Below are 52,956 nucleotides of genomic sequence, written 5' to 3' on the forward strand. Positions count from 1 at the left end.
CTCACCCTCACCGAACCCGAAGAGATGCCCGGGCGTTCCGAGGTCGCGAGCAATAACCCGATTCCGGTACCGCCGTTCTGGGGCACCCGCATCGTCAAGGGTGTGGCCCTCGCCGATTTTTCGGCCTTTCTCGACGAACGCGCCACCTTCATGGGGCAGTGGGGGCTCAAACCCAGCCGGGCCGAAGACGGCGCGAGCTACCAGGAACTGGTCGACACTGTCGGTCGGCCGCGCCTGCGCTACTGGCTCGATCGCATCCTGGGCGAGGGCATGCTCGATGCCTCCGTCGCCTACGGCTACTTTCCCGTGGTCGCCGACGGCGACGACATGGTCGTGCTGCACCACGGTGATGACCCGACCGGGCGCCTCGGCCAGGCCGGACTGCTCGCGCCCGACGGCGGCTCCGGCGGCGAACTCGGCGCTGACCGACTGCGGTTCAACTTTCCCCGGCAGCGCCGAGATAAACACCTGTGCCTGGCCGACTTCGTGCGCGGTCGCGACACCGGTTCGTCCGGAGAACGCGGGCAAACGGATGTCGTCGCCCTCCAGCTGGTCACCGCCGGCTCGCACGTCGACGAGGTCACGGCGAAGATGTTCGCCGAGAACAAATACCGCGACTACATGGAACTCAACGGGCTCACCATGCAGCTCACGGAGGCCCTCGCCGAGTATTGGCACTCCCGCATCCGCTCGGAATTCGGTGTCGGCGACGAGGACCCGAGTGATGTGGCCGGCATGTTCAAGCTGGAGTATCGCGGAGCCCGGTTCTCCCTGGGCTACCCGGCCTGCCCCGAGATGGAGGACCGTCGCAAGGTGGTCGAGCTGCTGCAACCCGAGCGGATGGGCGTGGTCTTGTCGGAGGAACTGCAGTTGCACCCCGAGCAGTCGACCGACGCGTTCGTGTTCCACCACCCGGAGGCGAAGTACTTCTCGGTGTAGGTGAACGGCGCGAACCGATCCGCACGGTGTCAATGTCGTTGCGCCCGTGGTGGCCGATGGTGGGGCTGGGGTGAATTGTGCTTCTCGTTACACTGACCGTGTGGCTCGCCTGGACGACACAATTTGCGCGACCAGCGGAGGTTCTGGGATGTTGGAAACTGTTCCAGTTGTGCTCCGGTTACCGTTCCGGGGCCGGTGGATCGCGGAGAACAGCCCCGCGAACCGTGTTCCTAGCCACGGCACTCACCTTTTCGGCACCACATTCGCAATCGACTTCGTCGCTGTCAACGAGCGCGGTCATTCGGGAAAGCGCGGCTGGCGCTCGGTGCTGGCAACAGAGTCCCCTGAGGTCTTCGTCGGATTCGGCGCACCAATCCTCGCGCCGGCATCGGGCACGGTGGTTGCCGCGATCGACGGTGAGCTTGATCATGAGGCCCGCCGCTCACAATTGGCGCTCATTCCTTATGCGCTCTCGCAAGCCCGCCGCATTCGGGAGGGCGTCCGCGCGATCGCAGGGAATCACGTGGTTATCGCGATGGGTTCGTCCGGGCCCTTCGTGCTCATCGCGCATCTGCGGCGTGGAACGGTGAACGTCACAGTGGGATTGGTAGTCGAGGTGGGCGAGACCATTGGTTCATGCGGGAATTCGGGTAACAGCACGCAACCGCACGTGCACGTGCAAGTCACGGACTCAACTGACTGGCAGACGGCGCGCGGACGTCCGATCATCTTTGAGCGCCCTCACGTCAGCGGCGACAACTGGCTGCCAAGAAACGGTGAGACGTTCAACGCCTCATGAAATGCGCGGGAATCCATGAGATATTCGACTCCGCAGACGCGGATTGCGGAGCAGATGTTCCCACGGAGACAATCCGCCCGGCCGGTCAACGGCGGGGGCTCAGGCGGGCTCGGCGCAGAGCCGCGAGCACGGCCGGGCCGACCAGCGCAATACCGACCACGGTCGTGATGGCGCGTACGGTATCCCAGGTGAGGGTCGACGTAACGAGTGAGTAGAGCGCGAACGAGGCAAGGTTCTGGCCGGGGTCGGCTCCCGCCGTGTAAGAGATATCGGTGCCACTGCCCACCGCAAACGGCCAGAACCAGAGGTTCATCATGAGCCCGAACAGGTACGACGCGACTACCCCATAGGCAGCCAGCAGAAAGATTTCGCGGTTGGCGCGCATGCGCTGGCCGGAAGAATTCTGCCGCGTGGCGTTCTGCCAGCGCGGCAGCAGACCGGCACCGGCGCCGACCCAGCCGCAGGCGAACATCTGGAACGGGGTCCACGGGCCAAAACCGCCCCAGAGCATCGAGGACACCGCGATGGTGAGCATGCCGAGCAGAAAGCCGAACCGGGCGCCGTAGACCCGCCCGGCCAGGATGAGCAGCACGAATACGGCCTCGACACCGCCGACGCCGGCTCCGGCGATGCGCACGGCGGCGCCGACGGCCGAGAGTACGCCGAGCAGCGCGACGGTCTTCGCCGTATACATTTCATGGTCGAGGGTGAGCGCCAGGGCCACAATGAGCGCGGGGATGAGCGCGAATGCCACGATCGGAACTGCGACCTGCGCGTCGGCCGGCACCGCCCCGACGAAGAGCGGCCAGGCGAACGCGGCCGCGGCGAGCAGGCTGCCGCCGCCGAGAATCCACGAGGTCCAGCGGATGCTTGGGCGCGGCCGCGCACGATCCGTGCGCCGGCTGGGGCGGGCACGTCGACCTGCGGGGGCGTCAGGAGAGTTGCCGGGGGCGGTCGCGGAGATCTTGCTCACGAGAGCACCTGACACGGGGCAGAGAGCTGGCCGTGGTGCATGAGCAGGGTACGCGTGGCGAGGCCCGATGCGAAGTCCTCGTCATGGGTGGCGAACAGCACCGCCCTGCTGTGGCCGGCTGCCCGCACCAGGGCCGCGCTCACGAGCGTGCGCGCCCCGAGATCGAGGCCGCGGGTCGGTTCGTCGACCAGCAGCAGGGCCGGCCGAGCGGCGAGCTGAATGGCCATCACAAGGCAGAGCCGTTCGCCCGCAGAGAGGTCGCGCGGATGACGCTGCAGCAGATGCGCGGCATCCGTTAGCGCGTCGAAGCCGAGCAGACCGGCGAAGGTCTGCGCGGTGCTGGCGCCCGCCAGGTTGCGGTCGGCGCGGCGGCATTCCTCGGCCACGGTGATTGTGAACAACAGGTCGTCGAAGTTCTCGGGCACCAGGCCCACGGCCTGCCAGCGCGCTCGTCGCTTGAGGGAACGCACATCGAGCCCTCCGACGATCACGGTTTCGGCGTTTGTCGGCAGGGCGATGGCCCGCAGCAGGCTGCTCTTGCCGGCGCCGTTACTGCCGCGCAGGGCGATGAGTTCGCCCGTGGCAATGTCGAACGACACGTCATCGACGACCAGTTTGGGTCGGTGCAGAACACTGAGCTGGCGGATGCTTGCAAGCGGCACCGCAGACACGGCCGCGATGCCGCCCGTGCTGCCACCTCTCGTCGCATCGATAGCCGGCACGCTCCGGGGCATCGGCAGTGCGCCAGCGGGCCGGTCAGCGGCGAGGAGCTGGTGTACGCGGCTGCCTCGAATCTGCAGCCAGGCATCCGCTATGGTGGCGAACTCTTGCGTGTTGTGCTCGGCGATCACGACGCAGACGCCGGCCTCGTGCGCGAGCTGGCCGAGCACGGTGCAGACCCGGTCGCGGGCGGCCGTATCGAGGTCGGCGAGCGGCTCATCTACGAGCAACAGGGTGGGATGGTTTACGAGGGCGGCGGCGATCGCGACGAGGCTGGCCTCACCGGCCGAGAGCTGGTCGATCGAACGGTCGACCAGGTGCTCGATTTTCAGCCGGGCGGCCACCTCGATAACGCGGGCGTGCACGATCAGCGGGGCGACGTTCCGCACGGCCAGGGCGAAGCCGATCTCGTCGTGCACCGTTTCGGCCGCGAAGCCGAGGCGCACGTTCTGCGCGACGAGCCCGACGAATCCGGCGGTGTCGCGCGGGGGAGTGCGGGCCCGGTCGGCGCCGGCAATGTCGATGCGTCCCTGCTGGGTGCCGTCGTAGAAATGCTGGAACAGGCCGCTCATGCTGTGGAGCAGGCTGGTTTTGCCCGACCCGGTCGCGCCGACGATCACGGTGAGGGTGGCTGGCTTGAGGGTGACGTTGAGCTCGTCGAGGTGCCAGCCCGTCTTGTCAGGCGCAGCACCGAAGTTCAAACCGGCATCCCGGAGCACCACCGGTGCCTCGCACACGCCGGTCAGGACGCGGGTGGCCGCGAAGCCGCGGGTTTCCATCGACGCGGCCAGCGCGAGCGCGCGCTCGATCGTCTGCTCGAAGATGGGCACGAGCAGCGACGCGATCGACCGTTCTCCGCGCAGGGAGCGGGCGACCCGCACGCGGCGCACGGATTCCAAAAGTGCCGGAAAGGTCGCCCAGGCGATCACGAGCGAACGGGAGATGGCGCGCAGCGGCCCGCGACCGGCACCGCGTGCGAACAGGGCCTGCACGTTGATGATCGCATTGAGCAGGCCGAAGAACACGATGACTGCGGCGACCGGCAAGGCGCTCAGCGCCGCGTTGCCGAGCCCGAGTAGGGTGACCGGGCCGAACAGGGTGATGTGGCTGAATGGTCCGTCGAGCCGGAGTCTTGGAAGATCCAGCAGCAGCGGTCCCGTGCCGGCGCCGGCACCGCCGAACACCACCCGGTAGACGACCCGCAGCAGCACGAAGCCCACCGCGAGTACGACTGCCGCGCGCAGCGGGGCCAGGCGCAGGCGAAACACTTAGCTGCCGGGCGTGGGTGTTTCGGTGCCGGTCGTGTAGACGAGGCCCACTGACTGGCCGGGCTCGACCTGGAGCGTGCCGAGGCCCTCCTGGGCGTACTCCCAGTTGGCGTCGGGGGTGGCTTTCACCCAGAGCGCCCAGTATGCGTACGCGGGCGGCATCGAAGCGCAGGTTTCGGTGAACGATTCCTGGCCCTCGACCACGACGGTTTCGTCAGCGGCCGGGCGGTCGTTGACACGGCAGACGATCTGGTCGCCGTACTCCACGCTTCCCGCGGTTGTGACGCCGGAAGTCGCAAGGGTCTCGCTCGCGGCAATCGCCTCGGTCGCGTCGACGCACTCGGTGACCGGGGCGGCGTCGAGCGTGCCGAAGTCGACGACGACGTTGACGCCGGCGCAATCGACGGCCGCAGCACCCGCTTCAGCTGTGGCGGTGGCGGCAGCGGATGCCGGCGAGCCGGCCCCGGAATCGGTGGCGCATCCGCTCAACGCGGCGAGCAGGACGAGCGCGCCCAGTGCAGCCGAGGTGCGTGCAGCCGAGGTGCGTGTACCCGTTCTGCGGAAGAAAGTGGGCGCAGAAAAATTTGGCGCGATGAGGTTCATGAATTCAGAGTACCTAGCGTTTAGAGGATGCCGGCGACTCGGTCGAGCCCCCCGCGGAGGTCAAGCAGAAGGTCGTCAAGCGATTCGATGCCCACCGACAGGCGCAGCATGCCGGCCGTAATGCCGAGGCGTGCGTTCAGATCGGGGGCAAAGGACGCGTGGGTGGTGGTGAGTGGATGCAGCACCATCGAGCGGGTGTCGCCGATACCGGTCATGCGGCTGAACACCCGCAGACCGTTCGTGAACGCTCGGGCACCCTCGGTCCCGCCCTTGACGGTGACCGCGAACACCGAGCCGGTCCGGCCGTTGTAGTACTGTTGCGCGATCTCGTGCAGCGGGCTGCTCGGCAGGCCGGCGTAGTCGACGACTTCGACCTCTGGCTGCTCCTCGAGCCAGTGCGCGATGGCGATCGCGTTGTCGACGTGTCGTTCCATACGCAGCGAGAGGGTTTCGATGCCCTGGTGCAACAGAAACCCGTTGAACGGCGACAGTGATGGTCCGACGTCGTTGACGACGGCCTCGCGCACATACTGGGCGTAGGCGGCCGGGCCGAACCGGTCGAGCAGCGAGGGCAGGCCGGGGCGCAACGAGTCGGTCAGCAGCGGGTAGCGGCGGGAGCTCGCCGCCCAGTCGAAGGTGCCGCCGTCGACGACCGCGCCCGATACGCCGGCGCCGTGGCCGCTGAGAAACTTGGTGGTCGAGTGCACGACGATGTCGGCGCCGTGCTCGAACGGGCGAATCAGGTACGGCGTGGCGACGGTGTTGTCGACGACGAGCGGAATGCCGTGGCGGCGGGCGACGGCAGCGATGCGGGCAATGTCGACGACGTCGTTGCGCGGGTTCGGAATGGTCTCGGTGAAGATCGCCTTGGTCTCCGGCCGAATCACCGCGTCCCAGGCGGCATCGGAGTCGGTGTCCCAGACGTAGTCGACCGCGATGCCCATGCGGCGAAAGCTCCGGCCGAGCAGAATGCGGGTGCCGCCATAGATGCTCGCGGTCGAGACGATGTGCTCGCCCGATTCGGCCAGCGCGAACAGGGCGGCGCTGATCGCGGCCTGTCCGCTCGACACGGCGACACAGGCGGAGCCGCCTTCGAGTGAGGCGAGCCGCTGTTCGGCGACCGCGTTGGTGGGGTTGCCCTGCCGGGAGTAGATGGGTTCGCGGGAACCGCCGTTGAACCGGGCGGCCCCGTCATCGAAGGAGTCGAAGACGTAGCCGGCGCTCAGGGTGAGCGGCGGAATGCGCGCGCCGCGGTTCTCGTCGGCGTACTCGCCGACGTGCACCTGGCGGGTGTCGAAGCTGAAGGCGTCCCAATCGGTGATCGGCGCGACCACCTCGGTGGCGTCAGAATTCAGTGAAGTCGATGCTGGTGCGGGCGTGGCCATGAAACTTCCTGTTGCGTCGGTGTTGGTCGGGAGCGGGGCATCCGTTGTCGTCATCAGACGGTCGCCGCCGTCGGGCAATCGGCAGAAGCGGCATCGACCCGTGCGACGAGCGCCGCGATACGGGCGACGGCCTCGCGCAGGGTGTCGGGCGAGCAGGCCAAATTGAGGCGGGCGAACCCCTGGCCGCCGAGGCCGAAGCACTCGCCGTTATTGAGGGCGACGCGGGCCTCGTCGAGAATGCGCTGGTACGGGCTCTCGCCGAGGCCGAGGTGGCGCAGATCCAGCCAGGCGAGGTAGCCGGCGCGCGGCCGGTGGTAAATCACGGCGGGCAGGTGTTCGCGAAGCAGGGAATCCAGCAGAGAATCGTTGTCGACAATTTGATCGATGGCATTGTCGAGCCAGTCGGTACAGGAGAACGCGGCGATGTTGGCGTGCAGGCCGAGGATGCTGGTGCGACAGGCGACCTCTTCGGGCAGCCGGTTCAGCAGGTCGTTGGTGGCGTCATCGGCGGCGATGACGAGGGCACACTTGAGCCCGGCCACATTCCAGCCCTTGCTTGCCGAGGTCACGGTGACCGCGCGAGCGCCGGCGGCCAGGGCCAGCGGGGCGAACGGCGTGAACGCGACGCCCGGGTAGGTGAGCGGCGCGTGGATCTCGTCGGAGATGACGAACACGTCGTACTGCGCGGCGAGGCGGGCAAGCGCCTCCAGAGTCGAGCGTTCCCAGACGATGCCATGCGGGTTGTGCGGGTTGCAGAGCAGAAAAGCGTCGATGCCGCTGGCAAAGCTGAGCTCCAGCGCGGCGAGGTCGAGCGCCCACCGCTCACCCTGTTCGAGCAGCGATATTTCGAGAACGGATGCCGCGGCCTCCTCGACGAGTTCGTAGAACGGCGGGTAGACCGGCGGGGTGATCGCCACCCGACCATGGGCCGGCACGGCCAGGCGTAGCGCTTCGACGATGCCCACGCTCACGTCGGTCGCGAGGTGCACGTGGCTCGGGTCGACTCTCCAGCCCCACCGGTCGAGCGCAAACTGGGCGAAGGCCGGAGCCAGCGGGCCCGGGCCATCGAGATAGCCGGTGTCGGAGGCCTGCACGCGCTCCACGAGTGTCGCGACGATGGCCGGAGCCAGGGGGTAGTCCATCTCGGCAACAAACAAGGGAAGTACGTCGGCGGGAAACCGAGTCCACTTGATGCTGCTGCGCTCGCGCCGGATATGCTCCAGCGGTGCGACCTTGATGACTGACATGACCACAGCTTGTTCCCGCGCCCGACAATAAGCGAACACGTGCGTAAATATTCGACACATGAGCGGATGCGGACACACAGCAATGCCCACACTGACCGCGACTAAACTGGGGGCTTCGGTTTAAGGGGAGTTTTGTGATCGACCAGGAGCTTGTTCGGGAACAGAACTATGTCGGGGCGCTCTATGCGCGGCTGGACGCGCTGGCGAAAGAGGCCGAACACCAACTGATCGCGGTGCGCCGGCTCGATGTCGGCGGCAACCACCAGTCCCGCAGTGAGCGCGACACCTTTGCCCGCCTCTACGAGGACCGCATCGTGCAACTGCGGGAGGTCGACGATCGGCTCGCCTTCGGCCGGCTCGAAACCGTGCCCGATGACTCGGGCGATTCGGTCTACCGCTATATCGGCCGGGTCGGCCTGCGCGATGAAGACCACAAGCCGCTGCTGCTGGACTGGCGGGTGCCGCAGGCAAGCGCGTTCTACCAGGCCACGGCTGCCACTCCGCTCGGTGCCCGGGCTCGCCGCCACCTGCTGTCCAAGGGGCGCAACATCATCCGCATCGAAGACGAGATTCTTGACGTCGCCCTGCTCGCTGACCCGGATGCCAGCGCGCACCAGGGCGAAGGAGCCCTGCTCGCGGCGCTCACGGCGCAGCGCACCGGGCACATGTCCGACATCGTCTCGACCATTCAGGCCGAGCAGGATCGCATCATCCGCTCGGATCTGGCCGGTGTTCTCGTCGTGCAGGGCGGCCCCGGCACCGGTAAGACCGCCGTGGCGCTGCACCGCGCCGCCTACCTGCTCTACACCCACCGAGATCGGCTGCGGGACAGCGGCGTGCTCATCATCGGCCCGTCGCGTTCGTTCTTGCAGTACATCGAGGCTGTGCTGCCCTCGCTCGGTGAGACCGGCGTGGTGCTCGCCTCGGTCGGCCAGCTCTTTCCCGGCGTCGAAGCGACCCGCGAGGATGCCCCCGCCGTCGCGGCGCTGAAGGGCCAGGCGTTCATGGCCGACCTCATTGCGCGAGCCGTGCACTCCCGGCAGCGCACCCCCGCCGCCCCGCAGCAGCTCGTCGTGAACGGCGACCGCATCGTGTTGCAGCCCGAGCTGGTGTCGCACGCGATTGCGCGCGCCCGCGGCACCGGCAAGACCCACAACGAGGCCCGGGTCACATTCGTGAAGACCGCCATCAACGCGCTCTCCCGGGTTTGGCTCGAGCAACTGCAGCAGCAGGGCCGTTCGATGGACGACACCGACTTGCCGATGCTGCGCGAAGACCTGCGCCTGGCCGACGATGTGCGGGTCGCGCTCAATACCGCCTGGCTGCCGCTGACCCCACGGAAGCTGGTGCAAGATCTGTACGCGCGGCCGCAGTGGCTGGCCGAGTTGACCCCGCGCTGGCGGTACGCCCAACGCAAGTTGCTGGCGCGACCGCGCACGGCGGAGTTCACGATCGCCGACATTCCGCTGCTCGATGAGGCCGCCGAGCTGCTCGGAGAATACAACGCGGTCGACCAGGCGAAGAAGCGCGCGCTCAAGGAACAGCGTAAGCGTGACGTGGAGAACGCCGAAACGGCCATTGAGAACATGCAGGTGAAAGGGCTCGTCAACGCGAAGGACCTCGCCGCTAATTTCGCCGAACTCGATGAACGATCCACGACCAGCGAACGCGCCGCACGGGACCGCAGCTGGACCTACGGCCACATCGTCATCGACGAGGCGCAGGAGCTGTCTGCGATGCAGTGGCGTCTGGTGGTGCGGCGCGGTCCGCGCCGGTCGTTCACGATCGTCGGTGACATCGCGCAGGCGGCGAGCGCGGCGGCATCCGCGAGCTGGAAAGAGGCGTTGCAGCCGGTGCTCGACGGCTCGCCCGAAGCCGATCGCTGGCGGCTCGAAGAATTGACCGTGAACTATCGCACACCGAGCCAGATTGCCACGGCGGCCGAGACGGTCGCCATGTCGCACCGCTTGCCGATCACGCCGTCCCGCACGGTGCGTTCGAGTGAATGGCCGGTAGAAACGGTCGCGGAGGCCGCGGTGGCGGTGCGCCGCGACCTGGCGCTCGCAACTGGCGGCACCCTCGCCGTGATTGTGGTGGAGGCCGGTATCGACGACCTTGATACGACGCTGCGGGCCGAATTCGGCGACCTGGTCGGCGTGGGGGCGCTGGGTCTCAGCCGCCAGATCGCGCTGCTCACCCCGCAAGACGCCAAGGGGCTGGAGTTTGATGCGGTCGTCGTCGTCGATCCAGCGGCCATCCTCGCGGCCTCCGAACGCGGCGCCGGGGCGCTCTACGTTGCGATGACCCGGGCCACCCAGCGGCTGTATCTGGTGGGCGCGGCGCCGCTTGGAACTGCGCCGCTCGGAACGTAACGGCGCCGCGACCCGCTAGCGTCAAAGCATGACATCGGAGTCTCACCCCACGCCCTTCTCCAGCCTCGACGACTACATCGCGTTGCCCCGCGTGGAAAGTCTCGCGCTCTCGCCCGACGCCCGCAGGGTCGTGCTGACCGTCGCCACCCTGACCCACGATCGCACGAGCTATGAGCGCGCACTCTGGTCGGCGGCCGCCGACGGCAGCGGTGTACCGACGCGCCTGACCCGGTCGGCGAAGGGCGAATCCGGGGCGGCCTTCACCGCCACCGGCGACATTGTGTTCGTCTCCGCCCGCCCCGACACCGCCGCCGACCAGGGTGCCGTGAAAGTCTCGGAGGCCGCCCAGCTCTGGCTGCTGCCGGCGGCCGGCGGGGACGCCCGCGCGATCACCCGCCTCGCCGGGGGAGTATCCGGCATCGCCGCGGTGGCCACCGCGGCTAACTCTCTCGTGATCGCCGCCGACCTACTGCCGAGCGCCACCGACCTCGAAGCGGAAGGCTTTGCCCGCAAGGAGCGCGCCGACAAGAAGGTCGCGGCCATTCTGCACGAGAGCTACCCGGTGCGTTATTGGGACCACAACCTCGGCCCCGCCGAACCACACCTGCTCGCGCTCGACCTTTCCAGTCTGCACGACATGATCGCCGTCGACACGGCCGAATCTGCTGCCCCGTCCACGACGGATGCTCCCGCCCCCTACCCGGCCGACCTCCCGCGTCCCCGAGACCTCACGCCCACCCCCGGCCGCACGGCTGATACCGCCGGCCAGGCCCTGACCCCCGACGGATCCACGCTGATCGCCGCGCTACGGGTCGCCGAGCAACGCTCCGGCCGCTATATCCTGGTGTCGATCGACGTCACGACCGGCACCCAGACCATCCTGTTCGACGAACCGAAGGTGCACTTCGAATCACCGGCGGTGAGCCTCGACGGCCGGACGATCGCCTTCGTGCGTTCCGCTTTCAGCACCCCGGAGGGCCCGGCCGACCAGGAAATCTGGGTCGCCGACCTCGACGGCGGCCACCCGCGCCGTCTCGCCGCCGATTGGGACCGCTGGCCGTCGAGCCTCGTCTTCGACGCCCAGCAGGGCGGCGCTCCGGGCGACGTAAGCCACGCCCTCATCGTCACCGCCGACCACGACGGTCGCGGGCCGATCTTTCGCGTACCGCTTGACGGAGGGCCCCCCGAACAGCTCACCACCGATGACTTCAGTTACACCAACGTTTGCGTCGACGCCGGGACCGGCGACCTTGTGGCGTTGCGCTCGTCCTGGATCGCGCCGGCCCATCCGGTGCGCATCGGCCGTTCCGGCGCTGGCGTAGCGAGCATCACTCCGCTCGCTACGCCGGCCGTGCTGCCCGATGTTCCCGGCACGATCACCGAGGTCGAGACCCGCGCCGAGGACGGAACACGGGTGCGCGCCTGGCTATTGCTGCCTGATGGAGCCGCACCGCAGCATCCGGCCCCGCTGTTGCTCTGGATTCACGGCGGTCCCTTGAACAGCTGGAACGCCTGGAGCTGGCGGTGGAGCCCGTTGCTCGCCGTCGCCCGCGGCTATGCGGTGCTGTTGCCCGACCCCGCGCTGTCGACCGGGTACGGCCTCGATTTCATCGCGCGCGGCTGGAACGCCTGGGGCGCCAAGCCGTACACCGACCTGCTCGCGATCACCGATGCCGCCGAAGCCCGCTCCGAGATCGACGAGACCCTCACCGCCGCGATGGGCGGATCGTTCGGCGGCTACATGGCCAACTGGGTCGCCGGTCACACCGACCGGTTCCGTGCCATCGTGAGCCATGCGAGCCTGTGGTCGCTCGATCAGTTCAACGGAACGACCGACAACTCCGAATACTGGCAGAGCATTTTCTCGGCGCAGGGCATGATCGACAATTCGCCGCACCGGGCCGTGCGCGACATTGTCACTCCCATGCTCGTCATCCACGGTGATCACGACTACCGGGTGCCGATCGGTGAGAGCCTGCGATTGTGGTCGGAGCTTGCCGAACACCACGCCAATGCCGACGGCAGCACGCACCATAAGTTCCTCTTCTTTCCCGACGAGAACCACTGGATCCTGGGACCGCAGCACGCGGTGCTCTGGTACGAGACCGTGTTCGCGTTCCTGGACCAGCACGTGCACGGCGCTGACTGGAAGCGGCCGCGCCTGCTTGGCTGAGCGCCCGCGGGTCAGGTGCGCCCGGGCCAGTCGGTTAAAGTGGAGAGCTGGAGAGGGAACCAGCTCATGAGTGACATTGCAGGCGAATTGGCGCGGGTGCGCGAGGCGTTCGACAAACCCACCCTGCGCCTGCTCGACCGCAAATGGGCGCCGTTCGTACTCGCGGTATTCAAGAGCTCGTTCAGCAGGGACCGCCGCAGCGTTCCCTGCGAGTTGCTGCATACCCAGGTGGATGCCTACCTCGCCGACCTCCGCAGTACCGGCATCGACGCCCCCGAGAAAACCGGTCGGGCCCTCTGCGTGCAGTGGATGAACGATCTGTGGCTGTACCGGGAGATCCGCGGGGCCGCCGACGGAAACGGTGACGGCAACGAGGAGCACTACTCGCTCACCAGCCACACCCTGGAAGCCCTGCTGCTCGTGGACGGTCTCGCCAGCACGAGGGCGCTGATCAGCGAATCCCGACTCAGCACGATCGTCGATACCGTGCGCCACCGGGCCACCGAAGCCAACCCCGATCGCGACGAACGGGTGCGGCGCCTCGACCAGCAGATCGAGGAACTGACGAGCGAGCGTGACCGTCTCGTCAACGGCGGCGACATCGAATCCGCCTCGAACGAGCAGATGCACGAGAGCTATGCAAACCTCATCGACCTCATCGCACAGCTGCCGAGCGACTTCAAACGGGTCGAAGAATCGGTCGCGGCCATGCACCGACAGATCGTCAGCGACTTTCGCGGCGAGGAACGCCCGATCAGCGAGGTACTCGACGACTACCTGGCCAAAACGGATACGCTCATGTCGTCGACCGCGGAGGGTCGCGCCTTCGAGGGCGCATTCACCCTGCTGCGCAACGACGCTCTCATGCAGGGGCTGAAGGCTGACCTGGAGACGATTCTGCTGCATCCGTTCGCCCTCGAACTGAGTCTTCATGAACGGCGCAGCTTCATGAGCACGGTGACCGTGCTGCGCAAGGGCATCGATGATGTACTCACCCAGCGCAAGGGCCTCACCACCACACTGCGGGAGCACATCGTCAACCACGACGTCGTGAAAGATCGTGAGTTGGAGCTCGTGCTGCGGGGCGTCAATCGCGAACTCGCGACCTGGATGCAGACCGCAGGGCCGCGCTCCACGGTCACCGCGGAGCTCATGCCCGGCACCCTCGAGGTGGAACACCTGCGCGAGCGTTTCTACGACCCGATGGCCCACAAGGGTCCGCCCGCGCTGGCTGACGTGTCCGCCGCTGCACCCGCGGCGCCGAGCCTCGGCGACCTGCGCCAGCAGGGCGGGCCGCTGCTCGGCGAGCTGCGCGATGCCCTCGTGGCGGCTTTCGGGGCGGGGAAGGCGGCATCCGTCGGTAGCGCCTTCAACGGTTTCGACGCGAGTCTGCGCCGGCCGGTGGAGATTCTCGGCCTGCTGCAACTCGCTGCCCAGCTGACGGCGCCGACCGGCCCGGCGGGCCTGGAGAGCTTTGAAACGGTGCGACCGGATGGCTCGGTGCGGCTCTTCGACGTGCCGCGCCGCATTCTGACCGACGACGACAGGGCGGCTCTGGCCGCCCAGAATTTGGGTTCACGGCATGACTGACGACCTGACCGACAACATGACCGACGATCGCCCCGCTGATGACAGCGCTATCGACAGCGACCCGGTGAGCCTCTCCCTGTTCGAGGGCGACGAGGGCGGACTCAGCGCGGAACAGCGCCGCACCCTCGTGCTGCTGCTGAAGCACCGCTACATCTCGGCAGCCCTGCAGCCGGCTGAATGGCAGACCCTGCTCCGGTCGAAGGGCCTGATCAAGTCGCGCCTCAACGACGTCTTTCTCGACCTGCACGTTGACCTGCACTACGAGGTGGCCTTCAAACGGCAGGCCGTCGCCGAGGGCGGCGAACGGTTTCCCACGCTGTTGCACGACGTCGCGTGCACCCGCGAAGAGACCATTCTGCTCGTGCTGCTGCGCCAACGCTTTCGCAGCGAACGGGCCAACGGCCAGGAGATCGTGCTCGTCGATCGAGACAATCTGGTCGAGAACGTCGCGCACTTTCGCCCGGAACACGCGACCGACCTCTCCGGCGACGCCCGCAAGGCGTCGGCCGCGGTCGACAGTCTCGCCAAGGCGCGGGTGCTCCTTAAAACGAGCGACCCCGACCGTTTTCGTATCTCGGCGGTGATCGAGGTGCTGTTGTCGGTCGAACGCCTCGGCGAACTGCTCGACTGGCTGCGCCAGGAAAACAGTGAACCGCTCGCCGCCTCGCACCTGGAGTCCCTCGTATGAATGATTCTCCGCTGTTTTACATCGACGGCGCCACCGCGGGCACCACCCAATGGCGGGCCGAATCGATGCAACTGGTGAACTGGGGCGGTTTTCACGGCCACCATGAGATCGTCTTCAGTGCGGCGGCCACGCTCGTCTCCGGAGCGTCCGGCACCGGCAAGAGCAGCCTGCTCGACGCCTATCTGGCGCTGATGATGCCCTCCGACACCCCGTTCAACGGCGCGTCGAACGATGCCGGTTCCGGCCGCGCGCGCAGCGTCGACCAGCGCAACCTCATGACCTACCTCCGCGGCAAGACCGACGCCAACCGTGAGGCCGACACCGGGGAACTGACCGACCAGGTTCTGCGCGGTGCGCACGAGGCGACCTGGGGCGCCGTCGCCATGACCTTCATCGACGACAACCAGCGCCGGTTCACCGTGTTGCGGGTCTACTTCGTGCCGCGTGGCGCCCACAAATTCGCCGACGTCAGCATGAAAATGGCCACGACAGACGGATGCCTCGACCTGCGCGATCTCGCCTCCGTCGCCGACAGCCGGTTCGACAAGCGTGCCCTCAAGGCGCGGTTTGAGGGCCTCGAGGTGTTCGACACGTACGCGGCGTTCGCCCAAACGCTCTACACCCGCCTCGGCATCGGCGCCAACGGTGAGGGCGGTAAGGCCCTGCGACTGCTCGCCCGTATCCAGGCCGGCCAGCAGGTGAAAACGGTCGACGGACTCTACAAGTCGATGGTGCTTGAAGAGCCCGCGACCTTCGCCGCCGCTGACAAGGCGGTCGACCACTTCGAAGACCTCGAACGCTCCTACGGCGCCATGGTCACCGAGGCGCAGAAGGCCCAGGTGCTCGAACGCCTGCCTGAGCTGCACAAGTCTTTCGTGGCCGCGACCGCCACCGCTGACCTGGTCGACACCTTCGGGGCGCAGCGGCCGGGGGACACCCCGTTCGTGCTCTGGCAGCTGCTCACCGAACAGACCCTGCTCGAGAACGCCGCCGACACCAACCGGGCCGCACGCCGCGCCAACCAGACCGCGCAGGCGCAGGCCCGCGACGGGGAAACCGCGCTCAAGACCCGAATCGTGCAGTTGCAACAGCAGCAGCGCGACAACGGCGGGGACGTGCTCGAACGGCTGCAGACCGAACTCGAGCACCTTAGCGACCGGCACGAGGCCGCGGCTCGTGAGCGTGCCGGTTTCGACGATCGGGCACAGGGCCTCGCTTCATCGATCGATTCGGCCACCGCGTTTGCGGCCGCCCAGCGGCAGGCTGACGCGTTCATCAGTGGATTCGCCGCCGCCGAGACGGCACTGGAGGCGACCCGCTCGGCGCTGCAGCGCGCGGCCTACCCGGTGGAAGAGGGTATCCGCTCGCTCAAACAGGAACGTGCGTTTCTGACCGGGCGGGAGAGTCTGGTGCCGTTCGCCCTGCACAACGCCCGGCTCATGATCGCCGAGGCCTCGGGCATTCCGGCCGAGGAATTGCCGTTCGTCGCCGAACTGATCGACCTTGCCGCCGGTGAAGAGCAGTGGCGGCAGGCCGCCGAGGTGACCCTGTCGTCGGTCGTGCGAGTTCTGCTCGTTGACGACACCCGGCTTGCGCACCTGAGCGCGGCGATCGATCCGTTGCAGCTGCCTCTGCGTATCCACTTTGAGGGTGTGACGCTGCAGCCGCACCAAACCGTCGCCGGTGACTCCCGCTATGTGTCGGGCAAGCTCGACGTGAAGGACTCGCCGTTCAGCGCCTGGGTGCAGGCGCGTCTTCGGGGATCGAATCTCGACGCACTGTGCGTGGCAAGCCCGTCCGAGTTGGGGGGCCCGTCCGAATCGGGGGGCGCAGGCGCACGGGTGACCCCGAGCGGCCAGACCCGCAACGGTTCCCGCGGCGCCCACGGCACGAACACGGGCCAGAAATCGATCATCGGGTTTTCCAGCCGGGCCCGGCTCGACGACATTGCGGCGGAGCTGGCCGCGCAGGGGCCGGAGGCGGACGCGGCCTGGGGTCGGGCATCCGCTGTTGCAGAGCAACTCTCTCAGCTGCGCGACCAACGGGCCGCTCACCAGCACATTCTTGATACCGACTGGCCTGCCATCGACGTCGCGGCCGCCGCAGCCCACATTCTCGAGAAGAAGTCCGAACAAGAACGGATGCTGGCCGGCAGCGATATTCTGCGCGCCCTGAACGATGAAGAGGGCCGGCTCACCCGCGAACTCGACGCTGCCCAGAAGCTCAAGCACGGCACCGACCAGACCGGGGCAGTGCTCAATGAGGAACAGAGCAGCATCGTCGACGCGCAGGACACGGTCAACGACCGACTCGACCAGATCGAACGGACTGCGGCACTGAGTCTGTCAGCCGAGCATTCCGCACATCTCAGCGAGCAGTTCGCGCTGGTCACCGACCGGAACGATCTCGTCGGCTTTCCCGGAGGCCTGAAGCGCCTGCGCGAGAGGCTGATCGCCCAATCGGCGCAAGATCGGGGCCTCGCCGCCCGCGATCGCGCGACCATGATCGGAATCTTCGAAAGCTACCAGGGCCGCTGGCCCGACCCCAACATCGGCGTGGCGCTCGAATCGGTCACGAGCTACACCGACATCCTCGATGCCATCCGCACCCTCGGCCTCTCCGAGCGGCGCCAGGAATGGAAACGTCGACTGTCGGCGTGGAGCGGGCAGGACCTCGTGCCCCTCACCGGCGCGTTCAACACGGCGATCGAAGAGATCGAAGATCGCCTGCGACCGATCAACGAGATCCTCGCGACCCTGCCCTTCGGCGCGACCCGCGACCGCCTCCAGATTTCGCTGCGCCGCCTGCACCGCGATGACGCGACCGCGTTTCGCAAGGAGCTCAAGATGCTCTCCTCGGGGTCGACGGAACAGTTCACCGACGACGAAACCGCGGACCGCTTCACCCGGCTGCAGCAGTTTATGGGCCTCATTCGCCGGCCTGACGGTCTGAACGGCTTGAATGGCTCGCAGCGCGACCTGCTGCTCGACGTGCGAGCGCACGTGGAGATCACCGCCGTACGCGTGACCCAGGACGGCGTCGAAGTCAGCACGTACTCGTCACTCGGCGGTAAAAGCGGTGGCGAGTCGCAGGAGCTCGTGGCCTTCGTGGTCGGCGCCGCCCTGCGCTTTCAGCTCGGCGATGAAAGCCGAACCCGGCCGCGCTTTGCCCCGGTGTTCCTCGACGAGGGCTTCGTGAAATCCGACGCCGAATTCGCCGGCCGAGCCATCGCCGCGTGGAAGGGACTCGGCTTTCAGCTCATGGTGGGTGCACCGCTCGACAAGGTCACCGCGCTCGAGCCGCATATGCAGCTCGTACTGTCGATCACCAAGAACACCGCCACCGGTTACTCCTACATCACGCCGTTGGCGTCGCCGGAGGCGGTTGTGGCCTAAGCGCAACGGCTTGGGCGTAGCATGTCTGCATGTCGGTCCGAAGATCTTCTGACTGACTTGGACCGCACTCACCCACCAGCACCGAGGACTGGAGCAGAATCTTGACCAGAATGCGGCGACTCCATCGCAATCCCAGCTTTCGCAACCCCACTTTTCTGTCTACCTGGCTGCTCTGGCTGGTCGGATTTCTCGCGTTCCCAATCGCGGGTCTCGCCGGCACGGCGGTCGGTGGGCGCGTCAGCAACCCCGTCTCCGCCCTCATCGGTGGCGCGGTCTGTGGGGTCGTTATCGGCGTCGGTCAGGTGCTGGTCAGCCGGCGTCGTCTCAATCCGTTGAACTGGATTCCGCTGACCGGGATTGGCCTGGGTTTGGGGCTACTTCTGGGCTCGACGGTGGTCAACTATCGCACGACGCTGCCGGAGCTGGCTCTCATGGGAGCGATCACCGGGATCGTGCTCGGGGCGGCGCAGGCCGTGGGGTTACCGCCGCGCACACGGCGACGCTGGCTGTGGGCCCTCGGCATGGCCACGCTGTGGGCGCTCGGCTGGACCGTGACGACGCTGGCCGGGGTCAACGTCGAGGCGCAGTTCATGAATTTCGGCGCCATCGGAGCGGTAACCGTCACGGCGCTGTCCGGACTCCTCCTGCATGCTCTGCTGCCGTTTCATCCCTCGTCGGGCATGTGGTTGCGCTCACGCCCGATTACTACTGCGCCCTAGGCTCGCACCCTATTCACGGCGCCGGCTCCCGCGCCAGGCCCGCCAGGCACCGGTAGCCCACAGCGCCCAGAGCACGAGCAGGGGCTGAAAGGCGAGGCGGATGCCCCGCGACAGATCCGAGTTCAGCCCAAACGAGTCGGTCGCCGTGGCGAATTGCGAGATGTTGCCAGGAAATATCGCGACGAAGAATGCGGCAACAACCCAGCCGACCTGAACCCGCCAGCGGTGCAGTGCGAGCAGTGCGATTCCGAGGGTGATCTCGGCGATTCCGGAGAGCACGACAACCAGGTCCGTGTTCAGGGGAACCCAGGCTGGAACCTGCGCCTGAAATGCCTCCCGATTGAACGTGAGATGGCTTATTCCCGCCAGCAACAGAAAAGCCCCGAGGGCCAGCTGCCCGAGTAGTCGCGGCAGCGAACGACCTGAGTGGGCGGCCGCCTCTGCGGGTTGTGGAGGAGTCATTTCATCGAGTGTAATTGCCGGTCACCAGCAACGGGCCCACAGCGCCTCAATTGGTGTGCAACGTCACGCGGGAATGAATTCGCACGTCCACGCGTCCCGCTGCCGCCAGGTCGACCGTGCCCCCTGGCCCCCGCGATCTTTCTGGTGCCGCCGCTAGGCGGTGTTGACGGCCCGCGGCATGCACCGCGCTGACACTCGGCTTCATGGCAGCGTGAGGTGCATCGGTTTGGTTCCGGTAAAGAGACTCGTGGAGCCGTTCGAACAGCCCCGCAGTCGATGCAGGCGGTGACGCAGGCCTCGCAGTCGATGCAGGCGGTGAGATCGAGGGCCGCTTCGGCGGTTTGGTGACTGACCTAATGAGCGTCGGTACCCGCTACCGTGTCGACGTCGATCGAGACGCACGGATCTCACCTTCCAGAAGCCGGCCCGCGGTTATCGGCCGAGCAGGCGAGCGAAGAAGCCGCCGGTGGATTTCTCTTTCGCATGGCCCTCGCAGCGCTGGTTTCGCGGCACGCCCTTCATGACCTGGTCGACGTGCTGGCCGCACCCGGCCCAGGTGGTCTTCTGACAGGTCTTGCAGGTGACAGCCCTGCACATGGTGAGTGCCTTTCGTTGGGAAGTATCTCCACATTATACCCGTGGGGGTATAAAAACTTTTACGGTACCAACGGATGCTCCTGCCCGCGTCGGTGTATCGTCGCCAGCGACGAGTGCGTGGCCGACTAGTCGCGTGCAGGAACCCCAGGAGAGCGGTGCAGCATGAGCAGTAAACCCCCGATCCACGACGTCACCGACGCCGACATCGAAGTCACGCATTCCAAGGGGTGGGCCGCCGGCGTCCCCGGGGTACTGCACTCCCTTCAGCCTGCGATCACCCAGATGGGCACCGTGCGGGGAATGCGGGCGCTGCTGGCGATGAACCAGAAAGACGGATTCGACTGCATGAGCTGCGCCTGGCCCGACCCGGGCGAGCGAAAGACCTTTGAATTTTGTGAAAATGGTGCCAAGGCCGTCACCTGGGAGGCCACCCCGGTCACCATCCCGACCAGTTTCTGGGCCGAGCATTCCTTGCCCGACCTGCGAGAGAAGAGCGAATACTGGCTCGGCATGCAGGGCCGGCTGGTCGAACCCGTCTACAAGCCAGCCGGCAGCGACCACTACCGCCCGGTCAGCTGGCCCGAGGCCATTCGGGTGATCGCCGCCAAGCTCAAAGGTCTTGACTCGCCCGATCAAGCCGCCTTCTACACGAGTGGCCGCGCCTCCAACGAGGCCGCATTCGCCTACCAGCTGTTCGCGCGCGCTTACGGCACCAACAACCTGCCGGACTGCTCCAATATGTGCCATGAATCCACCGGCTGGGCCATGGGCCTGACCGTCGGCATTGGCAAGAGCACGGTCAGCTACGACGACTTTGCGAAATCCGACCTGATCATCATCATCGGCCAAAACCCCGGTACCAACCATCCGCGCATGCTCACCGCGCTCGAAGAAGCCAAAGATGCCGGCGCCCAGATCGTCGCGATCAACCCGCTGCCCGAGGCCGGTCTGCGCCGCTACAAGAACCCGCAGCGGGTGCGCGGAGTGATCGGCCACGGCACCGACATGGCAGACCAGTTTCTGCAGATTCGCCTCGGCGGCGACATGGCGCTGCTGCAGGCCGTCTCGAAGCGAGTGCTCGACGCCGAGGCCGCTGCCCCAGGAACCGTCCTCGATCAGGCTTTTCTTGACGAACACTGCCACGGGCTGACCGAGCTGCGCCAGCATCTCTCCCAACTCGACGAGCGGATGGTGTTGGCCGCGACCGGCTTGCGCGCGGCCCAAATCGACGAATTGGCGCAACGCTACCTGAGCGCTGATCGGGTGATCGTTACCTGGGCGATGGGAGTGACGCAACAGAAAAAAGGCATCGACACCGTGAAGGAAATCATCAACCTGCTCTTGCTGCGCGGCAACATCGGCAAGCCCGGTGCCGGCGCCTCACCGATTCGCGGCCACAGCAACGTGCAGGGTGACCGCACCATGGGCATCTGGGAGCAGATGCCGCCGGCTTTTCTTAACGCCCTGCAAGCCGAGTTCGGTTTCGACCCGCCACGCAAGCACGGCGTTGATGCCGTCGGCGGAGTGCGTGCGATGCGCGACGGAAGAGTGAAGGTGTGGATGGGGCTTGGCGGCAACTTCGTCTCTGCCATGTCCGATACCGACATTGCCGAAGCCGCCATGCAACGCACCGAAATGAGCGTGCAAATCTCTACCAAATTGAACCGTTCGCACGCCGTGACCGGCGAGGAGGCACTGATACTACCGACCCTGGGGCGCACCGAAATCGACGAGCAGGCCGGTGGGGTGCAGTTTGTCTCCGTGGAGGACACAGTCTGCGCTGTGCACCCATCATGGGGAAAGCTCAAACCGGTCGCACCAAACCTGCTCTCGGAGGTCGCGATCATTTCGCGACTGGCCAGCGCTGTGCTCGCCGACTCGGTCGCGGTTGACTGGGCCGGATTCGAGGCCGACTACGACCGTATCCGTGACCACGTCGCCCACGTGGTCGAGGGGTTTGAAAACTATAACGAACGCATCCGGCAGGAGGGCGGATTCATGTTGCCGAACGGCCCGCGGGACTCGCGCACCTTCAACACTCCGATCGGCAAGGCCATGCTGACCACGAACACCCTGGAGTATCTTGAAGTACCGCCCGGGCGCCTGGTGCTGCAGACGCTGCGCAGTCACGACCAGTTCAACACCACCATCTACGGCCTCGATGACCGCTATCGCGGTATCAAGAAGGGTCGCCATGTGGTCTTCATCAACAAGAACGATCTGATCACTCTCGGTTTCGCCGATGGCGACCTGGTCGACGTGCACAGCGAGTTCAGTGACAACGTCGACCGGGTGTTGCGCGGCTATCGTCTGGTTGCGTACCCGACACCACGCGGTTGCGCCGCCGCCTACTATCCAGAGGCAAACGTGCTCGTGCCGCTCGATAGTGTCGCCGACGGCAGCAACACACCGGTGTCGAAGGCAGTCATCATTCGACTGGAACGTGCTGCTTGAGTCTTTACGCTACTGAGCGGTGTTCACCCAGCCGGTTGTGTCGGGGTGTTCATCATCGGGCTGCTGGCAGACGGCGATGACCACATCCACAGCCCGGGCAACGGCAGTGTGTGAGGTCATCGCCGGGTCGGCTGCGGCGAGACCGGCGGCATAGCCGACCATGAACGTCGTGATCGGGGCGGCCATCGGATTCACCGCCTGAGCGGCTTCATTGGCGACGGTGAGCACGAGGTCATTGTCTACCTCGAGGTCCACGATCTGCAGTGCTTGGCTGAGCCGGCGGATCCACTGCTTGAGAATCTCTTCGTCTACGGCGCTGTGCGTCACAGCAACTCCTTCAGTTTCGAGTACGTCGGATGCCTGGCTGATTCGAGGCTATCCCAAGCTCAGAAATTCCGTGCGACGAAATAGTGTCGAATCGTGGGCTACCAGCCCAGGGTCCCCGCCGCACCCTTGAATGGCCCGACGATCTTCGCGGTTATCCAGCCGCCGTAAAAGTCGCCGTCTTGTGCACGCACCGTTTCACCGTCGACCGTGCACCGGTCCATCGCCCCCGGATAGACAGCGACGCGGTCGGCTAACAGTTCGTAACCCGAACTCGGTGTGGGATAGAACCAGGCGGACCGGGCCCGGGGGCCGACCGAGAGATATCCGGCAGCGCCCTTGAATTCGCAGTAACTGTGGCCAGCAGCCGGTTGAAGCACGCCTGGCGTGAAGGCACTCCGCGGCAGGTAGTACACCGGTGGGTGGCTGGTCTCGAGCACCCGCACGACATCCTTCGTGTCAGCGATGGTTACACCGTCGACTTCAATGGTGATGTGTTCCCCGGTGTGTTCGACGCGGGGCGGGCGTGGATAGTCCCAGACGGATTCCTGGCCGGGGCGGATGGGGTCGCGTTGCACTCGCTCAATCATGACCCGATGCTAGATCGGCAACCTGCGAAGAACGCTCGCGTGCGGCGAGCCCGCCCAGAAACCCCCGGGCAGACAGTGCGAGCAGGCGCGGAGACCTGCGGTTGCTGCGCACGAGCAGGATCAGGCTCAGGTCGGTGCCGCGCTCGCGCACACGGCGAGGGACGAAACGCTCGCCGCAGCGTCATCGATGTGTGCGGGCTGAGCACGTACCTCGGTCATTGTGCCCACGGAATATCTTTCTGGGGTGAGTGGTTCTCTCTACACGTGCACGCAGTTAGGCAGGTGGACCTGACAGCCCGACCTCCCCGGCCAGTCTTTACTAGGGGCGGAAACATCCGTAGCACGGTCACTGTCTAAAGCTGGATCTATTCACGTATAGTCGCACTCACATTTCGAACGAGGAGATATACCCATGACCGCAGTCCCCACCGTCACCCTCAACGACAGCACGACGATTCCGCAGCTCGGATTCGGCACCTTTCAGGTCACCCCGGAGACGACGAAGGCGGCGACCCTTGCTGCCCTTGAGGCCGGCTACCGACACATTGACACGGCCGAGATGTACGGCAATGAAAAAGAGGTCGGTGAAGCCGTAGCCGAGTCTTCGCTGGACCGGTCCGAAATTTACGTCACGAGCAAGCTCAACAACGGTTTCCATGACCGTGCCGACGCTCTGGCCGCTTTCGACCGCACTCTTGATGCCCTCGGCTTCGAGTACCTCGACCTCTTTCTCATCCACTGGCCGCTCCCGGCTGTTGGAGACTTCGTCGAGACCTGGAAGGCGATGGAGGAAATGCAGCGCTCCGGCCGGGTGAAAACCATTGGCGTGAGCAACTTCCAGCAAGAGCACCTGCAGCGTTTGTTTGATGAGACCGACACAGTGCCGGCCGTCAACCAGATCGAGGTGCACCCGTACCTCACGCAGGATTCGCTGCGTGCATTCAACACCGAGCACGGCATTGCAACCGAGGCCTGGTCGCCGCTCGCGCAGGGGGCAGTTCTTTCCGACCCGGTGATCCTGGCAATCGCCGACCGCCTCGATAAGACCGCCGCTCAGGTCACCCTGCGCTGGCACTTGCAGCGGGGCGACATCGTCTTCCCGAAGTCGGTTACCCGCAGCCGAGTCGACGAAAACTTCGCCCTGTTCGACTTCGTCCTCACCGACGCGGATATTGCGGCGATCACTGCGCTGAACCGCGACGAGCGCACTGGCCCGAACCCCGACGAGTTCAACTACATCCCGTAGCCTCTGTTCAGCGACAGCTGGAAACTGGCGCTGCCAAAAAATTTGGCTACAGTGTGCGCATGAGCTCTGATGCGGTGGTTCTAACGGTTGCTGGCCCGTGTGGCCCGCGCGATGTGCGCCTGTCCAGCCCGAGCCGGGTGCTCTGGCCCGATCCCGGAATCACCAAACTCGACCTCGCCCACTACCTCATGGAAGTGGGCGAGGCGTTTGTGCGGGCCAACGGTGATCGTCCTCTATCGCTGCAACGCTTTAGCAGCGGTATCGGCGGTGAGCAGTTCTTCTCGAAGAACCCGCCGAAGGGCGCGCCCGACTATGTACGGGCCGTTTCCGTGGTCTACCCGAGTGGGCGCACGCATCCGCAGCTCGTGATCGACGAACCGGCCGCCGCGGTATGGGCCGTGCAGATGAACACGATCGTGTTCCACCCGTGGCCGTCTCGGGCCTCACTCTCGGACAATCCCGACGAACTGCGCATAGACCTCGATCCGCAGCCCGGCACAGACTTCGCCGACACCGTGCCGGTCGCCGTCTGTCTGCAGAGTGTGCTGGCCGAGGCCGGTCTCACCGCATTCGTGAAGACCTCCGGAAATCGTGGGCTGCACGTCTTCGCGCCGATCAAGCCGACCCGCGAATTTCTCGACGTGCGACACGCGGTCATCGCCGCGGCGCGCGAGCTGGAACGACGGATGCCCACCCAGGTGACCTTAAACTGGTGGAAGGAAGAGCGCGGAGAGCGCATCTTCATCGACTACAACCAGGCCAATCGCGACCGAACTATGGCCGGCGCCTACAGCCCCAGGCCACTGCCGCACGCGCCGGTCTCCTGTCCGCTGGAGTGGAGCGAGCTCGCCGACGCCGACCCGCAGGCCTTCACGATCCTCACCGTGCCGGACCGGCTACGAGATCGCGGTGACCCGTGGGCGGCGATGCACGCACAGCCCGGCACGATCGACACTCTGTATTCCTGGTGGGAACGCGATCTCGAATCCGGGCTTGGTGAGTTGCCGTTTCCGCCGGATTTTCCCAAGATGCCGGGGGAACCACCACGCGTGCAACCCAGCCGCGCCCGCCGACCGGAATAGCCGGGGCGCGACCGCACGACGCAGTCGGCGCAGGATCAGCCCGCGATCCGCTCGGCGGGAACCGGGGCGTTCGGTGGGGTGCCGGCGCCGAACGGGCGGCCTCCGAGATCTGCGCGAGAATGTGGTGCCAGCCACGCGGCAGCATCCGGCCCCTTCGGCACAATGCCACTGGGATTGATATCGACATGGGTCACGTAGTAGTGCTTCTTGATCTGGTCAAAATCGATGGTGTCACCAAAACCGGACGTCTGGAACAGGTCGCGGGCATAGGCCCACAGCACTGGCATCTCGCTGAGCTTGTTGCGATTGCACTTGAAATGCCCGTGATAGACCGCGTCGAAACGAGCGAGGGTGGTGAACAAGCGGATGTCCGCCTCGGTAATCGTGTCGCCTACGAGATATCGCTGCCCGGCCAGGCGCTCTTCGAGCCAGTCGAGCCGGGCGAACAGGGCGTCGTAGGCCCGCTCGTAGGATTTCTGGTTGCCGGCAAAGCCGCACTTGTAGACGCCGTTGTTCACGTCGTGAAAGATCAGGTTGGCTACCTCGTCGATCTCGGCCCGCAGGCCTTGCGGGTAGAGATCGGGGGCGCCGACACGGTGGTACGCCGCCCACTCTGTCTCGAAATCGAGAGTGATCTGCGGGTAATTGTTGGTGACGACCTTTCCCGTGGGCACATCAACGATCGCCGGCACGGTGATACCACGCGGGTAGTCGGGAAAACGGGCAAGGAACGCCTGTTGCAGGCGTTCGATGCCGAGCACCGGGTCGACCCCGCCCGGGTCAAGGTCGAAGGTCCAGCTGTTCTTGTCGTGGGTGGGGCCGGGCAGGCCGAGCGAGATGACACCCTCGAGGCCGAGCAGGCGGCGCACAATCGTAGTGCGGTTCGCCCACGGGCAGGCGCGGGCCGCGACCAACCGGTAGCGGCCAGGTTCGACCGGCCAGCCGTCTCGGGCATCGCGGGTGATGCGGTCCTCGATGTAGTTGGTGTCGCGGTTGAAGTCTTGGCCAGGCTGAATGTAACTGGGGTTCAGGCTCATACGTCTACGCTACGCGACTCGAGGCTGACCGGTGCGGCAGATTCGAACCTACACCTCGCCGCCGAGTGCGACGGTGAGCTCGGCATCGCTGCGCGCATCGATGATGCCCCACATCATGTGGGTGGGACCGCTGCCGTCGCTCGGCTCGACCCGTGGTCGGCTGGCCCAGCCGCGCGCGACGGCTGCGGCACCAAGTTGCGCAAGCGAGGCGCTGACAAGCATCTTGCGAATCTTGCCAGCCAGCACGCTGCCATCGGGTGCTTGACGCCAGCCGCGCTTGTGGGCGAGTACCCGACCGATTTCTTCGTCGGTCAGCCAGCGCGAAAAGCTGCGGGTGGGCGGGTCGATGGCGATCAGCTTCATGCCCACACTGTACCCGCCCGCACCGCATTGCCGTCCGCCCGGGGCTGTTGCACGGCCGCGCCCCCGGCTCAGGGCTCGTGGTGCTCACGGCTCGTGTGGATGACTGATTCAGGCAATAATCACAGAACCACCGTCGACATGGAGTCACCAGACCAGAGAGGAGAATCAACCATGAGCAGTCGTCTCAACCCGTACCTCGGATTTCGCGACAACGCCCGCGAGGCGATGGACTTCTACCAGAGCGTGTTCGGGGGCGACATCGCCCGCACCACCTATGGGGAGTACAACGCGAGCGAAGATCCGGCCGAGAAGGACAAAATCATGCACTCGGAGCTGACGACCACGAGCGGATTCTCCCTGATGGCCTCCGACACCCCCAAGGGTATGGAACTCCCGACGAGCAGCAGCATCACCGTCTCCCTCAGCGGCGAGGACGAGGCCGAACTCACCGGGTACTGGGAGAAGCTGGTCGACGGCGGCTCCGTCATGATGCCGCTCAATAAGGCACCCTGGGGCGACAGCTTCGGCATGGTGACGGATAAGTTTGGTACAGGCTGGATGGTCAATATCAGTGGGACGCCCAGCTGAAGAAAATTCTGAGCGCGACGGTGTGTGTCCATCTATGCTGAGGCCGTGATGAAAGCATCGGCGACACACATCGCTCGCGACGCGCACAACAGTTCCATACTGCAACTGCTGGCGCGGATGGGGTTCGCCGTCAACGGGCTGCTGCACATCCTGATCGGATTCATCGCAATCACCGTAGCGTTCGGTGCGGGCGCCGGCTCCGCCGACCAGAGCGGGGCACTGGCGCAGCTGGCATCGAGCCCGGGCGGAGTGTTTGTGCTCTGGACCGTTGTCGTTGGAATGTCCGCCCTCGGGCTGTGGTTGGTCGTCTCGGTATTCGTCATGCAGGGCGACCCCAAACGCAAATGGTCTCGGCGGTTAGCGAATATCGCCAAGGCCATCGTCTACTTTGCCCTCGGCGCCACCGCGCTCACCTTCGCCAGGGGCGGCTCGGCGAGTTCGGCCAGCAGCACCCAGAGCGCCAGCTCGTCGCTGCTGGCATCGCCCGGCGGCGCCATCGTTCTGTTTCTGGCCGGAATAGCTGTGCTCGGGGTCGCCGGCTACTTCATCTACAAGGGTGCAGCGCAGAAATTCCGGTCCGACCTGACCGTTCCGAGCGGAACGGCCGGCCGCACGGTCGTCGCCCTGGGTGTCGTCGGTTACATCGCCAAGGGCGTTGCGCTCGGCGTGGTGGCGATCCTTGTCGGCGTCGCAGCTCTGACTCGCGATGCTAGTAAGTCCACCGGGCTCGACGGGGCGCTCAAGGCACTCGCCGCCCTCCCGTACGGAACGATCGCCCTGATCCTCATCGGCTTCGGCCTGCTCGCTTATGGTGTCTACTGTTTTGTTCGGGCCCGGCGCGCCCGCTTGTAGTCCGCCCGCCGCCTGACGGGTGTCCAGGCGATCACACCGCCGAGTACCACGAGCGAGATCGACAGTGCGGCCAGCAATGCCAGGTCGGCTCGAACTAGTCGATCGTGATGTCGCCGGATATTTTGTCGGGGCGCCACCCCCGCCAGGAAGGCTGGCGAAGCCGACCGGTCGCGGTCCACTCGGCGAACTCCACCTCGGCGACAAGCGTGGGGTGCACCCAGACCGCGCCCTGAGCATCCGGAATCGGAATATCGCTGAACGGGGTGGTCTTCTGCACGAGCCGGGTCAGCCGCGAACGGATGTCGGTCAGGTCGCGTTCCCCGAACCCGGTGCCGACCCGGCCGACATAACGCAGCCCGGTGTCCGTCGGTAGCCCGAGCAGCAGCGACCCGATCGTGTCGGACCGGTTGCCCCGGCCGGGTCGCCAGCCCCCCACGACCACTTCCTGGTGGCGAACATGTTTGATCTTCACCCAATCGTGCGACCGCCGACCGACCGTGTAGCGACCATCGAGCCGTTTGGCCATGACCCCCTCCAGCCCGAGCTGGCGGCTGGCCTGGAATGCTCCAGAGAAGTCGCCATCGAAACGTGGCGGCAGCTGCGTGGACCCGGTCGCGGTCACCGTGGCCTCCAGTCGGTCCCGGCGCGCGCTGTAGATCAATGCGGTGAGCGCGTGGCCGTTCACCTCGAGCAGGTCGAAGAGCATGAATTGCACCGATGCCCGTTTCGACGCTGCTGCGACCTCCCGGGCCTCGGTGAGCTTCATCCGTGTCTGGAGCAGACCGAAGTCGGGGCGCCCGCGTTTGTCGACGGCCACGATCTCGCCGTCGAGCACCGCGGTATCCGTTTTTGACTTTGTGGCGACTGCAGCGAGCAGGTCGGGGACGAGATCTGGATACGATGCGGTCACATCGTGCCCGTTGCGGGTGACCAGGCGAACGCTGTGTTCGGCCAATGACACGTAGGCGAGCGCCCGCATGCCATCCCATTTCATTTCAAATGCCCAGTCATCGTCGCCGAGGTCTGCTTCGGAACCGGTGGCAGCGAGCATGGGGGAGTAGGCGCTTTTCGGGGGCGCTGGGGCGCTGTCCGTCACCGGTCCGATGTGCGGGCGGGCATTCGTACGTGAGCCGCCGGAGGCTCCGGCGCTCGCCTTCATGCGGTGAATCAGCCAGTTGTTCGCTGGCTTAGACCCAGCCCCAGGCCCAGCCTTATGCCCGGCGCTCGTGCGAATCAAAGCAAACCGAGCGGTACCGCCGAGACCAGCACCGGGTTCACCGTGCAGGGTCACGATCACCTCGTCGTCGCGCCACTTTTCGAGCTCGTAGTCGCCGCGGTCCCAGATTGATACGTCGCCGGCACCGTACTGTCCAACGGGAATATTTCCCTCGAAGCTGCCGTACTGGAGCGGATGATCCTCCACGTGGACCGCGAGCCGGTTCTGCGCGGGCGAGACCGGCACTCCGCGGGGCAGCGCCCACGACACGAGTACCCCGTCGTGTTCCAGCCGAAAATCCCAGTGCAGACTGCGGGCATGGTGTTCCTGAATGACGAAACTCTGCCCGGTTGTTTCGCCGGCGAATGCCCCGGCGGGCGCGACCGGAACCGGCTCGGGCGTTTTGCTGGCGTCGCGCTTACCGCGGTACACCGTGAGGCGGTCCGGTGTGACGAGCGCCGCGGCCGCGCGCCCGCTTCCCGCGCGCCCGCTTCCCGCGCGCCCGCTTCCCGCGCGCCCGCTTCCCGCGCGCCCGCTTCCCACACCGGCCGCGTGTTCGAACGACCCGGCCGTGAGCTGGGCAAGCGGATCCTCCCGACGTTTCAGGCGGGCGAGCACCTGCTTGTAGTCGAGCTGCTGCAGGTCGGCCGAGGCCAGCTCCCTCCAGGTGCGCGGGGCTGCGACCATCGGGTGGCTGCGCCCCCGCAGCGAATACGGCGTGATCGTCGTCTTCGCGGCATTGTTCTGGCTCCAGTCCACGAACACCTTGCCTGAACGCACGCTCCTTTTCATCTCGCTCACCACGAGGTCGCGGTGGTCGGCTTCGAGGGCGCGCGCCAGTTCGTGCGCCACGGCCGACACCTGGTCGGAGCTGTAAGACAGGTCGAGGGCCGCATACAGGTGGATGCCCTTGCTCCCACTGGTCAGCGGCATCGGATCCAGCCCCATGTCCTGCAGAATGGTGCGGGCCAGTCGGGCGACCGCGGCGCACTCGATCAATCCCACACCCGGTCCCGGATCGAGGTCGAGCACGAGGCGGTCGGGATTGCGTGGGGTGCCGGTGCGACCGAACTGCCACTGCGGCACGTGAATTTCCAAGGCGCTCATCTGCCCGAGCCAGGTAAGGGTGGCGAGGTCGTTCACCAGCGGGTAGGTGTTGACGTGGTCTTTGTGCTGGATCTCGCGCCGTTTCACCCAACTCGGAGTCGACAGTTCCAGGTTCTTCTGGAAGAACATCGGGCCGGGTTTCTCACTCGTGCCAACGCCATGCACCCAACGTTTGCGGGTGGCTGGCCGGTTCGCCGCATGCCCGATGAGCACTTCGGCGATCGCCGCGTAATACGCCAGCACGTCGGCCTTGGTTGTACCTGTTTCGGGGTACAGCACCTTGTCGAGGTGGGTGAGCGTGATGCGGTGTCCCTCGACGGATACCACCTGGCTGCTGGCGTTCATGCGTCAACTGTGCTCCCAAATCTTCTGGCCGACTAGGCGACGGATGGGCCATTCGGGTGTGTACTGGTCGCATGAGAAGCATCTGGACCGGTGCGATCACCTTCGGGCTCGTCAATGTGCCCGTCAAGGTGTATAGCGCTACCGAAGACCACGACGTCGCATTGCATCAGGTGCACGATGCCGACGGGGGACGCATCCGCTATCAACGTCGCTGCGAGATCTGCGCCAAGGTTGTTCCCTACGACCACATCAGCAAAGCCTTCGACGACGGCGACCAGACAGTACTGCTCACCGCCGACGACTTCGCGTCGCTGCCTTCCGAGCACAGCAAGGAGATCGACGTCGTCGAGTTTGTGCCGAGCGACCAGATCGACCCGATCATGCTTGACAAGAGTTACTTTCTCGAACCCGACGGCAAGTCGTCCAAGGCGTACGTGCTGCTGCGGCGCACCCTCGAGGCCACTGATCGCACGGCCATTGTGCACTTTGCGCTGCGGCAGAAGACACGACTGGGCGCGTTGCGCGTGCACGGCGACGTGCTCATGCTGCAATCCCTGCTCTGGGACGACGAGGTGCGCGAGGGCAAATTTGCGTCCCTCGACGAACGGGTGAAAATCAGCGCCAAGGAACTGGACATGTCGGCGGCGTTGGTCGAGTCGTTTGCGGCGGATTTCGCACCGGATGCCTTCAGCGACGACTATCAGGATGAACTCCGGGCACTCATCGAGGCCAGGCTGAAAAGTGGTGACGCCGTGTCGACCGAGGCGACGTTCGGCGAAGCCCCCGAAGAAGGAGAGGGCGGCGAGGTGCTCGACCTGATGGAGGCCCTGCGGCGCAGCGTCGAGGCCAGCCGTGACCGGGCCAAACCTCAGCCTCAGCCCAAATCGCAACAGTCCCGCTCTGCTTCCTGATTCTGTGGCCGAGCTCCTGCCGCATCGAGAACGGTGCGGGGTCGCCGGCGCCGTTTGCGTTGGCGTGGGTGATGTGTTTGGTGGTGGTGGTGGTGGTGGTGGTGGTGGCTGGCGGCGGTAGTGCGGCTGCCGAACTGTGTGTCGCATGTGGCAGCAACACCGCCTCCTGGTTTGACGGTCAGGCCGAGCAGGCCGCCAATTTCTATATCTCGATCTTTCCCAATTCGCGCATGCTCAACGTGGCGCGCTACCCCGAGGGCGGGCCAGCACCAGCCGGCAGCGCCATGTCGGTGTCGTTCGTGCTCGACGGCCTGGAGATTCAAGGTTTGAACGCGGGACCGCAGTTTTCGTTCACCGAGGCCATCTCCTTCTTCGTGCAGGTCGAAACCCAAGCGGAAATCGACGACTTCTGGAACCAGCTCACCAGCAACGGAGGCGAGCCTGGTAACTGCGGCTGGTTGAAAGACCAATTCGGTTTGTCATGGCAAGTGGTGCCGACGACGCTCGGTCAGCTGCTGGGCGACCCCGACCCGGCGCGGGCCAGTCGGGTGATGGCGACGATGATGAGCCAGACCAAGATTATTATCGCCGACCTGCGGGCCTCGGCCGACTCCGAGTAGCTTCAGCGTTGTTCAGACCAGGCAAGAGCGAACCGGCCAGAGCGAACCGGTCAGAGCGAACCGGCCAGAACTAAGTCCTGACCAGCCGTTCAATCGCAGCGAGGGGGATCGGCAGCCAGGTGGGGCGGTTGCGAATCTCGTAGACCGCTTCGTACAGTGCCTTGTCGAGCTCGAACGCATCCAGCAGCGCGCTCTGATCGGCCAGTTTGATGCCGGAGCGATCGGCGTAGCCCGCCAAGAAGGCACCGCGGCAGGCCGCGGCCCACTCGAAAATACTGGGTGCGGCACCTGTCGCCTTGTCCGCCGTCGTATTGTCCGACATCACCTCACCCGGCGCTGACTTGCCCGGCACCTCCACCGTGGCCGTATCGGGCAACGTCGTTGCCGTCATGGCCCCCGAAACATAGGAGAACGACCTCAGCATGCCGGCGACATCGCGTAACGGAATGTCGGGCCGGGTGCGCTCGCGCAGGGTGCGCAGTGGTTCGCCCTCAAAGTCCAGCAGCATCCAGCCGCGGCCCTGCACGTCGAGAACCTGGCCAAGGTGAAAGTCACCGTGGATACGCTGTAATTTCGGCCACACCGCGGTCTCCGCCCGGGCAAACACAGCCTCGATCGCGTCGCGGTGACCGGCCAAGACCGGCACTTCACGCAGGGCCTGATCGCAGCGCAGCCGCATCTTGGCCATCTCTCCGGCAATCACCGCGGGAGTCGCATCGAGGGTCGGCAGGGTACGGGCGAGATCGTGGTGTACCTCGGCGGTGGCTTGACCCAGCCGAAAGGCGGGGCCCGTGAAATCGCTGCCGGCGGCCGCTGCGACCAGGGCGGTGCGCCAGGCATCCGGGGCATTGGGCAGAAACTCCTGGGCGAAGGCCAGATGGCCGCTAGCCCGGCTCGCGGGTTCGGCGGGGTCGTCCCACTCGCCGAGAATTGCGCCGAATGGCAGCGGGATCCGCTGTGACGCGGCGCTGGCCAGCGCGGCCTGCACCGTCACATCCGGGTTCTCTCCGGCATGAATGATGCGAAAAACCTTGCAGATGATCGGCGTCGCCGGCGCCCCGGTCGGATCAATGCGCTGCACGATGATCGAGGTATTGGATTGCTCACCGCTGAGCACGCGACTCGATGTGACGCGAGCCATCGATGAGGCGGGGGAGGCCGGTCGCAGGTCGTTCCCGCGCGCACTGGCGGCCGAGCGACCGGTCGCCTTTTCACTGGTCGAGGACGCCTCGCTCTGCCCCTCCATGAAAGCGAGCACTGCGGCAGCGAAAGCTGGATCGTAGGCTGCGTCGTAGATGTACCGTGCGTGTTCGGAGCCGGGTTTGCGCACAGTGATCAGTGCATTATCTAAACCGGCGAGTTCGGCGACCCGTTCCGTGGTTGGCAGCTGGTACAGCGTGAAGCCCAGGCTCGCGGTGTCCAGCACGAGATCGACGCGGATTGCGACTCCGGGCTCGGCGGAGGTGAGAGCGAAATGGCCGATGCTGCGTAAGGCCGGAACATGCCCCTTGTTGCCGAACCAGCGCTGCGTCGACACCCAGGCGTTGACATAGTCGGGCAACGGGGTGCCCCGATGGATGGGGGCGAGGTCGGGATTGGTGGAGCGGGAAGCGTTGTGGTCGCGGTCTCCGTCGATCATGCCGTCAGCGTAGCCTCCTCACCCGCATTGCGCCCACTAGTGCGAGGCATCTTTTTGGTGGGGTGTCGCGCTGGCCGCACCGCGTTCGTCAAATTCCCCCCTGCGCGGTGGCGAGGATCAGGCGACATTTTCGAGCGCCAGAGCTAGAATTGTAGACAATCAACACGAGAAAGAACTGGGAAGGGCATGTCCCCGCGATACTCATTGGAACCCGTCATCCAGGAATCCACCCCGTCGATCATCGCCCGCAAGCTGCGGTACGCGATCGCGCACGGCGCGGTAGCGCCCGGGTCGCAACTCGGCGAGGCCGAACTCGCCCGCGAACTCGGTGTCAGCCGGGGTCCGCTTCGCGAAGCGATGCAGCGGTTGACGCAGGAGGGTCTGTTGATCAGCATTCGCAACCGCGGCTTGTTTGTGATCGAAATGACGGATGCCGAGATTCGCGATATGTACGTGTTGCGCACCGCCGTGGAATCGGCCGCCTGCAAAATGCTCGTGGGCGCTGACCACGTCGCTTCCGGCCAGGACCTGCTCTCCAAAGTCGCGGAGATGGAGAATGCAGCGGTCACCGACGATCACGCCGCCATGAGCGACGCCGATATGGCCTTTCATGAACACCTCGTGGCGCTGAGCGGTAGTCGCAGCCTCGTTCGCATCCACACCACGCTCATGATCGAGACGCGCATGTGCCTGGCCGTCTTGCAGCACTCCCACCGGGTCACCGATGAATGGATCGAAGAACATCGCGGCATCGCCGAGGCCGTGCGGGGCGGCGATGGTCTCTTGACCCAGAGCCGTCTGAACGACCACGAAGACAACGCGTTAGCGCAACTGACGAGCGCACCGGCATCCGCTTCGATCGAGTCTCGCCGAACCCGAAGCTGAATGGGTGCCGGATCTCAGCGAGCAGCCGACGCAGCGTCCCTGGATCGATCGGGGGTTGGCCCCGTCGTGGTCGGCGCGACGGCCGAGCGAGTCACGACCGTGCGAGCGCCGAGAGGGCGACGTGGGGAAGACGCACGGGTTCAACGCGAATGCTGGTGCGTTCGCAACCGGAGCACTTGAGAATGTAGAGAGGAAGCGTGAGCCGCTGGGCTTGTGCGGGGTTCGGCTTCAAGTCGGCCTGTGACTTGCAAAACGGGCAGGTGATTCGCATCGAGGGTTCTCCCTTGGCTTGATTCTGCGCAAGCGATCACTCGCGTCAGGTCGACCATAGGGGGCAACGCGCAAGGACGGCACCCCTTGAAACTTCCCGGCGCTATGTGTATGCAGAGCCGTGCGGCTGTCCCTGTTCCGACGGACGCACCACTACGACATTCGGGTCGGTGCCCGTCAAGGGGAGGAAATGATTTGCCGCTCTGTATACAGAGGGGTATCGCCAGGCCGGGCGATCGGCGTCTAACTCGGCGCGCAAACGCATGGATTCATCAGTCGTACACTGTGCCCATGAATACTGTGCCCATGAATACTGTGCCCGGCACCTCCGACACCTCACCCGGGTCGTCGGGTGTCGCTCACACAGCGAGCGCGCACCGCGGACTCACCATTACCTGGCACCAACAGCACAAGAAATCCCTGACCACGGGGGAGCGGGCCGCCGATACTTTGCGCAATTCCATGGGCAGCTGGCGCTTCGTCGGAGGCTTTGTGCTGTTCATGATCCTGTGGGCCGTGGCGAATTCCTACGCGTCCGGCTGGGATCCGTACCCGTTCATTCTGCTCAACCTGTTCCTGAGCATGCTTGCCGGCCTGCAGGGCGCTATCCTGCTCATCTCGGCCAAACGGCAGGATGCAATCGCCGCAGCCCTGGCCCAGCACGACTGCGACACAAACATCGCCGCGAAGGTCGACATTGAGGCTTTGCTGGAGATCAACAACCGCCAGCTCGCGATGATCAGCGACCTACGGGCGATCCTGGATCGTCTCGACCGGCCCCGGCCGACACCCGCGAACGACTAGCGCCGCTGGCGGGATCACAGCAGATCCCGGGCAGTGGCTTGCTAAACGGATGCCGCCAGCAGGCTCACGACGACGGTGTCCCCCTTCGTTGACAGCTGGCCGACCTCGGTGAACCCGAGACGATCGTGAAAGGCGAGCGAACCCGGGTTCGGAGGCTCCAGGTTGACCTCGCACAGCACCTCAGCGAGCAGCTCGCGGCGTGCCGCGCCAAAGATTGCGTCGTAGAGCACCTGGCCGAGGCCCTGCCCGCGAAACCCATCAGCGACAACGATGCGGTCGACATAAAGAAAATCCGTGGACCGGCCGGAAAACCACCGGTAGTTTTCGCTCTCATAGTCTGCCCCGGCGACAAACAGGATGGCAAACCCGAGCGCGACATCGGCTGCGCCGTCGGCAACGACAGCGACCGCGAGGTGGCTGTGTTCTGCAAGAGCGGCCAGCGCCGGGGCATCCAGCTCATTGACCGCGGGAACGGCTGCATTGTTGAGCGCGAGCAAACGCGGCAGGTCGTCGGGTACAAGGGAGCGAATAGAGAAGGTCATCCTTCAACGATAGGCCTCGCAACGAGCCGAGTACACGGCTCGCTGTCGGCCAGACTCTGGCTGACCCGAAGCCCTGTCAGAATAGACTGTCGCCGTTTCCCCGGCGACTCGTTCAAGGAGACAACGGCGCATGAGTCACCAGGTGAGCACGAACAACACGAGCACGAGCAACTACCGTGCCGCACGCGATCAGCTTCTCGCCCTACGCGACGATCACGCACGCGCCGCACAAGAATTTCGCTGGCCCGACGTGGGAGAACACTTCAACTGGGCCACGGACTGGTTCGACGTGTTCGCCCGCGGCAATGATAAAATCGCGCTGTGGATCGTCGAGGAAGACGGCAGCGAGCAAAAGCTCACCTTTGACGAGATGGCCCATCGATCCGACCAGGTTGCCACCTGGCTGACCAGGCAGGGCGTGGGGCGGGGCGACCACGTCATGCTCATGCTTGGCAACCAGCGGGAGATCTGGGAGGCGATGCTCGCCATCATGAAGGTCGGCGCCGTCATCATGCCTACGAGCACCGTTCTCGCCTCGCACGACCTGACCGACCGGGTGCGTCGCGGCGGCGTCGCCCACGTGATCGCTAACTCGGCCGACGCGGCCAAATTCGACGACGTTCCCGGCGACTACACCCGCATCGGTGTCGGCCCGGCCCGGCCCGGGTGGGCCGACTTCGCGGATGCCTACCAAATCGCCCCTGAACCGATCACGACGGTTGTGGAATCCGCTCACCCCTCGCTGATCTACTTCACCTCGGGCACGACGAGCAAACCGAAGATGGTACTGCACTCGCAGACCTCCTACCCGGTCGGCCACCTCTCCACCATGTACTGGCTGGGCCTGCGTCCCGGTGACGTCCACCTCGCCATCAGCTCGCCCGGCTGGGGCAAACACGCCTGGAGCTGCTTCTTCGCCCCGTGGATCGCCGAGGCGACCGTGTTCGTCTATAACTACTCCAAGTTCGACCCGGCCGCCCTGATTGCGCAGCTTCACCGCGCCGAGGTCAACACGTTCTGCGCACCGCCGACAGTTTGGCGCATGCTCATTCAAGCGGATATCGGCGCCCGCCCGGCTAGCCTGCGCGAGTTGCTCTCGGCTGGAGAACCACTCAACCCCGAGGTCATCCGGCAGATCGACAACGGCTGGAAGCTCACCATCCGCGACGGATTCGGCCAGACCGAGACCACCGCAATCGTCGGAAACGGGCCCGGCTCCGCGCTGAAAGCCGGGTCGATGGGCTTGCCCCTGCCCGGTGTCTCGATCAAGCTGCTCGACCCGATCACCGAGCTGCCCGCCGACGAGGGCGAAATCTGTCTCGACCTCTCGCAGAGCCCGGTCAACCTCATGAGCGGCTACCACGGCGAACCCGACCTGACCGCGCATGCCATTCGGGGTGGCTTCTTTCACACCGGCGACGTCGCAACGGTGGATGCCGACGGTTACCTCACCTTCATCGGCCGCACCGACGACGTGTTCAAGTCGAGCGACTACAAGGTGTCGCCGTTCGAGGTGGAGAGCGTGCTGCTCGAACACCCCGCGGTCGCCGAAGCCGCCGTCGTTCCCGCGCCCGACGCGACCAGGCTGAACATTCCCAAGGCCTACATTCATCTCGCTCCGGGTTGGGAACCGACGGCGGAGACCGCCGAAGCCGTGCTGCGGCACGCCCGCACCGGGCTGCCGGCCTACATGCGGGTGCGGCGGGTGGAGTTCTTCGATCTGCCCAAGACCATCTCGGGCAAGATTCGCCGAGTCGAGCTGCGCGAGCGTGAAGACGCTGCGGCCGCTGCGGGTATCCTTCTGCCGGACGAGTGGCGCGACGACCAGTTTCCGGGACTCAAGCGCTAACAGCATCCGCTGCAAAGACGGGACTTACGGCCCGTGACGCGTTCCGGCGGCGTCGATAGCTGTCGGCGATGTTTCCCCGGGAGCGAGAGCTCGGCGTCTACGACGTCGACGCCGCCACGCCGGCGTCGATCACGGCGCACGCACCCGGCTACATCGACCGGCCGAACGAAATTATCGTCGGCCTGCAAACGGATGCCCCGCTCAAGCGCGCCATCATGCCCTTCGGTGGCTGGCGCATGGTCGCGACGAGTCTCGAAACCTACGGGTACCCGGTCTTGCCCGCGCTGGAAACCATCTTCACGAAGTATCGCAAGACACACAACGACGGTGTCTTCGACGTGTATCCCGCCCGCCGTCAAACGGGCCAGGCACAGCCACCTCGTCACGGGGCTGCCAGATGCCTACGGTCGCGGCCGCATCATCGGCGACTACCGCCGCGTCGCGCTCTACGGCGTGACCGCCCTTATCGCGGCGAAGAAACTCGAACGCGCCGCACTCGACGAGCAACCGAGCACCGAAGACGTGATTCGTTCCCGCGAGGAGAACGCCGAGCAGGTACGCGCCCTGAAAGAACTCATTCAAATGGCCGCGTCCTACGGTTACGACATTGCCCGGCCCGCGCAGAGCGCGACCGAAGCGGTGCAGTGGCTCTACTTCGCCTACCTCGGCGCGGTCAATATGACCAGCTGTTCTCCGGCGACCCGACCTGGGTCACCGAATCGCTCGGCGGCATCGGCCTCGACGGGCGCACTCTCGTGGTCAAGACGGCGTTCCGGTTTCTGCAGACCCTGTACAACCTGGGCCCGGCTCCGGAGCCGAACCTCACGGTGCTCTGGAGCGACACCCTGCCGGATGGTTTCAAACGCTTCTGCGCGCAGGTCTCGATCGACACCTCGGCCATTCAGTACGAGTCCGACGACCTCATCCGCGCGGCGTGGGGCGATGACGCTGCGATCGCCTGCTGCGTCTCGCCGATGGGCGTGGGCAAGCAGATGCAGTTCTTTGGCGCCCGGGTCAACGTTGTGAAGGCGCTGCTCTACGCCATCAATGGAGGCCGGGACGAACTGACCGGCGAGCAGATCGCCCCGGTCACGGCGCCGCTGGTCGGCGACGTGCTCGACTACGACACCGTCTGGGCGGCGTACCTCGGGAGCCTCGAATGGCTCGCCGATACCTACGTCGACGCGCTCAACTGCATTCACTACATAAACGACAATTACGCCAACGAGCGCCTCGAGATGGCCCTGCACGACGGCACGATTTTACGCACGATGGCCTGCGGCATCGCGTGCCTCAGCGTCGCCACCGACTCCCTCGCCGCGATCAAGTACGCCGCCGTGCGGCCCGTGCGGGACGACACCGGACTCGTCGTCGATTAAACGATTGACGGCGACTACCCTGCGTTCGGCAACGACGACGACCGGGTCGACGCGATCGCCGTGACCATCGTCGAAACGTTCATGGCCATGATTCGCCGGCATCCCACCTACCGGAATGCCGTGCACACGCAGTCGGTGCTCACCATCACCTCGAACGTGGTCTACGGCAAGAAGACCGGCAACACCCCCGACGGTCGCCGGGCCGGTGTGCCATTCGCCCCCGGAGCCAACCCGATGAACGGCCGCGACACCCACGGCATGCTTGCCCCGGCACTGAGCGTGGCGAAACTGCCCTACTCTGAAGCGCAAGACGGCATCTCCCTGACCAACACGGTCGTACCGACCGGGCTTGGCCACACCCCGGCAGAGCGGATCACCAACCCGGTCGGCCTGATCGACGCACACACGCTCGCGAGCGGCTACCACCTCAATATCAACGTGCTCAACCGAGAAACCCTCGAAGACGCCTTGGCACATCCGGAGAACTATCCGCAGCTGACCATCCGGGTGTCGGGTTACGCCGTGAACTTCGTGCGCCTTACCCGGGAGCAGCAGCTCGACGTCATCAGTCGCACCTTCCATACGGGCGTCTGATGGTCGCGATACAGCTGGGTCGTTCCGAGTTTCACCACGAGCAAGTGGAGGGACATCGCGACGGCACGGTGGCGAGCGTGCATTCCTGGGAACTGGTCACGGCGATCGACGGACCGGGTACCCGGTTGACCTATTTTCTCTCCGGCTGTCTGCTGCGCTGCCAGTACTGCCACAACCCGGATACCTGGAAGATGAGGGACGGCGCGTTGACACCGATCGGCGACGTGCTGGTGCGCATCCGTCGCTACCGGAGTGTATTCGCGGCGACCGGCTGCGCGAACGCGGTACGAACGTGTGGGTGCGGTTCGTGCTCGTTCCCGGGCTGACCGACGCGGTGGACAATGTCGACGCGGTTGCCGAAATCGTTGCCCGCTGGCCCAACGTCTCTCGGGTAGAGGTATTGCCGTTTCATCAGATGGGCGAGGACAAATGGAACCGCCTCGCCATCCCCTACCCGCTGCACGGGGTGCACCCGCCCGATGCCGTACTGCTCGCGCGCGTTCGCGACCAGTTTCGCGCCCGCGGCCTCACGGTGTTCTAATACCGGGCGAGAAGTTCCGTCTTCTTGGCGAGGAATTCATCATCCGTCACCACGCCGGCATCACGCAGCTGACCCAGCTGCGTGATATGCAGGGCGATTCCGGTAGACGTGGCCGGCGCGGCGTGGCCCTCGATCTCGCGGCGCGCGGGTGCGGCAGCCAACGCCGAGACCCGCTCGGGGGCGATGGTGGGCGTCGGCGCAACGGCCGAGGGGATGGCGTGCCCGGACTGCGACATACGGTCGATCCAGGCCAGGGCGATCGCGGAGAGAATGAACACCATGTGGATGATGACCTGCCAGAGCACGCCGTCCCAGGTGTAGACGTTGCCCGTGATGGTCTCGCTCGGGCTGGAGTCGATGGGGGTGCCGCGGGCGGCCAAATCTCCGACTTCGATGAAGGTCTTGAGCAGGTGGATCGATGAGATTCCCACGATGGCCATGGCGAGCTTGACCTTGAGCACGTTCGCGTTGACGTGGGACAGCCACTCCGGCTGGTCGGGGTGACCCTCTAAGCGGATGCGCGAGACGAAGGTCTCGTAGCCACCGATGATGACCATGATCAGCAGGTTCGCAATCATCACGACGTCGATCAGGCCGAGCACGGACAGCATGATCGCGGCTTCTTCAACGTGGATGCCACCGTCGTCGCCGGGCACGGTCAGTGAGGTCCAGACGTCACCGCCGAGGTTGATGAGCTCGACCATGAACACGATCACGTAGATAATCTGCGCGATGATGAGGCCAATATAGAGAGGCGCCTGCAGCCAGCGGCTGAAAAAAATCATCAGGCCGACGCTGCGTACCCAGCTTGATTGGGGACGGAAAGGGCGGGGGAGGGCTGTTTCAGTCACTACCTGAGCATAGGTTGGGTCCGGGTGGGAACCTCCTGTGAGCGGGTGCGCTCAGCTGGTTTTCATCGACCGGACCAGCACGCGTGAATCCACGATCGCGGAATCCAGGCCGAGGAGCTCGGCGAAATGGGCGGACGGCTCGACGCCGAGTTCGCGGCCCAGATGGGCGCGATAACTGCGGTAGACCTGCACCGCCGACGCATAGTTGTCTTCGGCGAGGTGGCAGCGCACGAGCAGGTGCTGGGCGCTTTCGCGGAGGGGATCCACCCGGGCTGCAGCACGCGACGCACCCAGGGCGTGGCGGAAACTGCCCGCCACCAGATGGGAGCGGGCCAGGGCTTCCAGGGCGTCTACCCGTTGATTGACCAGGTGATCCTGTTGGTCGATCACCCATTCCTCGTACCAGCCCGGTAAGAGGTTGGCCTCCTGCAGCAGATCGATCGATTCCGGAGGCACGGGCCGGCCGCCGGTCCGCGTGATCTCGGTGATCAATTTCCGCACCTCGCGCAGATCAACACGCACGGCAGCGTCGATCTGCAGCGGCTCGGTCGCGCGGAGCAAGCGTGGCAGTTCATGAGAGATGCGAAAGACGCCCGCCCGCAGGTTTCCGGCCGATTGGCGCTCGGGGCTGTCCGGCCAGAGCAGAGCGGCGAGCACGTGCCGCGGCTGGGTGTGCAGCACGGCGAGGGCGGCGAGCAAGCGCTGCTGCCGCATGCCGACCTCCACCAACACGCCGTTGCAGCGCAATTGCCAGTAGCCCAGCACGCGAAGATCCCAGCCCGGTGTCACCGAAAATCCCATGAGTGCTCGATCCGCGAAACTTTCAGGGTGCGCAGTCGGCCCGCAACGTGACGGCGAGTGCTGCTACCGCTCAGAATGGCCAGCCCGGCCGCCGTTGTCAATGCCGACACGACCAAAGGGATGCGTCGGTACACGTGAGATCGCCACCCCGGTAACTCGCCGGTAACGCCGGTGCCACTACCCTCAACTCGGTACCAGCAAATACGGCGGGTCGCTCTCGAGATTGGACCACCGTGACTCAATTCGCTCTCTGTGTGGGAATCAACCGGTTCGAGAACTTACCGATGACTAGTTGGTTGAACGGCTGTGTGAACGACGCCGCCGACGTCAGCGCCCTGCTCGGGAGGGCTTTCGGCTTTGCTGACACGAGCATCACGGTGTTGACCGATCGGGCCGCGACGAAAGATGCGGTGTTCGGCACGATGACCGAGGCACTCGATCGGGCGAATACTCCGGGGGAGCACCTCGACCACATCGTGATCACCCTGTCGAGCCACGGCACCCAGCTGCCCGACACGAGCGGCGACGAAGACGACCGGGTTGACGAGGCGTTCGCCACCTACGATCTGCGCCAGAGCGGGGCCGCGTGGAACCCGGGTTCCCTCATCGTCGACGACGAGCTGCACGATCTGTTCGCCCGGCTTCCGAAGGGGGTGCTGCTCGACGTGATTCTCGACACCTGCCACAGCGGCAGCGGGCTGCGCGCCATGGACCTGCTGCCCATTCGAGACGACCGGCGCCCCCGGTTCGTGCCACCGCCGACGCCGCTCGGCCGGGACGGTGCCGAGGCTGGGGGCGCTGACACGCGCACCCTGCGCGACCTGATTCGCTCGTCGAAGGCCGCGGCTAAACCGGTGCTGTTCGCCGCCTGCCGGGCCGACCAGACGGCCGCCGACGCCAACTTCGACGGGCGGTACAACGGCGCGTTCACGCATTTTTTGCTCGACGCGCTGCAGTCAGGCGCTGCTTCGAGCCGCGGGGAGGTCATCAAGCAGGTCAACGCGAAACTGCGTGACCGTAAATTCACCCAGCGGGCGCAACTGGAGGCTTCCGCTCCCGGCAAATCGACGGCCTGGGGCACCGCGTTCTGATGGGCACCGCCGGGCAGCCGTCAGGGGTGAAAGGTTGGTCTGCGATCCGCCGAGACCTCGGGGGGCGGGGCTGCGATCGATCCGGGTTGCCGCCTCGAACCGGGCGGTGTGACCGGCGGGGCTGCGGGCGGGGCGGCATCCGTTGGACGAGTAGCCCGCTCCTGTGCGGCTAGTTTCGCCCGCTGGCGTTCCAGATCGAGAATCGGTTTGAGGGCGGCGAAACTGAGGCGCCCGCCCTCGTCGAAACGCAGTTGTCCGCCGCCGCGAATAAACACCGGCGTTCGGGTGGCGAGCCCGAAGCTGCGCGCCTCAGCGGCGCTCAGGCGAAACTCCTGCGTGAAAGTGGCGCCGATTTCCGACACCACGAATCCGTCGGGACCGACGCGCAGGGTTGGCCGCACCCGTTCGACCGCAATCGGCCGGGTCGGGTCGATCTTCGCCGCCGCGAGTAGTACCGGGTTCTCCCAGAGAAACCGCACGATCTCTTCCGGATCGGAGCCCAGGGCGGCCAGCCGAACCGGATACCGCAGGCCGACGAAGGTCGATATGCCCGAGAGGTCGGTGAGCGTGGGAAGCGCGATGCCGGCCTCGGCGAAGGCCGTCACAACGTGGCCGCGATAATCGAGGTCATCGTCGGGCACGACCGCCGTATCCGCGGCGAGAATGCCGCGCAGCAGGTCCTCCCAGGTCACATCGACCGGCGCCATGTAGCCGAGGCTGCGAATGAGCATGCTCAACACCTGACGGCCAACGGACGCCCCGGCGCGGGCCACCTGATACAGGCTCGAGCGACCGCCGGGCGCGTCAAGCCGTTGCAGCCACAGTCGGGCCACGACGCGCAGCAACACCTGCACCATTGCCCCGCCGCGCAGATGCGGGTCACTCAGGGTGCGCCAGTTCGCCGCCAGATCGTCGGTCAGGGACGGCCGGGCCGTGCCGCGTTTGAACAGTCCATCACCCAGGCGAAACAGGTCGCGGCGCAGCAGATCTTCGTCGAGGTCATCGAGGTTGCGGCTGTCCCCGCCGGTCTGGGTCAGCAATTGCTCGACCAGGGTTTGCGTGGAGAACACCGACAGCAGGGCCACGAGGTCGGCGATGGCTTCGTGCAGGGCGAGTTGGTCGATTTCGGCGTGGGAATCGGCCCATTTCGGTCGGTAACCGTCGACAATAGCGTGAGTGACCTCGTGCGCCACAAGGTCACGAAACAGGGCGAGCGGTACCGCCTTGCTCGTGCGGCCGTCGCGTTTGTGTCCAAACCGGATCAGTCCGTCGTCGCGATAATAGCCAGACTCCCGGTAGGAGACCCGGTCGTAGGCGCTGATGGTCAGTCGACCACCATTGACCCAGCCCATACGTCGGCCCAGAGTGGATTCGAACAGCGCCAGAGTGGATGCCGCCACCGCGTACACCTGCTGTGCCAAAAATCGACTGTCCTGCAGCAGGGCGGTGAGATTGTCGGGGGGCTTCTCGTCGACAACCATCCAGGGCGGCGTCGGGGAGCCGAGCTCGAGGCTGAACGGCTTCTCTCCTGGGCGACGCACGATCACGTCGAACCGGGCGCTACGCGGCCCAGGTCCAATGCGCTCGACCGGCACCCGCAGGGTCGTCGTGAGCAGCGCATCCGGTTCACCTGCTTGCGCGTGAAACGTCGTGAACGGTCCCTCGGCCAGCACGGTCAGGCCGACCTGCAGGCCACTGTGTCCCGGATTGCTCGATCCGGAATCGGTACCAGTCGTCATGGCGACCCCCGCAGCATCCGTTTGTGTCTGCAATATGCAACCGAACGACGGGTCTGTCAAGGTTTCGGTGGCAGTCACCGAGCAGTAACGCTGCAGTAACGCTCGCGCGCCATAATCACAAGGCCGGTCCCTGCGGCGGCGCACCTGTTCCAGCAAAACCTGACCGTGAGAGGAACGGCGCCATGCCCGAATCGACGACTCCCGCGAATTCGATGGCCTCCGCGAATTCGACGACTCCCGCGAATTCGACGACTCCCGCGAATTCGATGGCCCCCGCGAATTCAACGACTACTGCGAATTCGATGGCCCCCGCGAATTCGATGACTCCCGCGAATTCAACGGCCCCCGCGACGAGGCGGCCGCCGTTGCCGCAGAGCGAACTTGACGGACTGCGGCCGCACGTGGTCAATCTTCGCGACGGTAAATTCTCGTCGACCGGGGCGTTCACGACCACCCGAAGAGAGGTCGACGCCATCTTCGCCACGCATTTGCCGGCCTTCGTGGCTGAGCACGGCGGCGTCGTACCGGTGGTGCTCTACGCCCACGGTGGACTCGTCGATGAGCAATCCGGGCTGCGGATCGCCGCGACCCAGGTGGACTGGTGGAAGTCCAACGGCGTGTATCCCATCCACTTCGTCTGGGAGACCAGCCTCGCCGGGGCCATCACGAGCGCCGTCGGTGACTGGGCACAGGGGCGGCGGGGCTGGCTGGACGACGCGAAGGACCGGGTGCTCGAACTGGCCGCCCGATTCGGTCAGGGCCAGGCCATCTGGGGCCAGATGAAGCGCTCGGCCGAGGCCGCATCCGCCGGAGATGGCGGTGCCCGCTATGTCGCGGAGGCGCTCGCCGCATACTGTACGGCGCACGCCGACACGATCAGCGTGCACGCTATCGGGCACAGTGCCGGGTCGATATTTCATTCCTTCTTCATTCCCGCCGCGCTGGAAGCGGGAGTGCCGGCCTTCGAGACGGTCAGCCTGCTCGCGCCGGCTGTGCGCACCGACATCTTCAAGAAGAAGATCGTGCCCCTGGTCGGCGACGGAGTGAAATCGCTCGCCTTGTTCACGATGACCGAAAAGCTTGAACGCGACGATACCTGCCTCGGCGCCTACGGAAAATCCCTGCTCTATCTCGTGCGGGCTGCGTTCGAACCCGAAGAGTTTTCGCCCATTCTCGGCCTGGACGAGTGTCTGCGCGCCGACCCGGTGCTCGCCCGACTCTTTGGCGTCTCCGGCGCGAGCGGGTCGGCCGGTGTCGGCGGGGCTTCCGATATCATCTGGTCTAAAACGACGAGTGGCCCGTTGTCGAGCCGCAGCACCTCGACCAGTCATGGAGGTTTCGACAACGACATCCCCACGATGGACAGTGTCGCCCGCCGGGTCACCGGCAGCTCGCGCATCCAATCGTTCCCAGCCGTCCGCGACCTCGGAGACGACCTCTGGCCGGTGCCCGGCCCGGCTATTCCCCGGCCGGTTGGTACCCACCATGCACTGTGTGTGGGCATCAACGCCTATCCGGGCGGTGACGCACTCTATGGCTGCGTAGCGGATGCCGAGGCCTGGGCAACCCAGTTCATCGCCGCCGGGTTCGCCGTGCGCACCCTGCTCGACGCGGAGGCGACCCGGCAGAACATTCTGCTGGGGCTGCTCGATCTGGTCGCGCGCAGCGTCGCCGGCGATGTGTTGGTCTTTCAGTACGCCGGGCACGGCACCTACGTGGACGACCTCGACGGCGACGAGACCGAGACCGGCAATGAGGAGAAAAAGTACGACGAAGCGCTCTGCCCGATCGACTTTCGTGACGGCAACCTGATCATCGACGACGACCTGGGAGAGATCTTCGACCAGCTGCCCGATGGCGTCAGCCTCACAGCGTTCTTCGACTCCTGCCACTCCGGGGACGGCCAACGCCGGTTGCAGCTGCAGTTGGCCGACGTCGCCGATCTGAGTGCGGCGTCCGCTCCCCACGGGCGTCGGGCGCGGTTCATCGTTCCCGATGAGGCGACGAGCAAGAACTATCGGGCCAAGCGCGGCACGCCCGTCCGCGCCGGCAAACGGGCGTTGGCGCGGGAGGTGCTGTTCAGCGCGTGCAGACCGACCGAGGTCGCCTACGAGACGGGCGGCCACGGCGATTTCACCGTGGCGGCGAGCCTGCTCGTGTTGCCCAGCGCGAATCGGCTGACCCACGCTGAGTTCCTGGCCAAGATTCGCGAGGCATTTTCGAGTCAGCCGCGACAGAATCCCGCCTTCAACGGACCGCGCAGTGCGAAATCGCGCATCTTTCTGGGGCCGCTGGTCGCCAGCCCGGTCGCCAGCACGACCGCCGTTCCGGCCGGCGCCCCGACTGCCGCCCTGGCCGCCGGCCCGGCCGCCGGCCCGGCCGCCGGCACTGCCGCTGGCCGGATCGACGCGTTCGCGGCATCCGCCGGCCCCGCTCTTGCCGAGGGAACCCGTGCAGCGGATGCCGCAGCCCGCGCCCTCGCGGCCGCCGCGTTCCTGCGCGCTGCCGCCGACTTCATCGACGGCTAGGCGACGCAGACTCCCGGTGGGCCAGGCGGCCCGTTCGCGCTGTCACTACTCGCCGATCACTCGAATCCCTGACGAGGCAAAAGATTTGCCGAACCGATCCACCGATTGTCGACATCCTTCGTATCCCGAGCTGTGGCCTGCAACACTGGAAGTACAGCTCCGCGCCGAGGTCAGGCGACCGAATCGCGGAAACGACGTACGCGCCTTGCGCCTTGGAAGGACCCCATGCTCGATTTTCTGTTCAGCCCGATCCCCGGGATCATTTTCACGATCGTCGTGGTTCTGCTCCTCGGCTTGATCTATGCCAAGTCGATCTATAAGAACGCCGGGCCCGATGAGGCCCTCATCATCACCGGCAAGAAGAGTCGCAAAACCATCGTCGACGGTGCCACGCTCGAGGAATCCGGCCAGCGCGTCGTGCACGGGCAGGGCGTGTTCATCACCCCGTTCTTCCAGAAAGCGTTCAAGATCAGCCTACGCAGCCGGGCGATCGAGATCACCGCCGTCGCGCAGGACCGCAACGGCATCACGCTCTCCGTCGATGCCGTCGCCATCGTCAAGGTCGGCGATGATCCCGCCGCGATTCGCGCCGCCGCCCAGCGCTTTCTCGGGCAGGACAAGAACATCGATGGCTTCGCGCAGGAGGTGCTGAGCGGGTCACTGCGTTCCTCGATCGGCGCGACCGACGTCATGACCGTCATCCAGAAGCGTGACGAGCTCGGCAGTTCGGTGCTCGCCACCGCACGGCAGTCGCTCGCCAACCAAGGCCTCGACGTCGACTCCTTCGAGATCAAGGGCATCACCGACGAGAACGACTACATCCGCGACATTGGCCGTGCCGAGCAGGCCAAGGTGCGTCGGCAGGCCGAGGTCGCCGAGCATGTGGCGAACCGCGAGTCGCAGGAAGCTTTGATCACCGCCGAGCAGGCCATCGCCGAAGCGCAGAACACGCTCGCCCTGCGCAGGGCGGCTCTGCAGCTCGACACCGACAAGGCCTCCGCCGAGGCTGCCGCGTCGCGGCCCCTCGCCGAAGCCAAGGCGCAGCAGGCCATCGTGCAGGAGCAGGAGCTCACCGCCCAGCGCCGGGCCAGCCTGCGTAAGGCCGAGCTGGAATCCGAGGTCAATGCGATCGCCGACGCGGATGCGTACCGCATTCGGGTGACCGCGATCGCTGCCGCTGAGGCATCCGTCGCCAAGGCCACCGCCGATCGCGATAGCCGAGTCGCGAACGCCGAAGCCACTCGGGCCGAGGGCCAGGCCGAAGCTGACGCCATTCTCGCTCGCGGGACCGCCGAGGCCACGGCCACCCGGCTCTCCGCCGAGGCCGTCGCCCAACAGTCCGAGGCGCTCATCCAGCTGCGCCTGGTCGAGATGCTGCCACAGATCGCGCACGAACTCGCCGCCCCCATGGGCAACATCGACCAGCTCACCGTCATTTCAACGGATGGTGCCAGCCAACTCTCCAAGAACGTCGCGTCGGGCTTCAGCGAGGTCGACGCCGTGCTCGGATCTACCATGGGCATCGGCATCAAGGATCTTCTCGGCGGGCTGCTCGGCGGCACGGCCGGGGCCGCCCTGCGAAACGCCGCGCCCGTTCAAGCCGGCGCATCCGCTTCGACTGCTGGCGTCGCCTCGACAGGCTATGAAGCGACGCCGACCTCGGTGTCGGTCTCGCCGTCGGTAGCCGCGTCGTCAGTCTCGCCGTCCTCAGTCTCGCCGTCGTCACCGTCGGCGACCTCCGCGGCGGTGGCTGCTACCGCAGCTGCGCGCTCGGCCGCGGCAGCAGCCGTTGGCGATTCGATCGAGGGCGTTGATTTCGACACTGTCGCCAACGAAGCTGCCGCCGCAATCGCTCGTGCTGCGGCTGCCCGGCTCCCCGAGAGGGCGGGGGAACGACTGCTTCCGTAGCACCTTTTGATTTTCGCGGCCGGTCAGCAGCCGGGCCGCGGGGGTTGGCATGGCAGTCTTCGGCAACGAGTCCGGCGGAGTCCTTCGCTGTGACAACGATGAACGGGGCCGATGGCACGGTCACGATTCCTTTGACGGGACGCCAGCCCTGGTCGCCGAAGCTGTCGCCGAAGCTGTCGCCGACGCCGGGCACCAACCCCCGAAACTCGGTCTCTACCGTGTGGTCCCGCTCTACGTCGGTGACCTCCGGCCATCCCTCGGTCTGAAACGGGGCGTCGACCGCTCGATCTGCGGGGCGAGAAGCTCGTGGCTGACAAACCGCGACACCGGTGAGCGGCCGAAGAGCTCGGCGTGCCCCGCGTCACCGACATTCGCAGTAAGATCGCCGGCTTGAGGAAGATGAATTCCTTTTCACTGCCGAACGTTCGCATCAGGATTTCCAGCACGTTTACCGGACAGTACTCAGAATCCGGTACCAAGCCGATACATTCTCATGCTGGCCAGCCGACCACTTGAGCACGGATATGACTAACATGACAATTAATTACGAACCGATGTGCAAGCGCGGGCTCTCGCATTGGATGGACTCAGCTGGGGGTTGACGTGGTGCAGCTAATCGAGGGCCCCTCCGGTGCGGCCCAGACGTGGCGGCGTACGGTTCACGGCGTTCTCGGCGGCCTGCTCGGGTTCGTCGCCATGAGCGCTGTGGCTGGCGTTTTGGTGGCCGTGTCGGTGACCCCGGTCGTGGCGCTCTCGGGCATAGCCGCGACCAACACGATCTCGGTGTTCGAGAATCTGCCGGGCTACGTCAATATCGAGCCCCTGTCGCAGAAGAGTGACATCTTCGCCACCCGCAGTGACGGAACGTTCGAACTGCTCGCCTCGTTTTACGATCAGAACCGCATCGAGGTGGGCTTGGATGCGATCAGCCAGTTCGCGCAGGATGCCGCGGTGTCGGGAGAAGACCCACGGTTCTACGAACATGGTGGGATCGATCTGCAGGGCACCCTGCGGGCCACGGCGACGACGGTAACCGGGGGAGATACCCAGGGCGGGTCATCCATTACCCAGCAATACGTGAAAAATGTGCTCGTGCAGAAGTGCGAGGTCATCTCCGAGTTGCGCGCGCACGACGCCTGTTACACCGCGGCGACCGAGACCACGCCCGACCGCAAACTCAAGGAGATGCGGCTGGCTATCGGAGTCGATAAGAAATACAGCAAGCACGACATTCTGCAGCAGTATTTCAACATCACCGGTTTCGGCGGCACTGTGTACGGCATCGAGGCCGCCGCCAACTATTACTTCAACACCACCGCGGCCAATCTCACCCTGCCGCAGGCGGCGAGCCTCGTCGCTATCGTGAACAACCCGGTTAAGTTTCAGCTCGACAAGCCCGCGAGTGAGACCAACGGGGCCGCCAACGGCTACGCCGCCAACAAACAGCGCCGCGATTACATTCTGCGCGAAATGCTGCGCTACAAAAAGATAACGCAGGTCGACCACGACGCCGCGGTGGCGGCACCGGTCGAACCGTTCATCACTGAACCGAGCACGGGCTGCCAGACAGCAATGGCCAATGCGTTCTTCTGCGACTATGTGACCAAGATTCTGCAGACCGATTCCACCTTTGGTTCTGACGCTGCCACCCGCATGCTCAACTTTCGCCGGGGCGGCTACGACGTGTACACAACCCTTGATCTCGACGTGCAGAACGCGGCCGTCACCACCATGAACCAGCAGGTTCCCAAGGTCTACGCTGGCGGCGACGTCGGCGCGGTCATCACGAGCGTGCAGGTCGGCACTGGTCGAGTACTCGCCATGACCCAGAACAAGGACTACAGCCAGGACCCGACGGTGCAGGCGACGGGAGCGAACTACACGGGCATCAACTACAGCACGGACTTCGCCGAGGGCGGCTCGAGCGGATTCCAACCCGGATCGACCTACAAGGTTTTCACCCTGGCGGATTGGCTCAAGGAAGGTCACTCGCTCAACGAACGGGTCGATTCCCGGCGCAAGGCGAATTGGGGCACCTTTCAAGACAGTTGCCTGGGTCCTCAGAATTACGACAAGGAGAAGCCACCCTTCAACCCGCGCAACGACGCCAACGAATCCGGCGCCAACTACAGTGCACTGGAAGCCACCGTCGGCTCCATCAATACCGGCTTCATCGGCATGGCGAAGCGGCTCGACCTCTGCGGTATCCGCCAGACGGCGGAGGCGTTCGGCGTGCACCGGGCCACCGGCAACCCGCTGTCGCAGTCGGCAGCATCCGTGATCGGAACCAATGAGGTTGCGCCGCTGACCATGGCCGTCGCCTTCGCCGGCATCGCCAACAAGGGCGTCACCTGTTCGCCGATCGCCATCGACCGCATCGTCGACCGCGATGGCGTGGAGGTTTCGGTGCCGCCGTCGGTCTGCACGCAATCGGTGGATTCCACGGTCGCGGCCGGCATGGCCTACGCCATGCACCGGGTGATGACCGGTGGCACCGGACGACAATCCAACTCGAATACGAAACCGAATGTGCCGATGATCGGCAAGACCGGAACGACGGATGGCGCTAAAGATACCTGGATGAGCGGTGCGAGTACCAAGGTGGCCACGGTGGTCGCCGTGGTGAGCCTGACCGGAGCGCTCAGCCAACGGCGGCAATTCTTCGGGAAAGACCAGATTGCGACGGCGCGGCACCGCATGTGGCCGGTCGTGATGTCGGTCGTCAACGCCAAGTATGGTGGTGACGCCTTCGAGGAGCTCGCGCCCAAGTACATTCCGCCGCCCGTGGTCGTGGCTCCGCCGGGCGCGCCCGCCCGCCCCGCCCCGCAGACCCCGCCCGTGGAGCCCGCCCCGCCGGCCCCGCCCGCCCC

At 65.6% G+C, this 52,956-nt stretch carries 42 protein-coding genes and 3 pseudogenes (1 of these 45 cut by a window edge); 27 read left to right on the forward strand and 18 right to left on the reverse strand.

What is annotated here, in order from left to right; all coding sequences use genetic code 11:
- Positions 1 to 939, forward strand: the end of a protein-coding gene (gene metH, locus E3N85_RS06565; protein WP_134461038.1) for a methionine synthase. 2,697 nt of this gene lie to the left of the window's left edge; 939 of the gene's 3,636 nt are visible here — the last part of the coding sequence; its start codon lies off the left edge, out of view; its stop codon occupies positions 937 to 939.
- Between the two features lie 148 nt (positions 940 to 1,087).
- Positions 1,088 to 1,738 (forward strand): M23 family metallopeptidase, encoded by a 651-nt coding sequence (locus E3N85_RS06570; protein WP_134461041.1) that lies wholly within the window; start codon positions 1,088 to 1,090, stop codon positions 1,736 to 1,738.
- Positions 1,739 to 1,823: 85 nt separating this feature from the next.
- On the opposite strand, the gene E3N85_RS06575 is transcribed toward E3N85_RS06570, so the two are convergent.
- From E3N85_RS06575 to E3N85_RS06595, 5 genes are read right to left on the reverse strand one after another with little or no spacing between them, the layout of a single operon-like run.
- A complete protein-coding gene (locus E3N85_RS06575; RefSeq protein WP_134461044.1) occupies positions 1,824 to 2,711 on the reverse strand; it encodes an ECF transporter S component in 888 nt (295 codons plus the stop codon).
- A complete protein-coding gene (locus E3N85_RS06580) occupies positions 2,708 to 4,699 on the reverse strand; it encodes an ATP-binding cassette domain-containing protein (protein ID WP_134461047.1) in 1,992 nt (663 codons plus the stop codon). Before E3N85_RS06580 ends, E3N85_RS06575 begins: the two co-directional genes overlap by 4 nt.
- Positions 4,700 to 5,302, reverse strand: a complete 603-nt coding sequence (locus E3N85_RS06585; RefSeq protein WP_134461050.1) for a hypothetical protein — start codon at positions 5,300 to 5,302, stop codon at positions 4,700 to 4,702.
- A gap of 20 nt (positions 5,303 to 5,322) precedes the next feature.
- Positions 5,323 to 6,741: an O-acetylhomoserine aminocarboxypropyltransferase/cysteine synthase family protein gene (locus tag E3N85_RS06590; protein ID WP_370289116.1), complete on the reverse strand. Its 1,419-nt coding sequence runs from the start codon at positions 6,739 to 6,741 to the stop codon at positions 5,323 to 5,325.
- The gene (locus tag E3N85_RS06595; protein ID WP_134461056.1) at positions 6,741 to 7,934 is read right to left on the reverse strand and encodes a MalY/PatB family protein; all 1,194 of its coding nucleotides are present in this window, start codon (positions 7,932 to 7,934) and stop codon (positions 6,741 to 6,743) included. The genes E3N85_RS06590 and E3N85_RS06595 overlap by 1 nt, the downstream gene beginning before the upstream one ends.
- Positions 7,935 to 8,068: 134 nt before the next feature.
- On the opposite strand from E3N85_RS06595, the gene E3N85_RS06600 reads away from it, so the two are divergent.
- From E3N85_RS06600 to E3N85_RS06625, 6 genes are all read left to right on the forward strand, one after another.
- On the forward strand, positions 8,069 to 10,306 hold the full coding sequence (locus E3N85_RS06600; protein ID WP_134461059.1) for a UvrD-helicase domain-containing protein: 2,238 nt from the start codon (positions 8,069 to 8,071) through the stop codon (positions 10,304 to 10,306).
- A gap of 28 nt (positions 10,307 to 10,334) precedes the next feature.
- Positions 10,335 to 12,479: an alpha/beta fold hydrolase gene (locus E3N85_RS06605; RefSeq protein ID WP_134461062.1), complete on the forward strand. Its 2,145-nt coding sequence runs from the start codon at positions 10,335 to 10,337 to the stop codon at positions 12,477 to 12,479.
- Between the two features lie 66 nt (positions 12,480 to 12,545).
- A complete protein-coding gene (locus tag E3N85_RS06610) occupies positions 12,546 to 14,069 on the forward strand; it encodes a DUF3375 family protein (RefSeq protein WP_134461065.1) in 1,524 nt (507 codons plus the stop codon).
- The gene (locus E3N85_RS06615) at positions 14,062 to 14,757 is read left to right on the forward strand and encodes a DUF4194 domain-containing protein (RefSeq protein ID WP_134461067.1); all 696 of its coding nucleotides are present in this window, start codon (positions 14,062 to 14,064) and stop codon (positions 14,755 to 14,757) included. The genes E3N85_RS06610 and E3N85_RS06615 overlap by 8 nt, the downstream gene beginning before the upstream one ends.
- On the forward strand, positions 14,754 to 18,152 hold the full coding sequence (locus tag E3N85_RS06620) for an ATP-binding protein (protein ID WP_134461070.1): 3,399 nt from the start codon (positions 14,754 to 14,756) through the stop codon (positions 18,150 to 18,152). The genes E3N85_RS06615 and E3N85_RS06620 overlap by 4 nt, the downstream gene beginning before the upstream one ends.
- A gap of 110 nt (positions 18,153 to 18,262) precedes the next feature.
- The gene (locus E3N85_RS06625; protein WP_134461073.1) at positions 18,263 to 18,871 is read left to right on the forward strand and encodes a hypothetical protein; all 609 of its coding nucleotides are present in this window, start codon (positions 18,263 to 18,265) and stop codon (positions 18,869 to 18,871) included.
- A gap of 9 nt (positions 18,872 to 18,880) precedes the next feature.
- Here the strand turns inward: E3N85_RS06625 and E3N85_RS06630 are convergent, their stop codons facing one another.
- Together E3N85_RS06630 and E3N85_RS16270 are read right to left on the reverse strand one after the other, a co-directional pair.
- Entirely contained in the window at positions 18,881 to 19,333 is a 453-nt protein-coding gene (locus E3N85_RS06630; protein WP_134461076.1) for a hypothetical protein, read from the reverse strand.
- Between the two features lie 432 nt (positions 19,334 to 19,765).
- Positions 19,766 to 19,930, reverse strand: coding sequence for a hypothetical protein (locus tag E3N85_RS16270; RefSeq protein WP_166783882.1), 165 nt, complete (start codon positions 19,928 to 19,930; stop codon positions 19,766 to 19,768).
- Between the two features lie 162 nt (positions 19,931 to 20,092).
- On the opposite strand from E3N85_RS16270, the gene E3N85_RS06635 reads away from it, so the two are divergent.
- Positions 20,093 to 22,384, forward strand: coding sequence for an FdhF/YdeP family oxidoreductase (locus tag E3N85_RS06635; protein WP_134461079.1), 2,292 nt, complete (start codon positions 20,093 to 20,095; stop codon positions 22,382 to 22,384).
- Positions 22,385 to 22,393: 9 nt separating this feature from the next.
- Here E3N85_RS06635 and E3N85_RS06640 read toward each other — a convergent pair whose 3' ends face one another.
- Positions 22,394 to 22,711 (reverse strand): DUF6457 domain-containing protein, encoded by a 318-nt coding sequence (locus E3N85_RS06640; protein ID WP_134461082.1) that lies wholly within the window; start codon positions 22,709 to 22,711, stop codon positions 22,394 to 22,396.
- Positions 22,712 to 22,809: 98 nt separating this feature from the next.
- Entirely contained in the window at positions 22,810 to 23,298 is a 489-nt protein-coding gene (locus tag E3N85_RS06645) for a DUF427 domain-containing protein (protein ID WP_134461085.1), read from the reverse strand.
- Positions 23,299 to 23,710: 412 nt separating this feature from the next.
- Here E3N85_RS06645 and E3N85_RS06650 point away from each other — a divergent pair, with 412 nt between their 5' ends.
- Entirely contained in the window at positions 23,711 to 24,544 is an 834-nt protein-coding gene (locus E3N85_RS06650; protein ID WP_134461088.1) for an aldo/keto reductase, read from the forward strand.
- A gap of 59 nt (positions 24,545 to 24,603) precedes the next feature.
- Entirely contained in the window at positions 24,604 to 25,626 is a 1,023-nt protein-coding gene (gene ligD, locus E3N85_RS06655) for a non-homologous end-joining DNA ligase (protein ID WP_134461091.1), read from the forward strand.
- 35 nt (positions 25,627 to 25,661) lie between these two features.
- Here ligD and E3N85_RS06660 read toward each other — a convergent pair whose 3' ends face one another.
- Positions 25,662 to 26,663, reverse strand: coding sequence for a glutathione S-transferase family protein (locus tag E3N85_RS06660; protein WP_134461093.1), 1,002 nt, complete (start codon positions 26,661 to 26,663; stop codon positions 25,662 to 25,664).
- A 48-nt stretch (positions 26,664 to 26,711) separates the two neighbouring features.
- Positions 26,712 to 27,026: a hypothetical protein gene (locus E3N85_RS06665; protein WP_134461096.1), complete on the reverse strand. Its 315-nt coding sequence runs from the start codon at positions 27,024 to 27,026 to the stop codon at positions 26,712 to 26,714.
- Positions 27,027 to 27,197: 171 nt separating this feature from the next.
- On the opposite strand from E3N85_RS06665, the gene E3N85_RS06670 reads away from it, so the two are divergent.
- On the forward strand, positions 27,198 to 27,614 hold the full coding sequence (locus E3N85_RS06670; protein ID WP_134461099.1) for a VOC family protein: 417 nt from the start codon (positions 27,198 to 27,200) through the stop codon (positions 27,612 to 27,614).
- A gap of 48 nt (positions 27,615 to 27,662) precedes the next feature.
- Complete coding sequence (locus E3N85_RS06675) at positions 27,663 to 28,466, forward strand: DUF1206 domain-containing protein (protein ID WP_134461176.1); 804 nt, start codon at positions 27,663 to 27,665, stop codon at positions 28,464 to 28,466.
- A 94-nt stretch (positions 28,467 to 28,560) separates the two neighbouring features.
- Here E3N85_RS06675 and E3N85_RS06680 read toward each other — a convergent pair whose 3' ends face one another.
- Positions 28,561 to 31,134: an ATP-dependent DNA ligase gene (locus tag E3N85_RS06680; protein WP_134461102.1), complete on the reverse strand. Its 2,574-nt coding sequence runs from the start codon at positions 31,132 to 31,134 to the stop codon at positions 28,561 to 28,563.
- Between the two features lie 71 nt (positions 31,135 to 31,205).
- Between E3N85_RS06680 and E3N85_RS06685 the strand changes: the two genes are divergently transcribed.
- On the forward strand, positions 31,206 to 32,045 hold the full coding sequence (locus tag E3N85_RS06685; protein WP_134461105.1) for a Ku protein: 840 nt from the start codon (positions 31,206 to 31,208) through the stop codon (positions 32,043 to 32,045).
- Positions 32,046 to 32,125: 80 nt separating this feature from the next.
- Complete coding sequence (locus E3N85_RS06690; RefSeq protein ID WP_370289126.1) at positions 32,126 to 32,665, forward strand: VOC family protein; 540 nt, start codon at positions 32,126 to 32,128, stop codon at positions 32,663 to 32,665.
- A gap of 70 nt (positions 32,666 to 32,735) precedes the next feature.
- Here E3N85_RS06690 and E3N85_RS06695 read toward each other — a convergent pair whose 3' ends face one another.
- Complete coding sequence (locus E3N85_RS06695) at positions 32,736 to 34,304, reverse strand: phosphotransferase (RefSeq protein ID WP_134461111.1); 1,569 nt, start codon at positions 34,302 to 34,304, stop codon at positions 32,736 to 32,738.
- A gap of 186 nt (positions 34,305 to 34,490) precedes the next feature.
- Between E3N85_RS06695 and E3N85_RS06700 the strand changes: the two genes are divergently transcribed.
- Entirely contained in the window at positions 34,491 to 35,189 is a 699-nt protein-coding gene (locus E3N85_RS06700; protein ID WP_134461114.1) for a GntR family transcriptional regulator, read from the forward strand.
- Between the two features lie 561 nt (positions 35,190 to 35,750).
- Positions 35,751 to 36,263, forward strand: coding sequence for a DUF1003 domain-containing protein (locus tag E3N85_RS06705; protein WP_370289119.1), 513 nt, complete (start codon positions 35,751 to 35,753; stop codon positions 36,261 to 36,263).
- A 41-nt stretch (positions 36,264 to 36,304) separates the two neighbouring features.
- On the opposite strand, the gene E3N85_RS06710 is transcribed toward E3N85_RS06705, so the two are convergent.
- Complete coding sequence (locus E3N85_RS06710) at positions 36,305 to 36,805, reverse strand: GNAT family N-acetyltransferase (protein WP_134461117.1); 501 nt, start codon at positions 36,803 to 36,805, stop codon at positions 36,305 to 36,307.
- A 130-nt stretch (positions 36,806 to 36,935) separates the two neighbouring features.
- Between E3N85_RS06710 and E3N85_RS06715 the strand changes: the two genes are divergently transcribed.
- From E3N85_RS06715 to E3N85_RS17130, 6 genes and pseudogenes are all read left to right on the forward strand, one after another.
- Positions 36,936 to 38,654 carry an AMP-binding protein gene (locus E3N85_RS06715; protein WP_134461120.1) on the forward strand — a complete coding sequence of 573 codons (1,719 nt, stop codon included), beginning with the start codon at positions 36,936 to 36,938 and terminating at the stop codon, positions 38,652 to 38,654.
- Positions 38,655 to 38,722: 68 nt separating this feature from the next.
- Positions 38,723 to 38,980: pseudogene (locus tag E3N85_RS16940) on the forward strand (pyruvate formate lyase family protein); the annotation flags it as partial.
- 1 nt (position 38,981) lies between these two features.
- Positions 38,982 to 39,250 (forward strand): annotated as a pseudogene (locus E3N85_RS16945) (pyruvate formate lyase family protein); the annotation flags it as partial.
- Between the two features lie 72 nt (positions 39,251 to 39,322).
- A pseudogene (locus tag E3N85_RS17120) lies at positions 39,323 to 40,627 on the forward strand (pyruvate formate lyase family protein); the annotation flags it as partial.
- Entirely contained in the window at positions 40,627 to 40,953 is a 327-nt protein-coding gene (locus E3N85_RS17125) for a 4Fe-4S cluster-binding domain-containing protein (RefSeq protein ID WP_370289120.1), read from the forward strand. The pseudogene E3N85_RS17120 and the gene E3N85_RS17125, both read left to right, overlap by 1 nt.
- Positions 40,935 to 41,168: a hypothetical protein gene (locus E3N85_RS17130; RefSeq protein WP_370289122.1), complete on the forward strand. Its 234-nt coding sequence runs from the start codon at positions 40,935 to 40,937 to the stop codon at positions 41,166 to 41,168. Before E3N85_RS17125 ends, E3N85_RS17130 begins: the two co-directional genes overlap by 19 nt.
- Here E3N85_RS17130 and E3N85_RS06730 read toward each other — a convergent pair.
- Positions 41,165 to 42,019 (reverse strand): TIGR00645 family protein, encoded by an 855-nt coding sequence (locus E3N85_RS06730; RefSeq protein WP_194088182.1) that lies wholly within the window; start codon positions 42,017 to 42,019, stop codon positions 41,165 to 41,167. The genes E3N85_RS17130 and E3N85_RS06730 overlap by 4 nt on opposite strands.
- A 51-nt stretch (positions 42,020 to 42,070) precedes the next feature.
- On the reverse strand, positions 42,071 to 42,820 hold the full coding sequence (locus tag E3N85_RS06735) for a bacterial transcriptional activator domain-containing protein (RefSeq protein ID WP_134461123.1): 750 nt from the start codon (positions 42,818 to 42,820) through the stop codon (positions 42,071 to 42,073).
- A 233-nt stretch (positions 42,821 to 43,053) separates the two neighbouring features.
- On the opposite strand from E3N85_RS06735, the gene E3N85_RS06740 reads away from it, so the two are divergent.
- Entirely contained in the window at positions 43,054 to 43,911 is an 858-nt protein-coding gene (locus E3N85_RS06740) for a caspase family protein (protein WP_134461126.1), read from the forward strand.
- A gap of 20 nt (positions 43,912 to 43,931) precedes the next feature.
- Here the strand turns inward: E3N85_RS06740 and E3N85_RS06745 are convergent, their stop codons facing one another.
- Both E3N85_RS06745 and E3N85_RS16275 read right to left on the reverse strand, forming a co-directional pair.
- Complete coding sequence (locus tag E3N85_RS06745) at positions 43,932 to 45,650, reverse strand: hypothetical protein (RefSeq protein WP_134461129.1); 1,719 nt, start codon at positions 45,648 to 45,650, stop codon at positions 43,932 to 43,934.
- A 115-nt stretch (positions 45,651 to 45,765) separates the two neighbouring features.
- Positions 45,766 to 46,059: a hypothetical protein gene (locus tag E3N85_RS16275; RefSeq protein ID WP_166783884.1), complete on the reverse strand. Its 294-nt coding sequence runs from the start codon at positions 46,057 to 46,059 to the stop codon at positions 45,766 to 45,768.
- On the opposite strand from E3N85_RS16275, the gene E3N85_RS06750 reads away from it, so the two are divergent.
- The 3 genes from E3N85_RS06750 to E3N85_RS06760 all read left to right on the forward strand — a co-directional run.
- Positions 46,052 to 48,178 carry a caspase family protein gene (locus E3N85_RS06750; protein WP_166783885.1) on the forward strand — a complete coding sequence of 709 codons (2,127 nt, stop codon included), beginning with the start codon at positions 46,052 to 46,054 and terminating at the stop codon, positions 48,176 to 48,178. The genes E3N85_RS16275 and E3N85_RS06750 overlap by 8 nt on opposite strands.
- 225 nt (positions 48,179 to 48,403) lie before the next feature.
- Positions 48,404 to 50,086 (forward strand): flotillin family protein, encoded by a 1,683-nt coding sequence (locus tag E3N85_RS06755; RefSeq protein WP_134461134.1) that lies wholly within the window; start codon positions 48,404 to 48,406, stop codon positions 50,084 to 50,086.
- A 603-nt stretch (positions 50,087 to 50,689) separates the two neighbouring features.
- On the forward strand, positions 50,690 to 52,956 hold a 2,267-nt coding region (locus E3N85_RS06760), incomplete at its 3' end, for a transglycosylase domain-containing protein (RefSeq protein ID WP_134461137.1).

This window comes from Cryobacterium sp. Hz9 (genome assembly GCF_004402825.1).
GTDB classification, from domain to species: Bacteria; Actinomycetota; Actinomycetes; order Actinomycetales; family Microbacteriaceae; genus Cryobacterium; species Cryobacterium gelidum.

Bases quoted from the DNA above. Each gene is read 5' to 3' on its own strand.
- E3N85_RS06715 (WP_134461120.1), top strand. From the start codon at position 36,936: ATGAGTCACCAGGTGAGCACGAACAACACGAGCACGAGCAACTACCGT.
- E3N85_RS06735 (WP_134461123.1), bottom strand. From the start codon at position 42,820: ATGGGATTTTCGGTGACACCGGGCTGGGATCTTCGCGTGCTGGGCTAC.
- E3N85_RS06660 (WP_134461093.1), bottom strand. From the start codon at position 26,663: ATGAGCCTGAACCCCAGTTACATTCAGCCTGGCCAAGACTTCAACCGC.
- E3N85_RS06585 (WP_134461050.1), bottom strand. From the start codon at position 5,302: ATGAACCTCATCGCGCCAAATTTTTCTGCGCCCACTTTCTTCCGCAGA.
- E3N85_RS16270 (WP_166783882.1), bottom strand. From the start codon at position 19,930: ATGTGCAGGGCTGTCACCTGCAAGACCTGTCAGAAGACCACCTGGGCC.
- E3N85_RS06635 (WP_134461079.1), top strand. From the start codon at position 20,093: ATGAGCAGTAAACCCCCGATCCACGACGTCACCGACGCCGACATCGAA.
- E3N85_RS06695 (WP_134461111.1), bottom strand. From the start codon at position 34,304: ATGATCGACGGAGACCGCGACCACAACGCTTCCCGCTCCACCAATCCC.
- E3N85_RS06570 (WP_134461041.1), top strand. From the start codon at position 1,088: ATGTTGGAAACTGTTCCAGTTGTGCTCCGGTTACCGTTCCGGGGCCGG.
- E3N85_RS06710 (WP_134461117.1), bottom strand. From the start codon at position 36,805: ATGACCTTCTCTATTCGCTCCCTTGTACCCGACGACCTGCCGCGTTTG.
- E3N85_RS06705 (WP_370289119.1), top strand. From the start codon at position 35,751: ATGAATACTGTGCCCATGAATACTGTGCCCGGCACCTCCGACACCTCA.
- E3N85_RS06675 (WP_134461176.1), top strand. From the start codon at position 27,663: ATGAAAGCATCGGCGACACACATCGCTCGCGACGCGCACAACAGTTCC.
- E3N85_RS06595 (WP_134461056.1), bottom strand. From the start codon at position 7,934: ATGTCAGTCATCAAGGTCGCACCGCTGGAGCATATCCGGCGCGAGCGC.
- E3N85_RS06610 (WP_134461065.1), top strand. From the start codon at position 12,546: ATGAGTGACATTGCAGGCGAATTGGCGCGGGTGCGCGAGGCGTTCGAC.
- E3N85_RS06605 (WP_134461062.1), top strand. From the start codon at position 10,335: ATGACATCGGAGTCTCACCCCACGCCCTTCTCCAGCCTCGACGACTAC.
- E3N85_RS06685 (WP_134461105.1), top strand. From the start codon at position 31,206: ATGAGAAGCATCTGGACCGGTGCGATCACCTTCGGGCTCGTCAATGTG.
- E3N85_RS06700 (WP_134461114.1), top strand. From the start codon at position 34,491: ATGTCCCCGCGATACTCATTGGAACCCGTCATCCAGGAATCCACCCCG.
- E3N85_RS06615 (WP_134461067.1), top strand. From the start codon at position 14,062: ATGACTGACGACCTGACCGACAACATGACCGACGATCGCCCCGCTGAT.
- E3N85_RS06645 (WP_134461085.1), bottom strand. From the start codon at position 23,298: ATGATTGAGCGAGTGCAACGCGACCCCATCCGCCCCGGCCAGGAATCC.
- E3N85_RS06630 (WP_134461076.1), bottom strand. From the start codon at position 19,333: ATGACTCCTCCACAACCCGCAGAGGCGGCCGCCCACTCAGGTCGTTCG.
- E3N85_RS06755 (WP_134461134.1), top strand. From the start codon at position 48,404: ATGCTCGATTTTCTGTTCAGCCCGATCCCCGGGATCATTTTCACGATC.
- E3N85_RS06620 (WP_134461070.1), top strand. From the start codon at position 14,754: ATGAATGATTCTCCGCTGTTTTACATCGACGGCGCCACCGCGGGCACC.
- ligD (WP_134461091.1), top strand. From the start codon at position 24,604: ATGAGCTCTGATGCGGTGGTTCTAACGGTTGCTGGCCCGTGTGGCCCG.
- E3N85_RS06625 (WP_134461073.1), top strand. From the start codon at position 18,263: ATGCGGCGACTCCATCGCAATCCCAGCTTTCGCAACCCCACTTTTCTG.
- E3N85_RS06680 (WP_134461102.1), bottom strand. From the start codon at position 31,134: ATGAACGCCAGCAGCCAGGTGGTATCCGTCGAGGGACACCGCATCACG.
- E3N85_RS06665 (WP_134461096.1), bottom strand. From the start codon at position 27,026: ATGAAGCTGATCGCCATCGACCCGCCCACCCGCAGCTTTTCGCGCTGG.
- E3N85_RS17125 (WP_370289120.1), top strand. From the start codon at position 40,627: ATGGTCGCGATACAGCTGGGTCGTTCCGAGTTTCACCACGAGCAAGTG.
- E3N85_RS06590 (WP_370289116.1), bottom strand. From the start codon at position 6,741: ATGACGACAACGGATGCCCCGCTCCCGACCAACACCGACGCAACAGGA.
- E3N85_RS06745 (WP_134461129.1), bottom strand. From the start codon at position 45,650: ATGACGACTGGTACCGATTCCGGATCGAGCAATCCGGGACACAGTGGC.
- E3N85_RS06650 (WP_134461088.1), top strand. From the start codon at position 23,711: ATGACCGCAGTCCCCACCGTCACCCTCAACGACAGCACGACGATTCCG.
- E3N85_RS06670 (WP_134461099.1), top strand. From the start codon at position 27,198: ATGAGCAGTCGTCTCAACCCGTACCTCGGATTTCGCGACAACGCCCGC.